The sequence below is a fragment of the Prevotella sp. BV3P1 genome (assembly GCF_000479005.1).
In the GTDB taxonomy this organism is placed as follows: Bacteria; Bacteroidota; Bacteroidia; order Bacteroidales; family Bacteroidaceae; genus Prevotella.
This window is the reverse complement of record NZ_AWXC01000051.1, coordinates 1-57,671: the sequence shown is the minus strand read 5'-3', so window position 1 is coordinate 57,671 and position 57,671 is coordinate 1. Positions and strand designations below refer to the sequence as shown.

The 57,671-nt window shown below is 44.5% G+C and carries 56 protein-coding genes, 5 tRNA genes and 2 pseudogenes; 28 read left to right on the top strand and 35 right to left on the bottom strand.

The window, feature by feature from the left end; translation table 11 throughout:
- Window positions 1-25: 25 nt before the first annotated feature.
- From HMPREF1254_RS09430 to HMPREF1254_RS09365, 14 genes and pseudogenes are all read left to right on the top strand, one after another.
- Window positions 26-325 (top strand): DUF4134 domain-containing protein, encoded by a 300-nt coding sequence (locus HMPREF1254_RS09430; protein ID WP_004365102.1) that lies wholly within the window; start codon window positions 26-28, stop codon window positions 323-325.
- A gap of 4 nt (window positions 326-329) precedes the next feature.
- Complete coding sequence (locus HMPREF1254_RS09425) at window positions 330-707, top strand: DUF4133 domain-containing protein (RefSeq protein WP_023058419.1); 378 nt, start codon at window positions 330-332, stop codon at window positions 705-707.
- Window positions 704-3,190, top strand: a complete 2,487-nt coding sequence (locus HMPREF1254_RS09420) for a TraG family conjugative transposon ATPase (RefSeq protein ID WP_023058394.1) — start codon at window positions 704-706, stop codon at window positions 3,188-3,190. Before HMPREF1254_RS09425 ends, HMPREF1254_RS09420 begins: the two co-directional genes overlap by 4 nt.
- A 33-nt stretch (window positions 3,191-3,223) precedes the next feature.
- Window positions 3,224-3,853: a DUF4141 domain-containing protein gene (locus HMPREF1254_RS09415; protein WP_023058438.1), complete on the top strand. Its 630-nt coding sequence runs from the start codon at window positions 3,224-3,226 to the stop codon at window positions 3,851-3,853.
- Window positions 3,854-3,855: 2 nt separating this feature from the next.
- A pseudogene (traJ, locus tag HMPREF1254_RS09410) lies at window positions 3,856-4,946 on the top strand (conjugative transposon protein TraJ).
- 6 nt (window positions 4,947-4,952) lie between these two features.
- Window positions 4,953-5,576, top strand: a complete 624-nt coding sequence (gene traK, locus HMPREF1254_RS09405; protein WP_023058480.1) for a conjugative transposon protein TraK — start codon at window positions 4,953-4,955, stop codon at window positions 5,574-5,576.
- Complete coding sequence (locus HMPREF1254_RS09400; RefSeq protein ID WP_023058404.1) at window positions 5,573-5,905, top strand: TraL conjugative transposon family protein; 333 nt, start codon at window positions 5,573-5,575, stop codon at window positions 5,903-5,905. The genes traK and HMPREF1254_RS09400 overlap by 4 nt, the downstream gene beginning before the upstream one ends.
- Entirely contained in the window at window positions 5,856-7,217 is a 1,362-nt protein-coding gene (gene traM, locus HMPREF1254_RS09395; RefSeq protein ID WP_023058449.1) for a conjugative transposon protein TraM, read from the top strand. The genes HMPREF1254_RS09400 and traM overlap by 50 nt, the downstream gene beginning before the upstream one ends.
- Before the next feature lie 37 nt (window positions 7,218-7,254).
- Window positions 7,255-8,175 (top strand): conjugative transposon protein TraN, encoded by a 921-nt coding sequence (gene traN / locus HMPREF1254_RS09390; RefSeq protein ID WP_023058477.1) that lies wholly within the window; start codon window positions 7,255-7,257, stop codon window positions 8,173-8,175.
- Window position 8,176: 1 nt separating this feature from the next.
- Window positions 8,177-8,761 carry a conjugal transfer protein TraO gene (locus tag HMPREF1254_RS09385; RefSeq protein WP_023058442.1) on the top strand — a complete coding sequence of 195 codons (585 nt, stop codon included), beginning with the start codon at window positions 8,177-8,179 and terminating at the stop codon, window positions 8,759-8,761.
- The gene (locus tag HMPREF1254_RS09380; protein ID WP_023058448.1) at window positions 8,761-9,606 is read left to right on the top strand and encodes a toprim domain-containing protein; all 846 of its coding nucleotides are present in this window, start codon (window positions 8,761-8,763) and stop codon (window positions 9,604-9,606) included. Before HMPREF1254_RS09385 ends, HMPREF1254_RS09380 begins: the two co-directional genes overlap by 1 nt.
- A 26-nt stretch (window positions 9,607-9,632) precedes the next feature.
- Window positions 9,633-10,094, top strand: a complete 462-nt coding sequence (locus tag HMPREF1254_RS09375; RefSeq protein ID WP_023058421.1) for a DUF3872 domain-containing protein — start codon at window positions 9,633-9,635, stop codon at window positions 10,092-10,094.
- Window positions 10,078-10,587, top strand: coding sequence for a lysozyme (locus HMPREF1254_RS09370; protein ID WP_036873509.1), 510 nt, complete (start codon window positions 10,078-10,080; stop codon window positions 10,585-10,587). The genes HMPREF1254_RS09375 and HMPREF1254_RS09370 overlap by 17 nt, the downstream gene beginning before the upstream one ends.
- A 122-nt stretch (window positions 10,588-10,709) precedes the next feature.
- Window positions 10,710-13,457, top strand: coding sequence for a TrlF family AAA-like ATPase (locus HMPREF1254_RS09365; protein ID WP_023058433.1), 2,748 nt, complete (start codon window positions 10,710-10,712; stop codon window positions 13,455-13,457).
- A gap of 152 nt (window positions 13,458-13,609) precedes the next feature.
- On the opposite strand, the gene HMPREF1254_RS09360 is transcribed toward HMPREF1254_RS09365, so the two are convergent.
- The 25 genes and pseudogenes from HMPREF1254_RS09360 to nspC all read right to left on the bottom strand — a co-directional run bounded on the left by HMPREF1254_RS09360 (window position 13,610) and on the right by nspC (window position 29,986).
- A complete protein-coding gene (locus HMPREF1254_RS09360; RefSeq protein ID WP_023058463.1) occupies window positions 13,610-13,840 on the bottom strand; it encodes a hypothetical protein in 231 nt (76 codons plus the stop codon).
- Between the two features lie 4 nt (window positions 13,841-13,844).
- Window positions 13,845-14,099, bottom strand: a complete 255-nt coding sequence (locus HMPREF1254_RS09355; protein ID WP_023058484.1) for a hypothetical protein — start codon at window positions 14,097-14,099, stop codon at window positions 13,845-13,847.
- Window positions 14,100-14,125: 26 nt separating this feature from the next.
- On the bottom strand, window positions 14,126-15,400 hold the full coding sequence (locus tag HMPREF1254_RS09350) for a PcfJ domain-containing protein (protein WP_023058452.1): 1,275 nt from the start codon (window positions 15,398-15,400) through the stop codon (window positions 14,126-14,128).
- 17 nt (window positions 15,401-15,417) lie between these two features.
- On the bottom strand, window positions 15,418-15,948 hold the full coding sequence (locus HMPREF1254_RS09345; RefSeq protein ID WP_023058491.1) for an antirestriction protein ArdA: 531 nt from the start codon (window positions 15,946-15,948) through the stop codon (window positions 15,418-15,420).
- A gap of 22 nt (window positions 15,949-15,970) precedes the next feature.
- Window positions 15,971-16,390: a PcfK-like family protein gene (locus HMPREF1254_RS09340; RefSeq protein ID WP_023058460.1), complete on the bottom strand. Its 420-nt coding sequence runs from the start codon at window positions 16,388-16,390 to the stop codon at window positions 15,971-15,973.
- 17 nt (window positions 16,391-16,407) lie between these two features.
- Window positions 16,408-16,998, bottom strand: coding sequence for a hypothetical protein (locus HMPREF1254_RS09335; protein WP_023058399.1), 591 nt, complete (start codon window positions 16,996-16,998; stop codon window positions 16,408-16,410).
- The gene (locus HMPREF1254_RS09330) at window positions 16,995-17,291 is read right to left on the bottom strand and encodes a hypothetical protein (protein WP_023058475.1); all 297 of its coding nucleotides are present in this window, start codon (window positions 17,289-17,291) and stop codon (window positions 16,995-16,997) included. The genes HMPREF1254_RS09335 and HMPREF1254_RS09330 overlap by 4 nt, the downstream gene beginning before the upstream one ends.
- 11 nt (window positions 17,292-17,302) lie before the next feature.
- Complete coding sequence (locus HMPREF1254_RS09325) at window positions 17,303-17,521, bottom strand: hypothetical protein (protein ID WP_023058392.1); 219 nt, start codon at window positions 17,519-17,521, stop codon at window positions 17,303-17,305.
- 12 nt (window positions 17,522-17,533) lie between these two features.
- Window positions 17,534-17,743, bottom strand: a complete 210-nt coding sequence (locus HMPREF1254_RS09320; RefSeq protein ID WP_036873654.1) for a hypothetical protein — start codon at window positions 17,741-17,743, stop codon at window positions 17,534-17,536.
- A 1,303-nt stretch (window positions 17,744-19,046) separates the two neighbouring features.
- Window positions 19,047-19,703, bottom strand: a complete 657-nt coding sequence (locus tag HMPREF1254_RS09310; RefSeq protein ID WP_155945457.1) for a hypothetical protein — start codon at window positions 19,701-19,703, stop codon at window positions 19,047-19,049.
- Window positions 19,704-19,779: 76 nt separating this feature from the next.
- Window positions 19,780-19,995 (bottom strand): RHS repeat-associated core domain-containing protein, encoded by a 216-nt coding sequence (locus HMPREF1254_RS12530; RefSeq protein ID WP_081699067.1) that lies wholly within the window; start codon window positions 19,993-19,995, stop codon window positions 19,780-19,782.
- A 39-nt stretch (window positions 19,996-20,034) separates the two neighbouring features.
- Window positions 20,035-20,486, bottom strand: a pseudogene (locus HMPREF1254_RS09305) (RHS repeat-associated core domain-containing protein); the annotation flags it as partial.
- Window positions 20,487-21,069: 583 nt separating this feature from the next.
- Window positions 21,070-21,507 carry a hypothetical protein gene (locus HMPREF1254_RS09295; RefSeq protein WP_036871977.1) on the bottom strand — a complete coding sequence of 146 codons (438 nt, stop codon included), beginning with the start codon at window positions 21,505-21,507 and terminating at the stop codon, window positions 21,070-21,072.
- Between the two features lie 791 nt (window positions 21,508-22,298).
- Entirely contained in the window at window positions 22,299-22,823 is a 525-nt protein-coding gene (locus tag HMPREF1254_RS09285; RefSeq protein ID WP_052048156.1) for a hypothetical protein, read from the bottom strand.
- A gap of 510 nt (window positions 22,824-23,333) precedes the next feature.
- Complete coding sequence (locus tag HMPREF1254_RS09280; RefSeq protein WP_023058420.1) at window positions 23,334-24,164, bottom strand: hypothetical protein; 831 nt, start codon at window positions 24,162-24,164, stop codon at window positions 23,334-23,336.
- Between the two features lie 101 nt (window positions 24,165-24,265).
- Window positions 24,266-24,691, bottom strand: a complete 426-nt coding sequence (locus tag HMPREF1254_RS09275) for a hypothetical protein (RefSeq protein WP_155945456.1) — start codon at window positions 24,689-24,691, stop codon at window positions 24,266-24,268.
- 636 nt (window positions 24,692-25,327) lie between these two features.
- Entirely contained in the window at window positions 25,328-25,921 is a 594-nt protein-coding gene (locus HMPREF1254_RS09270) for a 4'-phosphopantetheinyl transferase superfamily protein (RefSeq protein ID WP_023058472.1), read from the bottom strand.
- A 2-nt stretch (window positions 25,922-25,923) separates the two neighbouring features.
- Window positions 25,924-27,270, bottom strand: a complete 1,347-nt coding sequence (gldE, locus tag HMPREF1254_RS09265; protein ID WP_036891211.1) for a gliding motility-associated protein GldE — start codon at window positions 27,268-27,270, stop codon at window positions 25,924-25,926.
- A gap of 2 nt (window positions 27,271-27,272) precedes the next feature.
- On the bottom strand, window positions 27,273-27,695 hold the full coding sequence (locus HMPREF1254_RS09260) for a single-stranded DNA-binding protein (RefSeq protein ID WP_023058487.1): 423 nt from the start codon (window positions 27,693-27,695) through the stop codon (window positions 27,273-27,275).
- A gap of 28 nt (window positions 27,696-27,723) precedes the next feature.
- On the bottom strand, window positions 27,724-28,278 hold the full coding sequence (locus HMPREF1254_RS09255) for a hypothetical protein (RefSeq protein WP_023058400.1): 555 nt from the start codon (window positions 28,276-28,278) through the stop codon (window positions 27,724-27,726).
- 27 nt (window positions 28,279-28,305) lie between these two features.
- Window positions 28,306-28,378, bottom strand: a tRNA-Gly gene (locus tag HMPREF1254_RS09250).
- Window positions 28,379-28,401: 23 nt separating this feature from the next.
- Window positions 28,402-28,485, bottom strand: a tRNA-Leu gene (locus tag HMPREF1254_RS09245).
- Window positions 28,486-28,512: 27 nt separating this feature from the next.
- Window positions 28,513-28,594: transfer RNA gene (locus HMPREF1254_RS09240), tRNA-Leu, on the bottom strand.
- 41 nt (window positions 28,595-28,635) lie between these two features.
- A tRNA-Gly gene (locus tag HMPREF1254_RS09235) sits at window positions 28,636-28,708 on the bottom strand.
- 108 nt (window positions 28,709-28,816) lie between these two features.
- On the bottom strand, window positions 28,817-29,986 hold the full coding sequence (gene nspC / locus HMPREF1254_RS09230; RefSeq protein ID WP_023058412.1) for a carboxynorspermidine decarboxylase: 1,170 nt from the start codon (window positions 29,984-29,986) through the stop codon (window positions 28,817-28,819).
- A gap of 104 nt (window positions 29,987-30,090) precedes the next feature.
- Here nspC and HMPREF1254_RS09225 point away from each other — a divergent pair, with 104 nt between their 5' ends.
- The 3 genes from HMPREF1254_RS09225 (at window position 30,091) to HMPREF1254_RS09215 (ending at window position 32,245) form a co-directional block, all read left to right on the top strand.
- Window positions 30,091-30,699: a thiamine phosphate synthase gene (locus HMPREF1254_RS09225; RefSeq protein ID WP_023058469.1), complete on the top strand. Its 609-nt coding sequence runs from the start codon at window positions 30,091-30,093 to the stop codon at window positions 30,697-30,699.
- Between the two features lie 64 nt (window positions 30,700-30,763).
- Window positions 30,764-31,702: a ribose-phosphate pyrophosphokinase gene (locus HMPREF1254_RS09220; RefSeq protein ID WP_004349775.1), complete on the top strand. Its 939-nt coding sequence runs from the start codon at window positions 30,764-30,766 to the stop codon at window positions 31,700-31,702.
- 12 nt (window positions 31,703-31,714) lie between these two features.
- Window positions 31,715-32,245: a TlpA disulfide reductase family protein gene (locus tag HMPREF1254_RS09215; protein WP_231385844.1), complete on the top strand. Its 531-nt coding sequence runs from the start codon at window positions 31,715-31,717 to the stop codon at window positions 32,243-32,245.
- 210 nt (window positions 32,246-32,455) lie between these two features.
- Here HMPREF1254_RS09215 and HMPREF1254_RS11830 read toward each other — a convergent pair whose 3' ends face one another.
- From HMPREF1254_RS11830 to HMPREF1254_RS09180, 8 genes are all read right to left on the bottom strand, one after another.
- Window positions 32,456-32,614 (bottom strand): DUF4295 domain-containing protein, encoded by a 159-nt coding sequence (locus HMPREF1254_RS11830; RefSeq protein ID WP_004349773.1) that lies wholly within the window; start codon window positions 32,612-32,614, stop codon window positions 32,456-32,458.
- Between the two features lie 15 nt (window positions 32,615-32,629).
- The gene (rpmG, locus tag HMPREF1254_RS09210) at window positions 32,630-32,818 is read right to left on the bottom strand and encodes a 50S ribosomal protein L33 (RefSeq protein WP_004349772.1); all 189 of its coding nucleotides are present in this window, start codon (window positions 32,816-32,818) and stop codon (window positions 32,630-32,632) included.
- Window positions 32,819-32,823: 5 nt separating this feature from the next.
- Complete coding sequence (gene rpmB / locus HMPREF1254_RS09205; RefSeq protein ID WP_004349771.1) at window positions 32,824-33,087, bottom strand: 50S ribosomal protein L28; 264 nt, start codon at window positions 33,085-33,087, stop codon at window positions 32,824-32,826.
- Between the two features lie 150 nt (window positions 33,088-33,237).
- Window positions 33,238-33,762, bottom strand: coding sequence for a CinA family protein (locus HMPREF1254_RS09200; RefSeq protein WP_023058415.1), 525 nt, complete (start codon window positions 33,760-33,762; stop codon window positions 33,238-33,240).
- 64 nt (window positions 33,763-33,826) lie between these two features.
- Window positions 33,827-34,855, bottom strand: coding sequence for a tRNA (adenosine(37)-N6)-threonylcarbamoyltransferase complex transferase subunit TsaD (gene tsaD / locus HMPREF1254_RS09195; protein WP_023058426.1), 1,029 nt, complete (start codon window positions 34,853-34,855; stop codon window positions 33,827-33,829).
- A 93-nt stretch (window positions 34,856-34,948) separates the two neighbouring features.
- Window positions 34,949-35,812 (bottom strand): type I methionyl aminopeptidase, encoded by an 864-nt coding sequence (gene map, locus HMPREF1254_RS09190; protein WP_036878895.1) that lies wholly within the window; start codon window positions 35,810-35,812, stop codon window positions 34,949-34,951.
- A gap of 108 nt (window positions 35,813-35,920) precedes the next feature.
- Window positions 35,921-36,400: an SsrA-binding protein SmpB gene (gene smpB / locus HMPREF1254_RS09185; protein ID WP_023058473.1), complete on the bottom strand. Its 480-nt coding sequence runs from the start codon at window positions 36,398-36,400 to the stop codon at window positions 35,921-35,923.
- Between the two features lie 2 nt (window positions 36,401-36,402).
- Window positions 36,403-36,906: a DMP19 family protein gene (locus tag HMPREF1254_RS09180; RefSeq protein ID WP_023058450.1), complete on the bottom strand. Its 504-nt coding sequence runs from the start codon at window positions 36,904-36,906 to the stop codon at window positions 36,403-36,405.
- 315 nt (window positions 36,907-37,221) lie between these two features.
- Here HMPREF1254_RS09180 and HMPREF1254_RS09175 point away from each other — a divergent pair, with 315 nt between their 5' ends.
- Both HMPREF1254_RS09175 and HMPREF1254_RS09170 read left to right on the top strand, forming a co-directional pair.
- Window positions 37,222-37,614: a DUF1573 domain-containing protein gene (locus tag HMPREF1254_RS09175; RefSeq protein ID WP_023058382.1), complete on the top strand. Its 393-nt coding sequence runs from the start codon at window positions 37,222-37,224 to the stop codon at window positions 37,612-37,614.
- 464 nt (window positions 37,615-38,078) lie between these two features.
- Window positions 38,079-39,713 (top strand): RICIN domain-containing protein, encoded by a 1,635-nt coding sequence (locus tag HMPREF1254_RS09170; protein ID WP_023058444.1) that lies wholly within the window; start codon window positions 38,079-38,081, stop codon window positions 39,711-39,713.
- A gap of 116 nt (window positions 39,714-39,829) precedes the next feature.
- Here HMPREF1254_RS09170 and HMPREF1254_RS09165 read toward each other — a convergent pair whose 3' ends face one another.
- On the bottom strand, window positions 39,830-41,437 hold the full coding sequence (locus HMPREF1254_RS09165; protein ID WP_023058499.1) for an NAD(P)/FAD-dependent oxidoreductase: 1,608 nt from the start codon (window positions 41,435-41,437) through the stop codon (window positions 39,830-39,832).
- Between the two features lie 361 nt (window positions 41,438-41,798).
- On the opposite strand from HMPREF1254_RS09165, the gene thrA reads away from it, so the two are divergent.
- Window positions 41,799-44,234: a bifunctional aspartate kinase/homoserine dehydrogenase I gene (thrA, locus tag HMPREF1254_RS09160; RefSeq protein WP_023058471.1), complete on the top strand. Its 2,436-nt coding sequence runs from the start codon at window positions 41,799-41,801 to the stop codon at window positions 44,232-44,234.
- Between the two features lie 815 nt (window positions 44,235-45,049).
- Here the strand turns inward: thrA and HMPREF1254_RS09155 are convergent.
- The gene (locus tag HMPREF1254_RS09155) at window positions 45,050-47,935 is read right to left on the bottom strand and encodes a carboxypeptidase-like regulatory domain-containing protein (RefSeq protein ID WP_023058461.1); all 2,886 of its coding nucleotides are present in this window, start codon (window positions 47,933-47,935) and stop codon (window positions 45,050-45,052) included.
- Between the two features lie 281 nt (window positions 47,936-48,216).
- Between HMPREF1254_RS09155 and HMPREF1254_RS09150 the strand changes: the two genes are divergently transcribed.
- From HMPREF1254_RS09150 to HMPREF1254_RS09115, 8 genes are all read left to right on the top strand, one after another.
- Entirely contained in the window at window positions 48,217-49,191 is a 975-nt protein-coding gene (locus HMPREF1254_RS09150) for a lipoate--protein ligase (protein WP_023058381.1), read from the top strand.
- 94 nt (window positions 49,192-49,285) lie between these two features.
- Window positions 49,286-50,380: a glycine cleavage system aminomethyltransferase GcvT gene (gcvT, locus tag HMPREF1254_RS09145; RefSeq protein WP_023058427.1), complete on the top strand. Its 1,095-nt coding sequence runs from the start codon at window positions 49,286-49,288 to the stop codon at window positions 50,378-50,380.
- A 165-nt stretch (window positions 50,381-50,545) separates the two neighbouring features.
- Entirely contained in the window at window positions 50,546-50,926 is a 381-nt protein-coding gene (gene gcvH, locus HMPREF1254_RS09140) for a glycine cleavage system protein GcvH (RefSeq protein ID WP_023058395.1), read from the top strand.
- A 5-nt stretch (window positions 50,927-50,931) separates the two neighbouring features.
- Entirely contained in the window at window positions 50,932-52,248 is a 1,317-nt protein-coding gene (gene gcvPA, locus HMPREF1254_RS09135; RefSeq protein WP_023058417.1) for an aminomethyl-transferring glycine dehydrogenase subunit GcvPA, read from the top strand.
- A complete protein-coding gene (gcvPB, locus tag HMPREF1254_RS09130) occupies window positions 52,245-53,687 on the top strand; it encodes an aminomethyl-transferring glycine dehydrogenase subunit GcvPB (RefSeq protein WP_023058428.1) in 1,443 nt (480 codons plus the stop codon). The genes gcvPA and gcvPB overlap by 4 nt, the downstream gene beginning before the upstream one ends.
- Window positions 53,674-54,978 (top strand): dihydrolipoyl dehydrogenase, encoded by a 1,305-nt coding sequence (gene lpdA, locus HMPREF1254_RS09125; RefSeq protein ID WP_023058505.1) that lies wholly within the window; start codon window positions 53,674-53,676, stop codon window positions 54,976-54,978. Before gcvPB ends, lpdA begins: the two co-directional genes overlap by 14 nt.
- Before the next feature lie 228 nt (window positions 54,979-55,206).
- Complete coding sequence (gene htpG / locus HMPREF1254_RS09120; RefSeq protein ID WP_023058453.1) at window positions 55,207-57,261, top strand: molecular chaperone HtpG; 2,055 nt, start codon at window positions 55,207-55,209, stop codon at window positions 57,259-57,261.
- Between the two features lie 246 nt (window positions 57,262-57,507).
- A tRNA-Arg gene (locus HMPREF1254_RS09115) sits at window positions 57,508-57,581 on the top strand.
- The last annotated feature ends 90 nt before the right edge of the window (window positions 57,582-57,671 follow it).

Genomic DNA, 57,671 nt, shown 5'->3' with positions numbered 1-57,671 from the left:
TCCTCTCGGCACAAAACAAAGATTTATGACCAAAAGACATTTTCTTATCGCAGCCGTTCTGCTGCTTTCCGCCTATTCCGCCTTTGCCCAAGGCAACGGCTTGTCGGGCATCAACCAAGCCACCAACATGGTAACGTCCTATTTTGACCCTGCCACGAAACTCATCTACGCCATCGGTGCGGTCGTGGGACTTATCGGCGGGGTAAAGGTCTATTCAAAGTTCTCGTCAGGCGACCCGGACACTTCGAAAACCGCTGCAAGCTGGTTTGGAGCCTGTATCTTCCTTATTGTCGCAGCCACCATTTTAAGAAGTTTCTTCCTCTAAGCCTATGGAGACCTATCCCATCAACAAGGGGATCGGTCGTTCGGTAGAGTTTCAGGGACTCAAAAGCCAATACCTGTTCATCTTCGCAGGAGGGCTGCTCGCCCTCTTCGTGCTGTTTGTCATCCTCTACATGGCGGGTGTCAATCAATGGATTTGTATCGGATTCGGAGGTACTGCCGCAGCCATCTTGGTGTGGCAGACCTTCTCCCTGAACAGGAAGTATGGGGAACACGGCCTGATGAAGCGTTCCGCGCTGCACAGCCATCCCCGTTACCTCATCAACCGACGACGCATTCCCCGTCTGCTACGGTACAAGGAGCTGCCAAGACGAAAGAGAAGAGAACGTAAAAGAACAAACAAAGGAAAGGAGGACAAAGAATGAGAAACGTACTGAAAGCCACCACGCTGGAAAACCGCTTCCCGCTGCTTGCCGTCGAAGAGGGCTGCATCATCTCGAAGGACGCCGACATCACGGTCGCTTTCCGTGTGGACTTGCCCGAACTCTATACGGTGACGAGTGCGGAGTATGCCTCTATCCATTCTTCTTGGGTAAAGGCAATCAAGGTGTTGCCGACCTACAGCGTCGTACACAAGCAGGATTGGTTTGTCAAGGAGGGCTACCGTCCGGACTTGCAAAAGGAGGAGATGAGTTTCCTCTCCCGCAGTTTCGAGCGACACTTCAATGAGCGACCGTTCTTGAATCACGCCTGCTATCTGTTCCTGACCAAGACGACCAAGAACCGCAACCGGCAGCAAAGCAACTTCTCCACCCTCTGCCGAGGACATATCATCCCCAAGGAGGTACGGGACAAGGATACTGCCCGCAAGTTCCTCGAAGCGACCGAGCAATTCGAGCGGATTATGAACGAAAGCGGTTTTATTCGCCTCTCTCGCCTAACGGACGAGGAGATTATCGGGACGGCGGAGACACCGGGACTGATTGAGAAGTATTTCTCGCTGTCCCTCTCCGACACGACGGTTTTGGAGGACATCGACCTCAAAGCCGACCAAATGCGTATCGGTGATAAGCGACTCTGCCTGCATACCCTTTCCGATACGGAAGACCTGCCCGGGCTGGTAGGCACGGATATGCGCTATGAGCGTTTATCCACTGACCGCAGCGACTGCCGCCTTTCCTTTGCCGCACCCGTGGGACTGTTGCTGCCGTGCAGCCATATCTACAACCAGTATGTGCTCATTGACGACAGTGCGGAGAACCTGCAACGCTTTGAGAAGAATGCACGGAACATGTACTCGCTCTCCCGCTACAGCCGAAGCAACCAGATCAATAAGCAGTGGATAGACGAGTATCTGAATGAGGCGCACAGCTTTGGGCTTACCTCCGTCCGCTGCCACTGCAACGTGCTGGCATGGAGCGAGGACGGCGAGGAACTCCGATGTATCCGCAACGACGTGGGCAGCCAGCTTGCCTTGATGGAGTGCAAGCCACGGCACAACACCGTGGACGTGCCTACGCTCTTTTGGGCAGGCATCCCGGGCAATGAAGCCGACTTCCCCGCCGAAGAGAGTTTCTACACCTTCATCGAACAGGCGGTCTGCTTCTTCAACGAGGAGACCAACTACCAAGATTCGCTCTCACCGTTCGGCATCAAGATGGCAGACCGCAGCGGCAAGCCGATTCACCTTGACATCTCCGACCTGCCGATGAAGAAAGGCATCATCACGAACCGTAACAAGTTCATCTTGGGACCCTCGGGCAGCGGTAAGTCGTTTTTCACCAACCATCTCTTGAGGCAGTACTGGGAACAGAATACCCATATCGTCTTAGTGGACACGGGAAACAGCTATCAGGGGCTGTGCGAGATGATACGCCACAAGACGCAGGGTGAGGACGGGGTCTATTTCACCTACACGGACGAAAGCCCCATCAGCTTCAACCCGTTCTATACACCGGACAAGGTGTTCGACGTGGAGAAGCGCGAGAGCATCAAGACATTGCTGCTGACCCTTTGGAAGAAGGATAACGAACCTGCCACACGCTCGGAGGAGGTCGCCCTCTCCAATGCCGTGTCGCTCTTTATCGAACGTATCAAGACGGACGACGGCATCGTACCCTCATTCAACAGCTTTTATGAGTTTCTCACTACCGATTATGCGACTTTGCTCCATGATAAGAAGGTCAGGGAAAAGGATTTTGACTTGGCTAATTTTCTCAACGTGCTGGAGCCGTACTATAAGGGTGGAGAATACGACTATCTATTGAACTCGGACAAGCAGCTCGATCTCTTGAACGCCCGCTTTATCGTCTTCGAAATCGACGCGATAAAGGATCATCCCATCCTTTTCCCCATCACGACCATCATCATTATGGAACTCTTCATCAACAAGATGCGACGGCTGAAGGGAATACGGAAAGTCATCCTTATCGAGGAGGCTTGGAAGGCGATTGCGTCCGCAAATATGGCGGGATATATAAAATACCTCTACAAAACGGTAAGAAAATTCTTCGGCGAGGCGGTCGTGGTTACACAGGAGGTGGACGACATCATCCAGTCGCCCATTGTCAAGGAAAGTATCATCAACAATTCCGACTGCAAGATACTGCTTGACCAGCGCAAGTACATGAACAAGTTCGATCAGATACAGGAACTCTTGGGACTGACGGACAAGGAACGGGGGCAGATACTCTCCATCAACCAGAGCAACGATGCCACAAGGTTATACAAGGAGGTGTGGATTGGGCTGGGTGGCGTACAGTCCGCCGTCTATGCCACGGAAGTGTCGAAAGCCGAATACCTCACCTACACGACGGAAGAGACGGAGAAGATGCGTGTGCTTGCCAGAGCCGAGCAACTTGGCGGCAACATGGAGCTTGCCGTCAGGCAACTTGCCGAAGAGAATTAGACAACAATAACATTCACTAAAATCCAAAGTAAAATGAGAAAGAAAATTTTAATGCTTATGGCGTGCGGTTGTCTCATGGCAGGTAGCGCACACGCCCAGTGGGTGGTCACAGACCCCACCAACCTTGCACAGAGCATCATCAACACCACCAAGGAAATCGTGCAGACCTCCAAGACGGTCAAGAACACGCTCGACAACTTCAAGGAGGTGGAGAAGCTCTACAATGAGAGCAAGAAGTACTACGATGCCCTGAAAAAGGTGAACGACCTCGTTCGTGATGCCCAAAGGGTAAAGGAGACCATTCTGATGGTCGGGGAAATCTCCGACATCTATGTGAACAACTACAAGAAGATGCTCTCCGACCCGAACTTCCGACCGGAGGAACTGATAGCCATTGCCAACGGCTATACCAAACTGCTCGGAGAGAGCAACAACCTGCTCAAGGAACTGAAACAGGTGGTGAACATCACCACACTGAAGATGACCGACAAGGAGCGTATGGACGTGGTGGACCACTGCTACAAGGAGGTGAGGGACTACCGCAACCTCGTGCGCTACTACACCAACAAGAACATCTCCGTGAGTTACCTCAGAGCCAAGGCGAAGAAGGATGCGGACAGGGTACTTGACCTGTACGGGACGGACAACGAAAGATACTGGTAGCCATGGGAGCGGAATTTGACAATCTGCATCAGGTGCTCCGTTCGCTTTATACGGAGATGATGCCCATGTGCGGCGACATGATTGCCGTTGCAAAGGGAATTGCGGGCTTGGGTGCTCTCTTCTATGTGGCACTCAGGATATGGCAGACGCTTGCCCGTGCCGAGCCTATCGACGTCTATCCACTGCTCCGTCCGTTCGCTCTCGGTCTCTGCATTCTCTTTTTCCCGATGGTCTTGGACACCATCAACGGTGTGCTCAGTCCCGTCGTGCAGGGAACGCACAAGATGATGGAGACGCAAACCTTCAAGATGGACGAGTACCGCAAGATGCGGGACAAGATAGAGTATGAGTCAATGGTGCGTGACCCGGAGACCGCCTACTTGGTGAGCAACGAGGAGTTCGATAAAAAAATAGATGAACTCGGTCTTTCGCCTTCGGATATGGCAACGATGGCAGGGATGTATGTGGAACGCAGTATGTACAACTTCAAAAAATGGTTCCGTAATATGGTGCGGGAGTTTTTGGAACTGCTCTTCGCCGCTTCCGCCCTGCTCATCGACACGCTCAGGACTTTCTTCCTGATTGTCCTCTCCATCTTGGGACCGATAGCCTTCGCCATCTCCGTATGGGACGGTTTTCAGAGTACCCTCACGCAATGGATTACGAGGTATGTCTCCATCTATTTCTGGCGCCCGTGGCGGACTTGTTCAGTTCGATGCTGGCAAAAATCCAGGAACTGATGCTCAAGCACGACATCACACAGTTACAGAACGACCCGACCTATTCCATAGATGCCTCGAACGGTGTGTATTTGGTCTTTATGATCATCGGTATCATCGGCTACTTTACCGTTCCCACCGTTGCCGGTTGGATTATCCAAGCGGGAGGTGCAGGGAACTATGGCAAGAACGTGGGACTTGCTGCTTCAAAGGGTGCAGGTATCGCAGGTGCCGTGGGTGGAGCCGTCGGCGGTTTCGCCGGAGGACACGCACGAAATGCGATGAACTATGCGGGTAGCAAGGGCAAGGAGATTGCCGGGAAGTTATTTCATCGGGGAGGAAACAAATCCTCCGAACCATCGGAACAAAATTAAAAAGCTATGGAATTTAAGTCATTAAAGAATATCGAAACGAGTTTCAGGCAGATACGCCTCTTTACCTTGGTCGTCATCTGCCTGTGTGCTACCCTTGCGGGCTATTCGGTATGGAGTGCCTACTCCTTTGCCGAAGCCCAGAGGCAGAAAATATATGTATTGGATGGCGGTAAGTCGCTGATGCTCGCCCTGTCGCAGGATCTGTCGCAGAATAGACCCGCGGAAGCCAAGGAGCATATCCGCCGCTTCCACGAACTGTTCTTCACGCTTTCACCAGACAAGAATGCGATTGAAAGCAATATCTCCCGTGCATTGCTCTTGGCGGACAAGAGTGCCTACAACTATTATCGGGATTTCTCAGAGAAGGGATATTACAACCGTATCATTGCGGGCAACATCAACCAAGTCGTGCAGGTGGACAGCGTGGTATGCAACTTCAACCGCTATCCGTATTCCGCAAGGACGTATGCCCGACAGTTGATTATCCGTGCCAGCAACGTCACGGAACGCAGCCTCGTTACGGAGTGCCGCCTGCTGAACACGAACCGAAGCGACGACAACCCGAACGGTTTTAACATCGAGGGATTTGAGATTTTGGAGAACAAGGACATCAGTACCCGTAAGCGATGAAAAAGAAAAGTCTGTTCCGAATGATGCAGGAGGGAGCGGAGGCAAGGCTCCGCCGCCTGTGCGGACGCATCCCCGCTCATTTGAGGCTGTATGTCGTCCTGACGATGCTTCTCTTTTTCGCCATACTTGCCAACTATGTTTTCTTCAACGGTTTGTACCGTATCTTCTCAGACGGAGACTCCGAGGAGGAAACGTTACCGGCAATCGAGCATATCGAAACCCCTGAAGTAAGGCGGCTCTATCCCAACGACAGTATCAACCTATTAAAGTATTACGATTATGTACCCATTCAAAAGAAAGACAGCCTCCAATACGAGCACCTCGCCTGAACTGACGGAGGAAGAAAAACAAAGGCGAAAGAAGTTTGTCATTTACCCGCTGATGTTCCTGCTTTTTGCAGGCTGTATGTGGCTCATCTTTGCCCCATCGAAGAAAGAGGAGGAGCAGGACAGCCAAGGTTTCAATACGGAAATGCCGGATCCGCAAGCCTCGGAACTCATCGGCGATAAGAAGAAAGCCTACGAAAAGGAGATGATGGAACAGAAGGAACAGGAACGAAGCCGTGCCATGCAAAGCCTCAGTTCCATGTTCGGGGAGATGACAGGAGGACAACCGGTGCAGAGTTCCGAAGAGTTGGCATTGAAGACGGATTTGTCGGAAAGAGATAACGGTTTCGGCTCTCGTACCACTGCTCCACAAGAGGGATTCCATGCTTCGGCTTCCGCTTACCAAGACATCAACCGCACGCTCGGCAGTTTCTATGAAGCACCAAGAGAAGACCCGGAAAAAGAGGAAATGCGTACCCGTTTGAAGGAGTTGGAAAGTCGTATGAGTGCCGAGCAGCAGTCGCCCGCTATAACCGTGAACGACCAGATGGCACTGCTCGAAAAATCCTATCAACTGGCAGCCAAGTATATGCCCGCAGGAGGTAATGGACAATCTGCTTCGGTGACACATACCTCGGGGAATGAGACGGCTTCCGAAAGGAAAGCGGTCTCTTCCGGTCGCAATGGAAAGGCAATGGCGTTTCCTGTCAGGCAGGTGAGCGGTCAAGTGGTGTCGGCTCTGGCACAGCCGATGAGCGACTCGACTTTCCGCTCCGAATATGTCAAGGAGAGGAACTATATGTTTCAAACGGCTATCGGGACAATCTCGCAGACGGAGAGAAACACCATATCAGCCTGTGTGTATAACAATCAGACGGTTATGGATGGGCAGACGGTGCGTTTCCGTCTCTTGGAGCCGATGTTGGTATCGGGCAGGGAGATTCCACGCAATGCCCTTGTCGTGGGAACGGCAAAGTTGCAGGGCGAACGACTCTCCATTGTCATTTCCTCATTGGAGTATCGGGGAAGCATCATTCCCGTGGAGCTGTCGGTCTATGACACGGACGGACAGGCAGGGATATTCATTCCCGGCTCGATGGAACGCAGTGCCGCCAAGGAAATCGTTGCGGGTATGGGGACATCCGTAGGCAGCAGCGTGAACATCTCCACTGATGCAAAAGCACAGCTTGCCTCCGACCTCGGCAAGGGGCTGATACAGGGAACAAGCCAATACTTTGCAAAGAAGATGCGTACCGTCAAGGTGCATCTGAAGGCAGGTTATAAGGTGCTACTCTATCAGCCAGAGAACAAGTAAATCACAATTATTATTCACCACTTTAATCCAAAGTAAAATGAAAAGAACAGTTTTAGCCATCGCCCTGATGCTGGGCGTAGTCTGTGCGAACGCACAGGAAACAACTTCAAGCGGAGACCTCTATGAGGGACTGACACGTAAAATCGCCTTTGAGCGCATGATACCGCCTCACGGGTTGGAAATCACCTACGATAAGACGGTGCACATCATCTTCCCCTCCGCCGTTCGCTATGTGGATTTGGGTTCGCCCAACCTCATTGCGGGTAAGGCGGACGGAGCGGAGAACGTCATCCGTGTGAAAGCGACGGTCAAGAACTTCCGGGAGGAGACGAATATGAGCGTCATCACGGAGGACGGTGCGTTTTACACCTTTAATGTCAAGTATGCCGACGAGCCGCTGCTCTTGAACGTGGAGATGACGGACTTTATTCATGACGGTGCGAGCGTAAACCGCCCAAACAATGCGATGGAGGTCTATCTGAAGGAACTTGGCAGCGAGAGTCCGATGCTGGTAAGGCTCATCATGAAGTCCATCCATAAGGAGAATAGGCGTACCGTCAAGCACATCGGCAGCAAGGCGTTTGGCATTCAATATTTGCTTCGAGGTCTGTACTCGCACAACGGGTTACTGTACTTCCACACCGAACTGCGCAACAAATCCAACGTTCCGTTCGACATCGACTTCATCACGTTCAAAATCGTGGATAAGAAGGTTGCCAAGCAGACCGCCATGCAGGAGCAGGTACTGCTTCCGCTGCGTGCCTACAACTATGTTACCTGTGTGGCGGGACAGAAGAGCGGTCGCACGGTGTTCACGCTTCAGAAGTTCACCATCCCCGATGACAAGCAGCTCATTGTGGAGATGCACGAGAAAAACGGTGGGCGACATCAGTCCTTCATCGTGGAGAACGAAGACCTTGTGCGTGCAGGGGAGATTGACGAACTCAGAGTGAAGTAATATGAGAAAGTCTCTATTTTCCATATTTATCGTGATGCTTGCCCTCTTTGCAGGGCAGGCACACGCCCAACGCTGTCTGCCCAAAATGAAGGGCATACGCCTGACCGCAGGCATGGCGGACGGCTTTTATGCCAAGTCTGCCAGCAACAACACAGGCTATATGTTCGGGGCTTCGCTTGCCACCTACACTAAAGGCGGACATCAATGGGTGCTTGGGGCGGAGTATCTCTGCAGATACCACCCTTATCGGGATAGCCGTATCCCTACGGAGCAGTTCACGGGCGAGGGAGGTTTCTTCTGTAATATGCTGTCCGACGGGAGCAAGACCTTCTTCCTCTCCGCAGGCGTTTCTGCCTTGGCGGGATATGAGACGGTCAATGGTGGAAAGAAACTGCTCTTTGACGGCTCGACGCTACGAAATAAGGACGGCTTTCTTTATGGTGGTGCCGTTACCTTGCAGGCGGAGACTTATCTGACGGACAGATTGGTGTTATTGTTCTATGGCAGGGAGTGTTGTCTGTGGGGTGGCTCTACGGAGCGTTTCCATGCCCAGTACGGTGTCGGACTGAAAATCATGCTGGACTGATGGACGTGCGACAAATGAGAAAAATCCCCATTGCGGACTTCCTGAACGCAATGGGGATTCAGCCAAAAAAGCAGAAAGGTGGCATTCTCTGGTACAATGCTCCTTACCGCACGGAACGGACACCCTCGTTCAAGGTCGATACGAATAAAAATGTATGGTTCGACTTTGGAATCGGCAAAGGGGGCGACATTTTCGACTTAGCAGGAGAGTTTATCGGAAGCGGTGACTTCCTCCTGCGGGCGGCTTTCATTGCAAAGAGTGGAACGTGTCCGCCACTTGCTTTGGAACAACCGCAAAGAAGCGAAAGGAAAGGACTTGTCTTCGAGGATATTTGGGTGCGACCATTGCAGAATCCCAGACTGCTGGGTTATCTGGAAGAACGGGGAATCAATGCCCACGTTGCCATACCCAACTGCGAGGAGGTTCGATACCGGGTGCATGGCAAACGGTACTATGCCATCGGCTTTCGTAATGAGGCAGGAGGAATGGAATTGCGTAATCGCTTCTTCAAGGGCTGCATCCCTCCGAAGGATATTTCACTGAAGCGTAACGGTTCGGACGTGTGTGCCGTATTCGAGGGCTTTATGGATTACCTCTCCGCTATGCAAATGGGCATCATCGCTTCGGACTGGCTTGTGCTTAATTCCGTCTCCAACGTGGAAAAAGCGGAGAAAGCCTTGCAGGGCTATGAAAGGATAGAATGCTTCCTCGACAATGACGAGGCAGGGAGAAGGACTTTTCAGAGATTGCATGGCTGTTTCGGGGAGAAGGTCATCGACCGTTCTGCCCTATATGCCAAACATAAGGATTTGAATGACTACCTGCTGTCTCAAAGGCGGGTGTGAGTGTATAATATAAAATGTAACAAACAATGAAGAAGAAAATATTGAATACAATTTGGGTAATGGGGGTACTCTCCATTGCTGTGTTTTGTTTATCTGCTTGTAATCACGAGCTGGATATTCAGCAGGCGTATCCGTTCACGGTAGAGACAATGCCGGTGCAGAAGCATATCGCCAAGGGACAGACGGCGGAAATACGCTGCACGCTCAAACGGCAGGGGCGATTTGAAGATGCACGCTATACCATCCGTTATTTCCAACCCGATGGTAGGGGGAGATTGAAGATGGATAACGGTATGGTCTTCAAGCCCAAAGACCGTTATCCGCTCACGAAAGAAGAGTTCAGGCTATACTATACTTCCGCATCCACAGACCAACAGACAATAGATGTGTATGTGGAGGACAACTTCGGGCAGACGGCAAAGCTCTCGTTTGAGTTCAACAGTCAGAAGAACGAGGAAAAGGAGAAGAAGGATGAGGATAGGAAGTAAACTTGTCGTCTTGTGCCTTGTCTGCCTTTCCTGCTTACGGCTTTCGGCTCAGGACAGAAGAAATGTACTTCTCTCGTTGCCGCCCTTTGAGCGTGCCGTTGTCTGCATCAAGCATTTTGAGGGCTTACACGGGTTCAAAGATGCTCCCTATGTCGGATACGGGCATCAGCTCTTGCCGGGCGAACATTTCACGGCAGCGATGACGGAACGGCAGGCGGACTCGCTGCTCCGGTCAGACCTGATGAAGCGTCTGATGATGTTCAAGGACTACGGCAAGGATGCTTTGTTGCTTGCCGTTCTGTCCTACAATGTTGGAGCGGGTAGGTTGCTGGGATACGGGAAGTATCCCAAGAGCCGACTGCTACGAAAGATAGAGTCGGGCGACAGGGATTTCTACCGTGAATTTGTCTCTTTTTGCCAATACAAAGGCAAAGTTCTGCGAGGACTTGTCAAACGGCGAAAGGTGGAGTTTGCCCTGTTTTATATACCTTGATTATCAAATACGCCTCTTGCGACATTTTTATGTTCTGCAAGGGGCGTTTTTTCGCCGTTTTATTCGCCTTTCTCGTTATGAATGAGTACCTTTGCGAAAGGTAATATTAATATAGAAAAATCATGAACAGAGGATCGGAATGGAGAATTTGGGACTTGCATGTCCATACTCCTTTTTCTTTGGAGCATAATTATAAGTGCTCTCCTGATGAAGATATATGGGAGAAGTATATAGATGCTTTAGAGCATCTTCCCGATGATATAAAAGTTCTTGGTATCAATGACTATCTTTTTATTGATGGTTATCGTAAAATTCTTGATTATAAAGAACAAGGTAGGCTGCAAAATATAGAGTTGATACTACCTGTTGTCGAGTTTAGGTTATCAAAGTTCTGTGGAAATAAGAAGTTTAAAAGAATAAACTACCATGTCATTTTTTCTAATGAACTAACCCCTGATCAAATTCAGCAGCAATTCTTGAATGCTCTCACTGCGCATTATACATTAAGTCCAGACTGTACTCAACAGTGGGGTGGAGTTATTTCAATAGAAAGTATTCAAGATTTAGGAGAACGGATTATAGCCTCTGTACCAGAAAATGAACACCAACACTATGGAAGTCCATTAAGAGAAGGATTTAATAATCTCAATCTTGAGACGTCTGTCATTAAAAATGCTTTATCAAATGCCAATCAGATATTTGAGGGCAAATTCATGACAGCTATTGGTAAAACAGAATGGGAAGATTTCAAATGGAACGATAATTCTATAGCAGAAAAAAAGAGTATCATTAATGATGTTGATATAGTATTTACCGCAGCCGAGGATATCGAAGCATACAATAAATCAAAAGAAAAACTACATGAACAAGGTGTAAATGATTTGCTATTAGATTGTAGTGATGCCCATTCTTTTGCAGACCAGATTGAGCTAAAGGATAGATTGGGAAATTGTAAAACTTGGATTAAGGCTGATACTACATTCGAAGGACTAAAACAGATTCTGTTTGAACCAGAGGATAGAGTGAAGATTCAAATAACCAAACCTGACGAGAAGAATATTTATCAGGTAATTGATAGTATAACATTAAAAGAGGATGATTTTTGGGATGGGAAAATTTTTCTCAATCCTAACTTAAATACTATCATAGGAGGACGTTCTACAGGGAAATCATCATTACTTAAAGCAATAGCTGCTAAGCATGGAAATAAAGAAGTTGGAGAAGGTGATTTTATTAGACAACATCTTGATGGGGTTTCTATCAGATGGCAGGATGGAAATAATCAACTCGGTCGTGAAATAGAATATTTCCGACAAAGTTACATGCACGAGATTGCTTTTGACTCAGAAAAGACGAATAAAATAGTAGAAGACATAATAAAGAGCAAAGATGAAAATAGAATTTTAGAGAATTATTATACTCATCTTACAGATGTTTCTAAAAGTGTAACGGATGGAGTTTTCTATGTTTTTCAACTGCAAAAAGAGATTGATTCTCTAAAAAAGAGTTTATCAGAAAAAGGTAATAGGGATGGTGTTCAACAACAATTGCAACTATTGAAAACAAAAGCATCTACTCTGCAAAAAGATGGAGCATTAACACAAGAAGAAAGAGTTTCATTTGATGCTTATGTATATCAAATTCAAGAAAAGAAGAAACTTATTGCTGCGGCAGATAACGACCTTGAGTTGTTGAATAGATTAAAAAATCTCACTCCATTCGATTCTTCCTTTGAGAAAAAATGGGATTTTGATAAATTATCTTTTGGGTTGAATCAGTATGAAGTAGATCGTCTGTTTAATGGTTTGAAAGTAAGAACTGAAATGGAATGGACAGAGATCGTCCAAAAAATCATAGAAGATACCTCTAAAGCAAAAGACCAAATAGCCACGGAGATACAAACAATAATAGCTTCTGATATCTACAAAAAAGGATTACGGATATTTGAGGACAATAAGGAATTAAAAGATATTAATAGCAAAATACAAGAAGAAGAAAGAAAGCTTACTGCAATTGATGAGATACAGAAAAAGCTTGAGCAAGCAAGGCTACAACGAGAAGAATCAATCCGTAAAGTCATTGACAATCATTGCTCTTATAAAATAAGCGCAAATGATATTTGTAATAACTTAGCCATCACTTATGATAAACTTGATATTCGTGTAAAACTCACTTTTCACAAGCAAGAAATGCGAGTCTTTTTGGAGACCAGACTAAATCAAAGAGGTTATGAACGTCAAGAATATCTACAAGAATTGCTAAATAAATATGATGAAGATAACAAAGCAATTAGTTTGGACTTCTTTAAGAATCTTCTTTCAGAGAAAGTGCTTCTGAAGAATGGATATGAAGCATTAAATGTTGTAACAGAATTTCTTACCCACAGTTGGTATAGCCTTGATTATAGCTTGACTTATCAAGGGGATAATTTTGTTAATATGTCAGAGGGAAAACAAGCTTTTGTTATCCTGAAACTACTTTTGGATTTTAGTGATAAGAAATGCCCAATACTCATAGACCAACCAGAGGATAGTCTTGATAATCGCGCGATTTATCATGAATTAGTAGCATACATCAAACGGAAAAAGAAAGAGCGACAAATAATATTGGTGACGCACAATTCCAATGTTGTGGTAAGTGCAGACGCAGAAAATGTAATTGTAGCTAATCAAGAAGGTGCGGATACGCCCAACTTAGGAGGTTTGAAATTTCAATATATCAACGGATCTTTGGAAGACACCAAGCAAAGAGACGAAAATGCTGAGTATATATTATCTTCACAAGGTATCCGTGAACACATATGTGATATTTTGGAAGGAGGGCGTGTTGCTTTTGAGAAACGTGAACAAAAATACGGCTTTAGAAGATAGAACAATATTTGGATGGGCTTTTTGTTACTTTTGAGCCGTCTCAACTCACTGTCAAAAGTAACGAGGTGTTTTTTATTGGGGTTTCTTTGCTCCTTTCTTTATCTGCTTAGGCTCACGAAAGAAAGGAGCGATTGGCAAATCTGCCGACCGCATTACTTCATCTGTTCTTCTTGAATGGTTATCCGTCCCGTCCTGACTTCAGGGTGGGTGGAGAAAGCCCAATTCACCTCTTCATCGGGTAAGGTGCTGTGAATATTCCCACCCATTACCAATCCGCAATTCTGAATGACCTTTTGCTGTGCGTCCTCCCTGCTTTCGGCAACAACCTCAAACACTCCCTCGAAAATGTACTGCGTCCGTACTCTATAAACTTTCTTCTTCATATTCTCAAAACTCAACTTTTAATAATCTGTGTTCCATCGGCTCACCATTCGATAACCTGCGGTGGGTAAGCCAAAAATGATGTGTGCCATAACCATAGGCAAAGAACTTGTCAAGTTCCGTTTCTTCGGCTATCCGCTTGACGGCAGCTCTCAGTTCCTCTTCATTGACGGATAAAGTAATGGCATTGATTACCCTTATAAGGATATGGGGTATCTCGTCCGCCCAATTACATACGATGCTTTCAATTTCTGCTTTCATATCTGTGATATTTTGGTGATTGTTGCTTATGCTGTCGCTCTCATTCTCTGTCTTATCAATTTGCGGTTGGCATTCACGAGGCTTACGATTTGGTCGTGGTACTCTGTGTTTTGATTACAAACGCCACGACTTTGCACAACTTTGAGCGTGTCCAAATTAACCTCAATCGTTTCTATCCGTTTGCCCTCAATGGTTGCCGAAAGGATAAGCGAGTTTTCTTTGAGATAGTAGGCACTATCAAATACGCAATGGTGCATTGCCACCCCCTCCTCCAAATGTTCCTGCACACTCTCCAATACGTGGACTTGGATTGTGCCGTTTGTGAAGCAAAGACCGAAGAACTTGGATTTGAGTTCTTGAAAACGCTCCTCGTCCTCCATCGCCTTCCTGCGTTTCCTCTCTATTTCCTCCTTTTCTCTCTGTTTGCGAAGCTCGTTTTGCCTGCGGTCGTGTTCCCGATATAGGTCGGTGGGGCAAACATACTTCGGGCTGTGTGTGTCCTTGCCCAACCTGCGGAGCATATCCACATAGTCACACCATATAGAAATGTCCTCTATGTCATAGCCGTTTCGAGTGGCAACCTTATAGGACTGCCAACAAGTGTCAAATGTCCTTGAATTGTAGAGGAAGTATTTCAAATGCTCGGCTCTGCCTGCTTTCAGCAAGGTTTCCGCCCGACTGTCGGATAATATAGCGGGGATAAGGATTGTCGGGGCAATGCCGTGAAAATCGTCCTCAAATCCATTCCTGCGGAGTGTGTCCATAACCTTGAATTTGGGATATATCGGTGAGTACGATATATGACGGTAGGCTTCGTTATCGTTGCGTACTGCCATTGGCGAACAGAAAGAAAAGGTGTCAATGTATCTGCCTAATGTTCGTTGAACGGCTATCACTGATTGCCGTCCTTGTGCGTTCCACCAATATTGACCAATTTCAAGGGTATATGATGAAGCCTTGCAACCTTTCTCCATTTCCACAGAAAGAAGAAACATTCTTAGTACTTGGTACTCTCCGCAAGCGGTAAGTATCGTAAAGTATTGCTTCTGCCTAATCTTGCGTTCAAAGGTTTCCTTGACCTGCAACCTTGCCCCGCAATGGGGGCAGGTGCAAGTGTCCGTTGGCTTTTCCATTGTCCAACTATGCCCACAATCCATACACGTTGTGCGACCTTTGGGCAGTCGGTAGGCGAAATGGTCTATACACTCACGGAATGCCCATTTGCTCTGTGTCTTGGTTATCGGGCGAAGGTGCTTGCTCTCGGCAAGGACAGCCTTCTCATATCTGTTTCTTGGTTTCATTTTCTATCCTCCTTGTTTTATTCGTTGCGAAATACATAACCGTCCTTATACCAAAAGTCTGTGTCAAAAAGGTCATCGGCATATTTGGAGAAGTCGAAGTAACTCAGTGCAAAATCGGATAAATCGTTCTTCATTTTCACAATTTCCTCCGCAAAATCCTCCCTGCTTGCATAACTGCCCATATAGGCGGATTGAAAAGCCTTTACAAGGCTGTATGCGTCTTGGGTGATATGGGCATTGTTGCCGTCCGCCCATTCCCAAAAGGCTTCTTTCTCCGTGTCATTCAATCTGTCCAACTCGTCCCGAAGTTCAAAGAAGTTTTCATCCAAATGACCTTCGTTTATCAGACCATCGGGGATTTCCTCCCACGCTTGGAACATATATTCGGGTTCTTCCTCATCCTCGTGTATCTCGGCACAACGCTCCATAAAGTCGTCCAAATCGTAGAAGTCCGAAAGTTCCACCCATTCTCCCTGCAATGAGCCGTTGTTGTACTTGGCATAAGTGCCTACATAGATGCGTGCTTCGCTTAAATCCATTGTTTCCATTTTCCTTTCGTTGTTTAAGGGATTAAAACTCGAATAGTGAGGGTTGTGATACGATTTCCGTTGTCTCGGCTTTCTTTGGTCTTGCGTTACGGCTTTTTATTTTGGAGAGTTCTTCACGTTGGTATTGCTCTACGGCTCTCTGTCTGGCTTCCGCCTTCTCCTCATCCGTGAGTTCGATGGTGTGGTTTACCACCACTTTGCAGGAATTAGGCTTGCCTACCTCTATGTCGTCCTCGTCATAGTAATGCACTGCCATAGAGTAGATTTCATCGTCCGAAAATCCCGAATAACCGCTTTTCTGTACCTCGCTGAGGATATAGGTTACACACTCGTCTATGTTCTTGTTTTCCTTGCGGAAACTCTCCGCAAAGAGTTCATCGTATGATGCTCGGTTCTCCAAATAACATTGGATTACGCTCTTGAAATGCTCTGTACCTTTCATTGTCTTTTATGTTTTAATCAGTTGAATAATGTTCCGTCTGATAGGAACTCATAATTGTTAGCTTCGCAACTTTCGGCAAAGGCTTCCTCGCTGAATTGATATTCCATATCGTCCCTGCAAGCCTTGAAAAATCCGTTCAAACACTTGTCCATAAGTTCGTATAGGGTGGTATCATTGGGGGCTTTCAGAAAAACGTATATGGGTTTCAAGATTTCATAGTCTATGCAGTAGCCCGTCAGCACACAATCGTCCGAAACAAACACACGGCTCTTGCGTTTCTTCTTGTAGTTTCCACTCCAATAAGTCTTGGGTGGATACAAGTCGTTCCAATAGTTATTGACAAGGTATTTCAGAAGTCTTGTCCCTTTCATATTGTCTTCCTCCTCGCTGTAATGGGAAGTGAAACTATAGGTGTAGGTACAACTGTCGTATGACCATCTGTCCGCCTTGATATTGAAAATCCGTTCAAAGGCTTGCAATGTGGCTCGGTTCTCTCTGTCCCAAGTATAGTCGCAATGTTCCGCCCAATGGCTGTGTGCCTTTGCTTGTGCCTCCCTTGTCAGTTCGTGGAGGTTATATACCTCGTATGTTCTTGTTTCCGTTCTCATATCTGTTCAGTGTTATCGGGTTTATTGTTGATGATGTCTTCTCCATTGTTTGCAAAGACCTCGATAGTCGGCTGTCCTCCGTTTTCCTCTACGGATAGGCTTTCGGAGGTGTCATACAAGGTTTCTCCGTCTGTGATGATGATATTCTCATCGTCCTCAAAGCAAAGCACGTCCTCTCCCTGCCACGACTTGACAAGGGCAACGGCTTCTTCGTAACTCTCGGCTTTTACATCAAAGTGGGTGCGTTCCCAACAAGTAACCTTTCTGTCTTGATAAAAATTGAATTTTTCCATTATTCTTACTTTTAGATGGTTGCTAAAATGATTTCTTGGATATGAATAGGTTCGACCTCTGAAAAGAGATAGAGGATAAATTCCTTTCTGTCCTTCCGATTAAGTTCCTTGAATAATTCCCCAAAGGCGGAGATATTTCCGTTGAGGTAAACCGATACCATATACTCGAAGATGTTGTCCACCTCATAGTATCTGCATTGCTGTGCGATTGTCTTGCTTCTTCTTTTCATATATCTGCCTGTTTAAGAAATGAGTAACCAAAGTATTGCTCCGATGATGAGGGCATAAGTCAGAATGTACACTGCGATAGCCAAAGCAATGGTAAGGAGTAACCGAATGAGGAATTTTCCTGCACATATCCCTGCCAGCCAAAGCCAGATGCTTCCGCCACAAAGGAGAGAGCCTGCGAGTGCAAGTGCCACCCAAATTGATATTTTGTATCTCAGTTTCATCTTGTCTGATTTTTTTGATTTTAGGCGGATTCCAGAGGTGAGGGAGTTGAGTTTCAACTTTTTCTTTTTCCCAGCTTCTCGCATATCCGACATTTTTTTTATGCGTCTTTCCGTCGGGTCGGTCGTTTTCGTTTCAGTGGCGTAAAAAGGTAGGGCTTAGGACAAACAAGGTTTTACGGCGAGAATACTACCTGCAATGAAATGGAAGTGTGGAGATTGTCGTCTAAACGGCTTGCCGCCCCGACCTTTTTTGTCCGTAGAAGCCCGGAACTACCTTTGCCGCTGACAACGAACAACCGATCCCGACATGATACACAGGCATAAGTGGAGGATGTGCATGGAAAGAAGCAGGGCGAAAACAAAAAACGCAGTCTTCGGAGACTGCATTTCATCATAAGAATAAAATACACGGAAAACAAAAAGCCGCCCAAACGGACGGCTTTACGAAAATAACTCGGAGAAAATTCTTTTTTCTCACGATATACTCTTATCTTTGCAACAGGTTATTCGAGTTATGCAAAGCGTTGTATATCATTGTTGAAGATAGGTCGCTAAATCATTACCTACTGCATTTCATAACTCATTAGGCTATTGAATGCCAATCATTTGAACCTAAATGATAGATTTTTTCCAAAAACATATATTGTCTTCTGATGAAATACTGGAGATAAATATAATATTCGTTTTTTATTTTCAAAACTTATCAGATATTTTTCTTTGAAAGTTTTTTTCTTATAATTTCTCTGCATGATTAGTGTATCCTTATCAAGTGACCATATCCAATATTTTTTTGAACCTATGGGATCTATCTTGATAAGGGTATGATTATTCTTAAAAATAAGTGTAGGACCTCCGTTATTGCCAGTTCCAATCTCCGTATTTTCACGAATATATGATTCACCATTGCGTATGATAGTATCACCATGTAGAATAAGGGTGTACATTAAAGTCCACTTTGAATTTACTAATAGTGAGTCGTTAGCTGAAATTTGCATACTACTCGAAAAAATGTATATAAATAGGAAAAATAATTTATTCAACATGTTTAGGATCCTCCCTCCTCAAAGGTTTATTTAATTCTTTTCTAATTTTATTTTCATTATTAATTGCATTACCAGTATCCGCACCAAGAACATTAGGAGCTGGATGCCCTACTATTTCATGATATAGTATGTCCGCAGCTTCATCTTCCAGAACTTTATCTTCTTGATCTTTTAATTTATCATTAGCGTTACCAGATATTATAACATTTACATCATAATCAGATGATTATTTTGATAATTCTCGATTTGGAACACTACCATCACATAAATGATATGTGTTTTATATTAAGTATTTTTTTTTCTTTTGAATTCTTCTGAATATTTGCTATAAAAAGCTCTCTATTATTTTTTAAATTACTCATAGAATTTATCCAAGTATCTAACTTTCCATACCAATAATAAAAAATTTCCTTATCCCATAAACAGGATTCATACTTTAGGGTTATGTAGATATTTTCTGCTAATTCCATTTTGTCAAGATATAAATATATGCCATATAGTAGTCTGAAGAGTTTAATTTGCAACAAAAAATTACTTTTAACATTTGGATTATTGAAGTTTTCTTTCAGATAAGAAATAAATGTTGCTGAACGTATGTCTTTTCCTAACTCAATTATCTTACTACAATATGCTGTTATTTGATGTACATTTTCTTTTTCTTCATCATACGAAACACACAAATCTATACCTTTATGTTTCATCGGCGTTAATAGCAATGGACTATCCATGCATTTGTTAAATGTATTTTCCCATAAAGGGTAAATAACAAGATGTGGTTTATATTCAGACTTATTAGGCATTGGAATCAATTTCCATCCTATGATTATGCATTCTAGAATATTATAAAATTGATTATTTGAGAAAGGAGACAGTCCTAAGTCAGTACACCATATTTTTTTTATATAATTCTTGTTCATAATTAATTTATAAGTATTATACTGGAGGAGAAAGTCCTCCAGTATGTAAGATGTCATTATCTGTTAACTTTTCTAATTACGGGTGCAACTCTATTACCAGGAAAATTCCTCCATTATGTTCTCCGTCAAGATAATTTTCATTATTTCTTGGATCACAATTAGAGATTGGGTCCGTACTCATCCACAAACTCAACCTCGGCTCATAGTACCTTGCACCATAGTAGTACATACCCATCTCCTCATCAAGCTCCTTAGCATTGAGTTTTACTCTACGATTGGCTGCACTCGGCATAGTGCAAGCAAGCTTGGCTTTCTTTCGCTTAATCGAATAATTCTCATCGGCTGCCAGGAATCTGTTTTCCTCGTCCCACTTGTATTTCTGCTCACTTACCCTGTCGTCTTCCTTGCCATCATGCTTTACACGAGAGGTATTGATATAAACAAGGTTTCCGTTGGCATCATAGCTGTACTTGTGTCCGTTGTTGATGTTCGTGCTGTCCGTCGGGGTTTCTTCCGTGCGGTAATTGATGTCACGGACACTGGCCAGTTGGAATTTCTTGCCCTCATCATTATTGTATGTGTAGGTGAGGTCATAGCCTGCATTGAGGGTACCGTTGAACTGTACGTTACTTTGCGTGAGGTGCTGCTTCTTGCTCGTGATGCGGTGCATGTTGTCGTAGCCCATGGATAACGTATAGGATGCTGATTTATTGTCCGCACCCGCATACGTGCCCGTTGCGCTTGCCAGACAATACTGTGGGTCATAGGTGTGCTGTGGCTCATCTGTTCGCCTGCCTTGCCGCTCTGTGGGAGTGGAGCGTTGTTCTTCACGTCGAGTACGTTGCTCGCGGCATCATAGCTGTAGGCGTTGTCCATGATGATGGCCTGGTTGGGCACGATCTGTGTACGCACGGTCTTGGTAACCTCGCCCATCTTCGTAAATTTTCATCAGTTGAACTGTTTCTCCCAAATATTATCACTATTTACATAAGTAATTCCATCTATTTTAAACTTATTACCATTAATTAGAATAATTTTCCTTTTGTTGTTTCTATAAATTAGGACGACTTTAACATTGGGACGACTATATAGTTGTCTCCTCTACATATGTAAATTTTAATATAATCGAAAGTACTGCACCTATTAATCCTGCCAAATTCATAAGCGTATATATCTGAGTTAACCTTCCCCCAACTAGGATCTGAGTATGGAACGTTTGTAAATCCTTTATCTCTCAATATAGGAGAAACATACTTCAAAAGTATGTTTCTCCTAATATTAAAGCTTTCTTTTGATGTAAATTTAAAAAACATTATCTTCTGTTATTATTCACAACAATTCCAGAGCTACCACCCACAGCGGTACTTTACTTAGTGGTCTTATTCTGATTACACTCCAATACTTGAGTTTTGGGACGAGCCTTGCTTCGCTTTACGCTAGGATCTATCCAAAGCAAAAACGAAGACAAAAACAATAAAAAAACCAAAGGAATTCCTTTGTCAGCACGCTGGTCACGACAAAATACTTTATCAAATAATGGATCATAATGAAATGTTGTATCATTATATCCTATATTCAAATTTTTCCCACTACGAATATTTGTGAAGTATTCTTTTCCATGATATATAACTAGGGCTGTAGGATGAGTTCTTGAACCAGAATGGGGATATAACTGAATTATTTGGCAAGCAATGAATTTATGGTGGGAGGCAATAAAAGCCTCCCGCCTAATAGAAAAAGAGTAATAGATCGCAAAAAGACCTACGACTACATTAATCAAAGCAATCATCAATTTCCTTTTCATTCTCTAGTTTCTTTTTGAGTCTTGTTTCCAGCAACTTTTGAAACTACTTGCTTTGTACCCTCACTTCCTTTCTCAAGAGATTCATTTAACCTGATTTCACTTTGAGCCTCCTTAAGTACTTTCCCTTGCTTTTTTTATCACTTTTGGTGTTGCAGATTTTCTTCCGTAGAGTCAACCAGCAAGTGCAAAATTAGTCAATCCTTTTATAAAACTCTTGTTTGGTATTGAAAACTTGAGTTTTTCACTCCCAATCTGGAGTGCAAAATGCCGAAGTGTTCTTGTATATTCATTTTTCATTGTTTTGGACTACAAATATAGCAAAAGGCAGAGATTCTATCCCAGCCTCTACGCCAAATCTTTTAAAAATCACATTGATAATCAGATGATTATTTTGACAATTTCCGATTTGGAGCATTACCGCATTATCGGTGTAGTTGTTATCATATTATATACTTTAACACTTCCATCTCGCATATATAGACAAGTAATCCTAAACCTATATATAAGAATTTCTCATAAGGCATATCAACAACTATTAACCAACTATATATATATACTAATAGAAATACTATGCTAAATATGACATACAGAATCTTATTTACTTTACCATATCCATAGGTCAAAAAAGTCATGATAAAACCTACTATATAAAACATATCATTATAAAGATATAGGATGCCTGAAGCTATATCATGCTTGCCTCGAAATAGTATATGGAATATGTTTGAGATAACAATGTATGAAAATAATCCTACACTAATTGAAATTATTTTTTTTACAATCATATTCTTTTATTTTCTATTTCCTTTTTTTATTGTATATACTCGCATATTGTTAGGTGAATAATCATTCACACCAATTTCATATTGCCTATTAGGCATACGAATTGGTTTTAGTGAATACCTATTTTTCGCCCAATCTACAGAGCGTTTTATAATAGCATTATCATAACTATTATTATTATCTGGGGATGGGAAAAATATATTTAATAAACTACCATTCCCAAATCGCTTGCCCATATCAATCGTTTCTCCTGCCGCCATTTCTGAGTTTTTGGTCCTTCCTAATACATTTCTATATTCATTCAATGTAAATGGTATTTGACCTATGGCATCTGCCCAATATGGAACCCCTTCTACTTCAACCATTAGATACCCATTTCCAGGATTACCTTCAGCTTTCCAATCTCCACTACCTCCAGTACGATAACTCAACATAGATCTATCGACTTCAGAAAAAGAAATGATATCATCCCATGAAAAATGTGTAAAACTATCAGATTCTCTAATGTTAGTACTTACAAAAAGTAATGGCATATAATTATCTGCAGAAGATTCAAACCATTGAACACCTTCAGCATACTACCGATATAGGTTGCATTTGGAGGCCTATTTTAAATTCAATCATAACTTCTTATTGTTTATGGTTATCAACTATTTAACGTCATTCATTCCAATTTATTGCTTTCGCCCTTTTATGCTCATACTATTCTTCACACTTTTAGCGAGTTCCATTGAATTGCAATGCGGACATTGAACATAACTTCCAACCTGGAGCATGAAGTTTCTAAAATTTCTCATTGGTCATCGTTTTCTTGCAATGATAGCAAAAGGCAGAGAATTTATCCCTGCCTTTATGCCTAATCTTTTAAAAATAACATTGATAATCAGATGATTATTTCAATAACTCCCGATTTGAAGCATTACCCATCTTATTCAATATTTAATTCCGCCAACGGGTAATGTTTTTTTCATTTTCATAATCCTTTCAAAATAACAGTTCTTTCGCTTACTGGAATTTCTTTACGTCTTTTGGCCATTACCGCATTATCTAAATTTTAAATATGATGTTACGCTCATTCCATCCGTCATTTTATATTTCCCAAAATTGGTAAACTCAATGGTATCAATCTTGTTATCTTTTAATTTTAATATGATCATTGTTATATCACAGTGACTTAACTGCTTCAATGATTGGATATATTGTTTATCTACCCAAAGAGAGCGAACCGCTTCTGGATGTATGACGCACATTACCTTATACTCTGTTAAGGTTTCAAGTGGGATTATTCCCTCTATCCCCACTTTTCTATTTAGCACTTTGATAGGCATACCCACATATATGGGGAGATCAATTAACCTATTTGTCTTCAATATACCCTTGGACAATTGATACGGAGCAGATTTTATTGGTATTTTTTCATAAATAAGAGTATCAGATGAAGATGTGGCATAAAATCCTATTGGAAGATCATTGTCAAAATTAAGATTGTACCTTGAATATACCTTCCTTGCTCTACTTTTTGATCTTATTGATAATATATTCGCCTCAAAAAATATTGGGTTATCGGATATAACTACCAACGTATCATTAATCCCTAACACAAGATACAACCTGTTTTCTACACTTTTCTGGTAGTATTCTTCGTCTTGGGGCCAAATCCGGATACCATAATATGTTACATTGCTCTGAGAAAAATTAGTTGTTATAGAATCTGTTAGTTCATTATCTTCAGAATTTAGAGGACTACAGATTGGATACTTTACTTCTAGTGCGTCTGTTGATTCATCATTTTTATAATTCAATGAGACTCTCGAAGAGCCAAGACAACAGCTGCACATAAATACATACAACATCAAAGATAAGGACTTCTTCATTTTTAGAGTGTGTCAAAAGTTAATTAAAGGTTTGTGTTATTGAAAATCTTCAATAACCCAGAAACTTTCATAACATTATTACTTTTTCCTTGATTTAAGAATTAGGGAGTTTCTATGTCAATTAAATACTCCCATATCTTTCGTCTTTTAAAAGATTCTTTTACTAGTAATAATCCCAAGTAAATTAAGATTAAATCTAAGAACATATAGAAGATGTATATGTACGGATTTACTTTTTCTTGTACAACACTATATCCCTTGGTTGAATAGCGAACAAGAATAGAATCTCCTATGGAAATAGAACTATTTATACTACCTGCATCATAGAATTGATTTCCTATTTTTACAGTCGCGCTTCCAACAGGTCTGGATACGCGTCCACTTATAGCAATAACTTCTGCGTTAATCAATTGCCCATTTACTCTAACATACCAATCTGTTAAAATAAAATAAGCAATCATACTAAAACAAATTATACACAGAATACCTAAAGAAAATAATATTATATTAATTCTTTTTCTTTCCATTATTATTTCTATTTTGAACACGATTAGAAGCAAAACTAACTCCAGCATTTGAACCTATTTCCTAACAGAGATTACTCTTATAATCAGATATGGCAGATTTCAAAGCTTTTCGCTCTCGTTTTGTTAAAACTCCAGCCATCCTTCCAGTTATTGGGTTAGCTGTCATTTTCTTGGTCAATGTGCTTATTGTTGCTTTAGAATCATTATAAAGCCTTTTATCTTTAAATTGCCCGCCACAGCCCCAGTAACCGTAGAAGAAATAACGTTCTCTCTTATGTCCTTTCCTTTATTAGCCTTACCGCGTTGTAAGGGATGTCAAAGATACGATAATTTTCTTTGATAGCCTGCAATTGCTTACCATATTTTTTCTTGCAGTCCACAGTCAAGCCCTCGGCGTTTCTTTTGTGCGGTATATATTTTGTAATCTGCCGACTACATTCACTTCTATTACTTTTATGCGGGAGCACATTTGGGATTTGTTTCCCGAGCTACTCTCCAATAACAGTTTCATAGTGTTGGAATCATATATCAGATTTTGATGGAATTTTTTTGATAACTGCTATCTCAAGATAAAGGAAATATATTTATGCCCTTAGGAAAGATATCGAGAACAGAACATTCTTATCATAACTCAGGTTAGTAGGTGTAGGTTAAAACATACCTGTCGTTGAGATGATAATAAACGGGAACTGTCTGGTTGACCTTCAAATTGTCGACGTTGACACACCCTTCACTGGCCACTTGGAATGGATACAGTCGCATGTCCGCATATTGTAACCGGTGTGCGGAGAAGTATTTGAACACCGTTTCCTTGGCACTCCAATGGATGAGCCGGCTCTCTGTGGTGCCAGCCACTTCATCATCACGAAGAAAACGCTTGGCTATGCGGTCCACTCGGTTACTGTAATACTCGATATCGACGGCCACTTCTTTCGTTCTACTCAAAATAACGGCTACATAACCCGCTGTATCACTGATACTAATATGATAATCTTGCAGTAAAGGTTTGCCATGAGAATCATGATTGATGACGACTTGACGGTTGCCATTCAAGGCATACAACAAAGTGTAGACCGCCATTTTTTGGCGCTTGAGCTCTAAATGACGATAACTGGAAACAACTTGTTCAAGGTGTGGATAGGCAGACAGAAACTCATCTATGGACTCATCAATCTTCCACAGTCCAAGTTTCACATCCTTTGTCAACTGGCTAATACTGAGGAGGGGCATTGTTATTCGTTTACTTCATTCCCATCTGTAACAATGGGATGGACTACCAATTTCACCTGACTGATACGCCTCTCCTCGATTCCCACAATCTCAAAAGTATAATTCTTATAGCTGATTTTCTCGTGAAGATGAAGAAAATCGCCCTTCATCTCTAACAGCAATCCAGCCAAAGAGTCGGCATCACCCTGCACATCACTGAACTCATCATCATGGATGTCTAAGATTTTGAAGAAATCGGACAATGGGGTCTTACCTTCAAACAGGTACGTATTTTCGTTTAATTTAGAAAATGTGCGTTCTTCCTCATCATACTCATCATTGATTTCTCCGACAATTTCTTCCAGAATGTCTTCCAAGGTAATCAATCCACACGTACCACCAAACTCATCAACAACGATGGCAATGTGAACTTTATTCTCCTGAAACTCAGTCATCAAGTCATCAATCTTCTTCGTGCCAGGTACGAAGTAGGCTGGTCTGATGAGACTCTGCCAACGAAAAGCGGCAGGCTTGTTGAGATGAGGGAGCAAATCCTTGATGTACAAGACACCGCGAATATTGTCATCATTGTCCTGATACACGGGAATGCGACTATAATTGTTTTTGATGATGCACTGCATGACTTCATTAAAATTAGAATGAATGTCTATGTCAACTATGTCTTTTCGTGGCGTCATCACTTCTTTTGCCGTCTCATCACCAAAACGGATAATGCCCTGCAGCATGCTCTGTTCGTCTTTGATGTCTTCCTTGTCTGTCAATTCCAAAGCCTGTTCCAAATCATCAACGCTGAGGACATGGTTTTGCTTCTGTATGACCCGCTCGGCTATCACTCCACTTCGCAGCAAGACATTCTCGATAGGCCAAAACAATTTTCGGAAGAACAAGATGCCATTGACACTGTTTCTGCAGAACTTCAAGGGGTTTTGACGGCTGTAAACCTTGGGCATGATTTCACCAAAAAGCAATAACAAGAACGTCAACAACACCGTGATGGTGAGAAATTGCAGCCAATATGCCTTTGGTCCAAAATGAAATAGCGAACCAAACACATAGTTGCACAGCATGATGATGGTGACATTGACAAAGTTGTTGGTAATCAGAATGGTAGCCAGCGTTCGTTGATTGTCATCACGCAGCATTTGAATCTTGCGGTCACGGACGTTCCTTTCACCGTCCAATGCAGCTAAATCAGTAGGAGAAAGACTGAAAAATGCTATTTCAGAACCGCTTGCAAAGCCAGAGGCCAGCAACAAAAGAGCCGCCAAAACGGCTGCAAAGATGACACCTACTGTTGGAGTCTGAAAGGTGACATCTGATAAAGAAGAAGAGATCGTGGAGATATCCAATTTCAAAAGGGTAGTTTAGTTGTGTCATTTGTCGGAGTGGTCGTCTCTGAAGAACCACTCATCTCTGTTTTATCTTCCGCTTCTGACGAGGTGCCACGCTTAGGGGAAAGCAGTTCCATGTTATCAGCCAGCACCTCAGTGACATATCGTTTGATACCACGTTGGTCATCGTATGTCCGATATCTAAGACGCCCTTCTACATACAGTTTGTCACCTTTATGGACGTATTTTTCGACAACCTTGGCCAAACCGCGATAAAACACAATGTTATGCCAATCAGTATGATCTGGAACCCGGGTTCCATTTTGCAACGTATAGCCGCGCTCTGTCGTTGCAAGCGTTAGCTGAGCAACCGCTTGATCGGCCTCAAAATACCTTACTTCTGGATCTTTGCCAACATTACCGATGAGCATTACTTTATTCATGAGGATGTACTATATGATTAAGAATGAACTATTTCCACTTCCCTAAATACTTGAAATGGAAATTCTTGCCTTTTGCAGAAGGAAACTGAGAACGACCATCAACGCGATCTTTGAGATAGTCGACAATACGATTGTAACAATCTTGTCCGGAATTGGCCTTGCATTGAGCGACAAACTGCGTATCTCTATACTCATGCTTGCCGGTGGATGGAATCATGACTACCCTCTTGAAATCGAGCGAACCTTCATACCACCCTTCATGAACTTCGGTCAAACGCGTCATGACCGTCGCGGCTATATCCCGCTTGTCAATGGAACCCGACGGCTGATTAGACTGATGTAACGCCTTTTTTTCCTTAAAATCAAGCATCGTCTCTGCCGTGGTTTTGATGATAATGAAATATACACGTGGTCGAACCTTATAGCGTTTTGGATAATAAACATCACTGGCAACGTAATCGCGGATGTCTGCTTCCAAATCCATGTCTACCACTATTTCGGGTATAGAACGCAAAAATTCTAAGGCTTCTTCAACATTATAGACTAATGTCTCACGATCAAAATATCTTAAATATAAATTCATGAATGAGTATGTTTCTCTGAAAAAAAGAGCGGCAAACGAGACTTGAACTCGCGACCCCAACCTTGGCAAGGTTGTGCTCTACCAACTGAGCTATTGCCGCATCAATATAATATCAACAAAACGTGAAGAGGAGGAGACTCGAACTCCCACGAAGCAATTTTCACTACCCCCTCAAAGTAGCGCGTCTACCAATTCCGCCACCTCTCCAACATTTGTTACCATCCTGAATAAAAGTGCCCAGAACAGGGATCGAACCTGCACGTTGTTAAACACACGCACCTGAAACGTGCGCGTCTACCAATTCCGCCACCTGGGCAAGTTGGGTAAAATTACCCTATTGGTTTTATTCAGAACGAGAGCGGCAAACGAGACTTGAACTCGCGACCCCAACCTTGGCAAGGTTGTGCTCTACCAACTGAGCTATTGCCGCATCAACCCTTATGCAAGGGACATTTCTCCAAATGCTGTGCAAAGGTAATGCTTTTTTCTGACTGTACAAACAAAATCATCATTTTTTTCTGAACAGTTTGCTATTTCTTCAATCCATCCTAGCTGCGTAATCGTCAAAAGTATACTCGCGCAACACCTCTAATTCGCCATCCTGACGCAAGAATCCTATCGCCGGATGCCCCACTCCATTGAACATATTGGTCTTGACCGTAGTGTAGTGCATCATATCTTCAAAAATGATGTTTTCACCTATCTGCAGTTCATGGTCAAAGCGCCAGGAACCCATGTAGTCGCCACTGAGGCACGAGTTTCCACCTAATCTATATATATGTGCCTTGGATGATATGTGTTCTTTCGCGTCAACGATATTGGCAAACCGCACCGTTGGCATGTACGGCATTTCCAAACAGTCGGGCATGTGACATGTAAAACTCACGTTGAGGATAGCCGTTCGGATGCCATGATCTTCTACTACATCAACAACCTGCGACACCAACGGACCCGTTTGCCACGCAAAAGCGCTGCCAGGCTCCAAGATAACTTTCAAATGAGGGTATTTTTTCTTGAAATCAAGAAGTGTTTGTACCAACAAATCGATATCATAATCCTTGCGCGTCATCAAGTGGCCACCGCCGAAATTAATCCACTTGATTTGCGAAAACCATGGAGAAAACCTCTCTTCAATATGCGCAAGCGTTCGCTGAAACACATCAGCACCGCTTTCACAATGACAATGACAATGAAATCCAGTGACCCCAGAAGGCAACTCGCAAGGTAGTTTATTAGCCGTTACGCCAAATCTTGTACCAGGCGCACAAGGGTTATACAGGTCGGTACCCACCTCAGAATATTCTGGATTGATACGCAAGCCCACATTAACGGATGGATTCACGCTTTTGACAGTTTGCCCGAAACGTTCCAATTGTGATAGGGAATTAAACGTGAGATGGCTTGACATACGGGCTATCTCTTCAATCTCGTCTTCCACATAGGCAGGAGAATAAGTATGAGTAGGAGCGCCAAATTTGTGAAAACCCAACAAGGCTTCATTCAGTGAGCTGGCTGTTGTACTGTGAATATACTCGCAAAAGACCGGAAAAGTTTTCCACAAGGCATAGGCCTTAAACGCCAAAATAATCTCCACCCCGGCTCTATCGGCTACACTGCTGATTAGCTGAAGATTTCGTCTCAGTTTTGTTTCTTCAAGAATATAGATGGGTTTCCTTATGTTATCAAATGTTCTCGCGTCAACTTTCATGTTTCCTAGATATGTATTTCTGGGCAAAGGTAACTTTTTATTTCTTATAAAATTGCTAATTTGATATTATTTTCATACATTTGCAACATCAAATCAAAATAGTGATGAAGCTCGTAATCATGACTAAATCCACATTTTTTGTGGAAGAAGACAAAATATTGACTGCCCTTTTCGATGAAGGAATGGACAACTTGCATTTACACAAGCCTGGTTCGTCACCCCTTTATTCAGAGCGTTTACTGTCACTGCTACCCGAAAAGTACCACAAGAGAATTACGGTTCACGAGCACTATTATCTGAAGAACGAATACAACTTATCAGGAATTCATCTGGACCAATTAACCGATCAGCCGCCCGCAGGTTATCGGGGACGGATTACTCGCAATTGCTCAGATTTGAGTTTGCTGAAGGAAACGAAGAAAAAAGCCGATGATACCTTTTTGACATACATCTTCGACAGCATTGAGGAAGAAAATCATAAAGCCAACTTCAACATGCAACAAATCGAAGAAGCTGCCAAGAAGGGACTGATAGACCGACATGTATATGCCGCGGGAGGCATGAATATAGATAATGTGAAGCTTGCCAAAGATTATGGCTTTGGCGGAGTGGTAATAAGAGGCGACTTGTGGAGTAGGTTTGACATCCACAATGAGACGGATTTCAAAGATTTGATGGCACACTTTGAAAAACTACGAAAGGTTGTCGGATAGAAACAAGAATCCTTACAACTGAAGAATATTCTATAACAGTATAAATCATAAATGCTAATTAGTAATGAGTGACAAAGACTCTTTTTTAATCTTCTCAGGTACAAAATCGAGATACCTTGCAGAGAAGATCTGCGCAAGCTTGAATTGCCCATTGGGAAAGTTGGTCATGACTAAATTCTCTGATGGTGAATTTGCAGTATCCTACGAACAATCCATTCGTGGACAGAATGTTTTTCTCGTTCAAAGTACATTCCCCAACTCTGATAACCTGATGGAGCTTTTGCTGATGATTGACGCTGCAAAACGTGCGTCGGCAAGACACATCATTGCCGTAATTCCTTATTTCGGATGGGCAAGACAAGATCGCAAAGACAAACCAAGAGTGAGCATTGGCGCCAAACTTGTTGCCGACTTGTTGAGTTGCGCCGGCATTGACCGCCTCATTACAATGGATCTCCATGCCGATCAAATTCAAGGATTTTTCAACGTTCCTGTGGATCATCTGTATGCATCTGGCGTAATGCTCCCCTATCTGCAAAGTCTGAAGTTAGATCAACTGGTTATTGCTTCTCCAGACGTTGGTGGTTCCAAACGCGCCAATACGTATGCAAAATACCTTGGATGCCCGCTCGTTTTATGCAATAAGACCCGTGCTCGCGCCAATGAAGTGGAAAGCATGCAGATCATTGGTGATGTCAAAGGTAAGAATGTTGTCTTGATTGATGACATGATAGACACCGCAGGCACCATCACCGTGGCAGCCGATGTCATGAAGAATGCCGGTGCCATCAGCGTGAGAGCACTGGCATCACACGCAGTCATGAGTGGTCCGGCTACAGAAAGAGTGCAAGCTTCATCCATTGAAGAGATTGTCTTTACAGACTCCATTCCATACACTCAAAGATGTTCTAAGATTAAACAACTGTCTGTTGCAGACATGTTTGCAGAAACCATCCGCCGTGTAATCAACAATGAGAGTATCTCATCACAATATTTAATTTAAGCCCCTACACCCATGATGAAGCCATCCACATTTATTGCGATCACCCTGATGAGTACCCTCGTGCTCACAGGGTGCCAATCAAAAAAGAAGGACAAACAGCCGGAAGCGCAGCAAATAGCTGTTCAAGACAATACGATTCCTGACATCAAGATGAACGACATCAATGGAAACGAAACTTCTGTCAAAGCCGAAGTGACCAAAAACAAGATTACCATTCTTGACTTTTGGGCAAGTTGGTGTGCACCCTGCGTCCAGGAAGCACCAAGTGTGGTGGCACTCTACAATGACTATCATGCTAAAGGGTTGGGCATCATTGGCATTTCTCTCGATAAGGACGAGGCTTCTTGGAAACAGGCTGTAAACAAGCTGGACATGAAGTGGACACACCTTTCAGACCTCCAGGGATGGGATAACGCTGCTGCCCAACTATTTAACGTCAACTCCATACCACATACGGTTGTGGTGAACGGGCAAGGAACCATTCTCGCCCAAGGACTCAGAGGTGATGACCTGCGCCAATTTATTGCAGATAAGCTGGATTAACCTCTCGATATTGCAATGATAACACCTATGCAGGAGGAAGCCTATACGCTTCCTCCTGTTTCTGTTTTCTTCACTATGGAACATCTTTATCGAATAATCACTCAAACAAAAAACCACAAGCCTTATGGAAATCTATCCATAGAGCCTGTGGCTTTTATCAAGTGAAAAGACAAATGACCTGCATTCATCTTTTCCAAATATCAAAATATATTAGTTCTTAAAGAAGTCTTTCACTGCTTCGTTTGGAACCATTTGCTCATCAAAAACGTAAGCACCCGTCTTTGGGCTCTTTACCATTTTGATTACCTTTGTATATGCTCGACCATCCATCTTTCCTTCATGGAGGGTAGCTACCGCTTTCTTTGCCATTATTAAATCTCCTTATTACTTAATTTCCTTATGAAGAGTCATCTTCTTCAAAATAGGATTGTACTTCTTTAACTCAAGACGCTCAGGAGAATTCTTACGATTCTTCGTCGTTATATAACGACTTGTTCCTGGCTGTCCACTATCCTTCATCTCGGTGCATTCCAAGATTACCTGTACTCTATTACCTTTTGCTTTCTTTGGCATAATGACTATTCTCCTACTACTTTAATGTCTTTCCAATCGCAATAGCCATTAGAAACGGCTTTCTTCAACGCTGCGTCAAGACCGACTTTATTAATGAGACGAAGACCAGCCGCACTGATCTTAAGGCTAATCCAGCAACCTTCTTCTACATAATAGAACTTCTTGCTGAATAGGTTTACGTCAAAGCTGCGCTTTGTACGATGCTTTGAGTGAGACACATTGTTACCAATCTGTGCCTTCTTTCCTGTGATTTGACAAATCTTAGACATTGCTATCTTAAATTATTGTTATCGTTTTGATACTTATTCCAAACAGGGTGCAAAATTACAAATTTTTATCGAAAACCCAAAAGAAATCTTGAAAGAATCCTTTTTATTAAGTTTTTTTGATGTTTTACCGTGTAACAATACTATTTTGCATTACTTTTCCACTTGATTGGAAGGTTGGCGTTCGGGTGCATTTGCCTGAAGATACTCTAAGAAAAGACGCAGTGCTTTGTTGGTTGCGATATTCAAATTAAGATCTCTACCTTGATCTTCCGTCAGCTGAAAGGTCCTGATGTCGTCTTTCGCTCCATATCCTATCCAAATGGTACCAACGGGTACCTCTGGTGTTCCTCCGCCTGGTCCGGCTACACCAGTGATAGAAATCACATAGTCGCAACCCAACGTTTCACAAAGGCCTACCGCCATTTGTCTTGCCACCTCTTCACAGACGGCCGTTTGCGCTTCAATCACTTCACGATCAACACCCAGCAGCTTCTCTTTCACATCATTGTTGTAGGCGATGATACCGCCTTTAAAGTAATTGGAAGCACCTGGAACGGCGATGATGACTTCCGCAATGCGACCGCCCGTACAGCTTTCTGCCGTCCCAAGCGTTTTCTTTGTATCGTACAACAACTGTTGTACCTCACGACTGATAACTTTACTTTCAAATTCCATTTCTATAACTGTTGCCTTCTGTTTTATCCCATTAGTCAGATCTTCGCATGATGGGTCAGCCTACTTATTTAAACGTTACTTTACTGAAAGCCGGCTTATCGATGCTGCAAAAATCTTTGTCAAGATATTTATAATAACCTGTAATGCCAATCATGGCTGCGTTGTCTGTGGTATAACTGAATTTAGGGATATAGATAGTCCATCCATATTTCTCAGCATGTTCACGGAAAGAGTTGCGCAAACCATTATTGGCCGACACTCCACCGGCAACGGCAACATGGTTGATGCCTGTTTCTTTCACGGCCATTCTCAGTTTGTTCATGAGGATATCCACAATGGTAAACTCAAGACTTGCTGCGATGTCATTTTTATGGTTCTCTATGAAATCAGGTTCTTCAGCCACCCATTTGCGTAAGTTATACAAGAATGAGGTCTTCAATCCCGAAAAACTATAATCCATACCAGCGACGTGTGGCTCTGCAAATTTGTAAGCATGAGGATTTCCCTGCCGTGCCAATTTATCGATGATGGGTCCCCCTGGATAACCAAGTCCCATCACCTTCGAGCATTTGTCTATCGCCTCACCGGCGGCATCGTCGATGGTCTGTCCCAACACCTGCATGTCGTTGTAAGCGTTAACCTTCACAATTTGCGAATTACCACCCGACACCAACAAGCAAAGGAATGGCAACGGAGGCAGTTGATGGTTGTCATCGTCCTCTTTGATGAAGTGCGCCATGACATGACCTTGCAGATGATTGACATCTATCAATGGGATTCCCAGCGAGCGAGCGAAACCTTTGGCAAAGCTCACCCCTACGAGCAGAGACCCCATCAGACCTGGCCCACGCGTAAAGGCTACCGCACTTAATTGTTCTTTGGTGATGCCTGCGCGCTTCAACGCCTGATCCACCACGGGCACAACGTTTTGTTGATGAGCGCGTGACGCCAGTTCCGGCACTACCCCACCATAGGCTTCATGTACGGCTTGCGAAGCCGTTACATTGCTCAACAACACATCATTGCGCAGAACAGCTGCTGACGTGTCATCGCAACTGCTCTCTATACCTAATATATATATGTCTTCCTTCATGATTTCTTTCTTTCCTTCAACGGGGTGCAGTCAGCGGCTTCTTCTCGTCATTACTGCACCATCAAAGCTATTTAACTGCGCCATCAAAGCTATTTAGTGTGTCAAAATCTCAACGCCGTGTTCGGTCATCACAAAAGTATGCTCCCACTGTGCACTGGGCAGCTCGTCACCGGTGACAATTTCCCAGCCGTATGGATCTTCTGCATCAATGAAAACTTTCCAGGTACCCATGTTAATCATCGGTTCTATGGTAAACACCATACCCGGTACCAGCAACATGCCGGTGCCTTTGTGACCGAAGTGCATGACATCAGGTTCCTCATGAAATTTTATTCCAACGCCGTGTCCACATAAGTCTCTCACAACCCCATAATGGTATTTTTCGGCATGTTTCTGGATGGCGTGACCTATATCGCCCACAAAGCTATAGGGCTTGGCTGCTTCCGCACCAATCTCCAGGCATTCTTTCGCAACCCGCACCAGCTGTTCTTTCTCTGGAGTTGTCTTGCCGATGATGAACATGCGCGAGGCATCCGCGTAATAGCCGTCCACGATGGTCGTCATGTCAACATTGATGATGTCGCCGTTTTTCAGCACATCCTCTTTTTTAGGGATGCCATGACACACCACCTCATTGATACTGGTACATACGCTCTTAGGGAAGCCTTCATAGTTGAGGCAAGCCGGAACGGCATGGTGGTCTTCGCAATATTTCATGCAGATATCATCAATCTCCTGCGTGTTCATGCCCTCGTGAATCTGTTTGGCCACTTCGTCCAGCACACCCGTATTCACCACGCCTGACTTTCTGATACCTTCTATCTGTTCCGGAGTCTTGACCATTTCGCGGGTGGGAACCAGTTTTCCCTTGCTTTCCCAATACATCACTTGTTTGTCAAGCTCCGTTAAGGGCTGCCCTGACAAGGCATGCCATCTTTTCTTCTTCTTAAAGTTCATCTGCATACTTAAATTTACCAACTCTACAAAAGTACACCAAATTACAGACACCACAAAATTTATTCAACCTTTTTAGATTTGTGTAGATAACATCAAACTAAACAATATCTAAAAGTTTTTGACGGCCCTATCCATTTCTCGCCGGTCTTCTTTTTCCTTCAGCGTCTGCCGTTTGTCGTATTCCTTCTTTCCCTTAGCCAAAGCGATGTCCACCTTGGCTCTTCCATGCGCGTCGATAAACACCAAGGTGGGAACGATGGTATGCCCTGCTACCTTGATGTCGGCTTCCAGCTTTCTGATTTCACGTTTCGTCAGCAACAGCTTGCGGTCACGCTTGGCTTCTGGGTTGGAGTAAGAGCCATAGAAATACGGACTGATGCTCATCCCTTTAATCCATATCTCGCCATGATAAATGTAGCAGAAGGCATCAACCAAAGATGCCTTACCCAGGCGAATAGACTTGATTTCCGTACCCGTCAGCACGATGCCGGCAGTATAAGTATCAATGAAAAAATACTCAAATGACGCTTTTTTGTTCCTAATCTGTATGGGACTCTTTTTTCTTAGTGCGAGTTCTTCTTTATTCATTCTTACACAATCTTTACAAATTGCCCGATGTGTTCATCCACATAACGTGCAATATTTTCTGTCCAACGCTCTTCATTTTCAACGAATTCATCGTCAAAATCGTCAAAGGCTGGATATTTCTCAAACAACGCCATAAACTCATCGTCAGAACAATCTTGTTCCAATTCGGCAGCATATTTACGGTAGAGTTTATGACATTTCCCTATCATCTTAGACAAATCGTGGATGTCCCAGCTTTTCAGTGCCTTGTCAAAAGGATTTCTAAAGATAAAAGGGCCATAGCCGTTATGAATGAGCTGTACGAATCCGCCGTCCATCACTTCCTGATGCAGGATGTGATAAGCCAACAGCGTAATTTGATCCGAGTTTAGTTGTTGCATCGAATCGGCCGTCAGTTCTCCGCCTATCGCATCATAAATCGTATCCACAATCGCCTGAAGAAATACATCCATCCCTTCTTCAGCTGCTTTTTGCAGAACGTTTTCTTCAAGTTTTATTTCAATCATACACTGCAAAGATATGCAATTCGTCTTGATTATCTTCACATTATTAACTATTTTTGAACTGTTTGTACACACATTACCACTTCAACCAGTTCATTTTTGATTTTTGGCCGTGGAAGTTCTTCTCGTTTCACCGGTGACCATGTACCAGTATTCGCATAAGTTAAAATTATTTACGAAACATATTTCATTCCACATTATAATATAAAATAGCACCCAGAGAGCATTGATAGTATAATATTTCTTAATATTCATTGGAATCTCATTAATTTATTTATACCTTTGCCACAACTGAATTAAAAAGAAAGGACTAGAAAAATGAAAAAACTGATCATGTTTTCCATGATGCTGTTTGCTTGTTTTACCATAGTAAACGCACAACAAAAAGCACAAATCAAGTTTGACAAAATCACTCACGACTTTGGCAAATTCAATGAAAGCACGCCTGAGCAGAAGTGCGTTTTTACTTTCACCAACGTGGGTGACGCTCCTCTAATCGTCAATCAGGCCGTGGCAAGCTGTGGCTGTACCGTGCCAGCTTACACCAAGACACCTATCCTACCTGGAAAGAAAGGTGAGATAAAAGTAACGTACAACGGCAAAGGTAGATTCCCTGGACACTTCAAAAAGACCATCACGGTGCGTACCAATGGTGATCCCGAGATGACTCGTCTGTACATTGAGGGTGTCATGGAAGAGGCTAAGAAATAAGCAAAGACTACTTTTATAGTATACATACACATAGAGGAGGGAGTATCAAAACAATGATACCCCCTCTTTTTTGTATCACAATGATTGCTCTGTATAACAAATGAATTCCATGCTCCCGCGAGTAGTCAACATCCGGAACTATCCTATTTGGCAAATTGATGCGGCACAGAAACAAAAAAGAGGTTGGTGCAGGATGCTACCAACCTCGAGGGACGATTTCATAAATCATGAAATCTAAAAACTGTGACAAATATAACGTTTAAGATTGACAATAACAAATTTTATCCCTAAAAAGTGTAATATTTAACAATCAGTCAACAATAAACTGAAAGCAGCTGTCATTTCAACTATTAAGACGTGTTGTCACAAAAAATTAATATATAGAAAAACATCAATGTCAAGTATATTTTGTAATTTTGCTCCTATTAGATAACTTATAAACTAACTTTTAAAACTTATTGAGTATGAACAAAATTCTACGCATTTCAGTATTCATGTTGCTCACGTTAGTAAGCAGTCTAACGTTTGCCAAAGTCATCTTTGATGCAAAAGCTAACAAAATGCAAAAGAAGTCCATTACTAAAGATGGAGTTGTAGTTTCTGTTTGCAAAGGTGAACTAAACAACGGAAAAGAGTATAGAATTCACAAAGGAGATACTATACAGATTTCAGCCAATCGGAACATTAGCACTGTCGTGTTTAACTGTACTAAAGCTGGAAAAACTAATTATGGGTCTGGAAACTTTACGACCACAGATGGAGAGTATTCCTTTGAAGGAAAAATGGGCATTTGGAAAGGTAACACCAAGAACATTTCGCTAAAAGCTCAAACCGGTCAAGTACGTGCCACATCCATCACGGTTTATTTTGAAGGAGAATCTGCAGATATTCCATCTACATCAGGGAATGCCGTTTACAAAAAAGCGACAAAAATTGAAAGTGGTAAAAATTATTTAATCATTGCTAACGTTGATGGAACACTGAAGGCTGCAAAGCCGTTACCGGCATCATTCGCATACGGATACCTAAAAGTCAATGATGTAACTGAAGATAATCATGCTGTCACAGAAAATAGAGAAAACGCTTTTACCATAGAGGCCTCCGGTGCTGGTTACACGATTAAAGCCTCAGATGGCAGATACCTCTACCAAGATGAAAAACACAACAGTTTCCAAATAGGTGCAAAACCAATAGAAGGCCAGATATGGACGATTACGGAAAATATGGATGGAACTTTCAAAATAATCAATACTACTTTCAATAAGTACATCCAATTCTCAACACAATACAATTCTTACGGAAGCTATAAGGATGAGCAAGGTATCATGCCCATGCTTTATGTAGAGGATAAAAGCACCGAACCAACTCCCCCAACCCCAAATCCATTAGAAACAAAAAGCCTAACAGAGTTTATTCAACTGAAAAACAACACGCAAGCTAATCTTAAGCTTACTGATGCAAAAGTGGTATATGTAGATGGCAAAAACATTTATCTACGAGAGGGCAACCAAGCCATCATGCTTTTTAATACCAACCTGTCACTATCACTCAATTCAACGATTAGCGGTGAAATTGCGCTGATGAACAGTCCATTCTATGGAGTTTACGAAGCAAAAGACATTGAAGGAATGACCAATGCAGATAAATTAACCATCACTCCCGCTTCTGACCAAACACTTGACCCCATTACTGTTGAAGTTACTGAGCTGGCAGAATCAAAACACATTGCTCACCTTGTTTCGATTAAAGACGTGAAAATAGTTTCTGAAGTATCAGGAAATTATACAAACTTCTATGCAATAACAGAAACAGGAGATAAAATTCAGCTGCACACTAACAACAAGAGCTCTCGTAAAAACCTCTATGAGGACAAAGCAAACGATGGCAAACAACACCAAATCATCGCCTTATTCAACAACATTTTCAAGGGAGCGCCACAGATTGACCCTGTGCAAATAGACAACACGACAGGCATCAACACTATGAACGCTCAACCGCTTGAGGATAACGCACCAATGTACAACTTGGCTGGCCAACGTGTTGACAAGACTTATAAGGGTGTTGTGATACAAAATGGTAAGAAGTTTATCAAGAGATAAACCATGCGCTGAAACTAGATATCAAACACTTGATTATCCATACAGTAAACGGACGTGTCACCAAATGGACACGTCCGTTGCTTATTTTATCCCCACAAAATCCATCATCACGTTTGTCATTTGGCAAGAAACGCAGCGCATCGCTCGGCACATCGCTCACCATCGATGCCGGCAGAGACGATGCCACCCGCATAGCCGGCACCCTCTCCACAAGGAAAAAGGCCACGCACGCGGACATGTTGCAATGTTTCGCGGTCGCGAAGAATACGCACGGGCGACGAAGTTCGCGTCTCAACGGCTATCACTACGGCCTCATTGGTCAGGAAACCACGGCTCGTCTGCCCGAACTTCTTGAAGCCTTCTTGCAAACGATGGACGATGAATGGCGGCATCCAAAAGTGAAGTGGACTGCTCATTAAGCCGGGAGCATAACTGGATGCCGGCAAGTCGTATGACAATTTGCCATTCACAAAGTCAGCCATTCGCTGCGCCGGAGCTGTTTGTTGCCTATTTCCCTGCAACCAACAGGTATATTCCAATTGTTCCTGCAACTGCATCATCACCAAATCATCATTCAGCTTTTCACCGTCATTGGGCATCAGCATGCCTGCCTGACGAACGTCTTCAGGATGCAATTCCACCACCATGCCCGCATTCGACCACTTCGTTCCGCGGTTACTGGGGCTCATTCCGTTCACCACTATCTGTCTCGGACCCGTGGCTGAGGGGATGACAAAGCCACCCGGACACATGCAGAACGAGTAAACGCCACGTCCCTCCACCTGACTGACAAATGAATATTCGGCCGCAGGAAGATACTTTCCCCGTCCCCGCTTGTCATGATATTGTATCTGATCAATCAACGCCGAAGGATGTTCCAAGCGCACTCCAACCGCCAATCCTTTCGGTTCGATTTCTATTTTGGCACCACTCAAATATCGGTATACGTCACGCGCGCTGTGTCCGGTGGCCAGGATGACCGGTCCTCTGAACGTAACTTCCTGACCCGAAGGCAACCGGACGGCTTCAACACCCAGTACCTCATCCCCCTCAGCAGACAGCAAGAAAGCCGTCATCTTGGTTTCAAAATGCACCTCTCCCCCACTGTTGATGATGGTATTGCGCATGTTTTCAATGACCTTCGGCAACTTGTCCGTACCGATATGCGGATGCGCGTCGGCCAAGATTGAGGTTGAAGCACCATGTTGGCAAAACACATTGAGAATTTTCTCAACCGACCCACGCTTCTTCGAGCGGGTATACAGTTTGCCATCCGAATACGCACCGGCGCCACCTTCACCAAAACAATAGTTGCTTTCAGCGTCCACCTTCTGCGTCTTGGTAATCATGGCGAGGTCTTTCTTGCGCTCCCTGACATTCTTCCCCCGCTCGATAACCACGGGTTTGAAACCCTCTTCAATCAAACGAAGTGCGGCAAAAAGTCCCGCAGGGCCAGCTCCCACCACGATGACGCGCGGCTTTTGGGACACATCCGGATAGACCGTCCTAACGAATTCCTCATCCTGCGGCAGCTCATTGATGTACACTCTCAAACTAAGATTCACATACACCGTTCGCTGCCGAGCGTCAACAGATCGTTTCAACACCCGCACATGCTTCACCGTTCGGGCATCCATTCCCTTTTCCTTGGCCAGATATTCAATGATGGATTGCTCGGAATGAGCATGCTGAGGAAGCAATCTGATTTGAAATTCTTTGATCATGAATGAAGAAATTTTATATATTTTCGACAAAAAAGGATGTCACAAAACACCTTATCTCTTTGCAAAATAAGTATTTTTTTTCCAGCTACCCAAGCATTTTTTAGATTAAAAACCAACTCTTTTGAATCTTCATGACCATCAAAGGGAAATCAACGTTGCATAATAAGCCATTCAAAGTTTTTTCGTATATTTGCAAACATCACATTGACTTCGCAGCATAATGAGGCATGAAACACAAGGCGTTCACCATCGTTGTAGGCTGGATAACGCCCACGTTTCTGTTCGTCATGCTGAGAAGCGAAATTAACTAATCATCAAAACCACTTTTGTCGGGTGGCATAAAACATTAAAAAACAGTAAAATGAAAGTATTAAAATTCGGCGGAACATCCGTGGGTTCCGTCAAGAGCATCCGCTCTTTGAAGAGAATCGTAGAACAAACTGCCAAGCAGCAACCGGTGGTTGTGGTGGTTAGTGCCTTAGGAGGCATCACCGACCAGTTGCTTGCAACCGCCCAACAGGCCTTGCAAGGTGATGACAAATGGAAACAACAGTTCGACGAGATGGTAGACAGGCACCACAAACTCATCGACACCATCATCACCGACAATGCGCGGAGAGAAGAGTTGTTCAATACCGTTGACGCCCTGTTTGAACAACTACGATCCATCTATTTCGGCGTTTATCTCATTCATGATTTAAGTCGAAAGACGCAAGATGCCATCGTGAGCTATGGCGAACGATTGAGTTCGAAAATCGTCGCCACGTTCATCAAAGGCGCAAAATGGTACGATGCCCGCGAATTTATCAAGACCGAGCGCAAGCATGACAAGCACACACTGGACAGCCAACTCACCTACAAACTGGTTAAACACACGTTTGCCACTCTCCCCCGCATCTCCCTCGTGCCGGGTTTCATCAGTCAAGACAAGAATACCAACGAAATCACCAACCTCGGACGAGGTGGGTCAGACTACACGGCATCCATCATCGCAGCAGCTCTGAATGCGGAGATACTGGAGATATGGACTGATGTCGACGGATTCATGACGGCCGATCCGAAGGTCATCAAGACCGCTTACACCATCAACGAGTTGAGCTACATCGAGGCTATGGAGCTGTGTAACTTCGGAGCAAAAGTGGTTTATCCACCAACCATCTACCCCGTGTGCGTCAAGAATATCCCCATCAAGGTGAAAAACACCTTCAACCCAGACGGTGACGGCACCATCATCAAAGCCCAAACAGCCAACGACGGCAAGCCCATCAAGGGTATATCCAGCATCAAGGGCACGGCGCTCATCAATGTGAGCGGGCTCTCCATGGTGGGCGTGATTGGTGTAAACCGGCGCATCTTCACGGCCCTGGCCGACAAGGGCATCTCCGTGTTCCTTGTCAGTCAGGCTTCTTCCGAAAATTCAACCAGCATTGGCATACAGGAAAAGGATGCCGAAGAAGCTGTCAAGGTACTCAACGAAGAGTTTTCCAAGGAAATTCAGACAGGTGCCATGTTCTCCATGAAAGCACAGAAAGGCTTGGCTACCATCGCCATCGTAGGCGAAAACATGAGACACCTGCCGGGAATAGCTGCCAAACTCTTTGAAACGCTCGGCCGATCGGGCATCAGTGTGATTGCCTTCGCACAGGGATCCAGCGAAACCAACATATCGGTGGTCATCGAGGCGGCGTACCTTCGCAAGGCGCTGAACGTGCTGCACGACTCGTTTTTCCTGTCAGAATACAAGGTACTGAACCTGTTTGTCTGCGGAATAGGTACCGTGGGCGGCAAGCTCATCGAACAGATTCGGACTCAATACGAAGAGCTGAAACGCCATTCGCAGCTCAAACTCAACGTCGTAGGCATCGCTTCGTCAAAACATGCCATTTACAATCGCGACGGCATTGACCTGAACAATTACAGGGAATCGCTGAAAGAATCTGACCTCAGCTCGCCCTCTGCCCTGTGCGACCATATCCTCAACATGAACATTTTCAACTCCGTGTTCGTCGATTGCACCGCCAGTGAAGAGATTGCCGCACTCTATCAAACCTTTCTCGAGCATAACATCAGCGTGGTGGCAGCCAACAAAATAGCCGCATCCTCACCCTACAACGAATACTTGACACTGAAACAAACGGCCGTGATGCGGGGCGTAAAGTTCAGATACGAAACCAACGTCGGTGCCGGATTGCCCATCATCGGCACCATCAACGACCTGCGCAACTCGGGAGACAAAATCTTGAAGATTGAAGCCGTGCTGAGTGGAACGCTCAATTTTATCTTCAACGAACTCTCCGCCGACGTTTCGTTCTCTGAAACCGTGCGCCGCGCACAGGTTGAAGGCTACAGCGAGCCCGACCCGCGCATCGACTTGAGCGGCAAGGACGTCATCCGAAAACTGGTGATCCTGACGCGAGAGGCTGGCTACAAGGCGGAACAGAAAGACGTGGAGAAGCATCTTTTTGTGCCAGCCGACTATTTTGAAGGCAGTCTGGACGACTTCTGGAAACGCTTACCTCTCTTGGATGCCGACTTCGATGCCCGCCGAAAGCGTCTGGAAGAACAAGGCCAGAGATGGCGCTTCGTGGCATCCATGGAGCATGGACACATGCAAGTGGCTCTGCAGACCGTTGACCGGCAGCATCCGTTCTACAACCTTGAGGGCAGTAACAACATCGTACTGCTCACTACCGAGCGTTACAAAGACTACCCCATGCAGATACAAGGCTATGGAGCCGGAGCCGATGTGACAGCCGCAGGCGTGTTCGCCAACATCATGTCCATCGCCAACATTTAGGTTGAGCCATAGCGGCAGGCTTGCGCAAGCTGTCGCGAGAGCCACGACCCTCACCGCACACTCATGCTGAAAGGTGAATGGCGAATCGTGAATGACAAGCCTACGCCTTTTTCATACCAGCGCAGTCGTAGGGACACACAAATCGCACATCCCTACGATTGCGCTGAAATATTTCCGCTACATTTGTCTGTTATTTTCATCAATAAAGGCCTCTAAAATGGCCCTTCATAACTTCAATTCTGGAAAAAATTAATAGGCAAGGAAGGAGCAAACAAGCAATGATTTTTGATGATAAAACGATTTTGTAGGCAAAAACGCTTCATTTTTTCCACAAGAACCATACTTTTACGCAGCAATTACCATGTAATACCTCGCCAAAGGCATACATATTACACGCTTATAGCATAGCTTTTGGCTTCAAAGAACATTGAAAGATAGAGCAAAACTTTTACAGAAAACCACAATATATTGATTATCTTTTACTTGCGATAATTGTTCATGTTTGGCGTATTTGAGAGCAAGTGCAAAGTTGTTTGTAAATATGCCAAGCATTGAAGCGACCTTTGTCAAGAAAATTCGGTCAATAGTCAAATATTCAATCAGACTTATCGGTTGTGAAACGAAATAATTCTTTTGGCCGTAATCCTTAAAATGAAATAAATCCTTTATCGGACAAAAACATTAGAATATAGACTGTTTTACCGGGTGTATCAAAGTATCTCACCCACTAAAACAGTCTATTTTTACTTTTTAGGTATAACCCTCTACACGTCGTACCGAGCATTCAATCATTCTAAATTATGTGATAGCCCCTGTCATCGGATGATGATTTTCCGGGAAGTGCCATCAGCATATCTTACAATGGTGATGCCTGGCATGGGCGCATTCAATTTCCTTCCGTCAATACTGTAATATCCTACAACCTGTGCATCGCTGGCTTTTACATTGTTTACACCGGTAGTATCTCCGAAGATATGATTCAATTCTATGGCATCGCCTGTCAGCATCACATCAGAAGTTTCTGTTTCACGGCCTTCCGACATGAAGAGAGCTTGATAATTCAACTGGCTCTTGATGACCACCAGTTGATAATGTCCTTGGGCATCAGTTAAAGCGGAATACTCCACGTCGCCACTCTTCAACATGACGGTGGCACCAGAAACGGCATTTCCTTCCTTGTCAGTGACGCGTCCACTGACGGTTACGGTCTTAGCCTCAGCTCCTACCCTGAGGATTGGCAACTTGTAGGCGTGAATGTCTACTTTATCAAGATCCACCGTACCGCTGCGTGCGATACAGCGTCCATCAGCATTTTGAACGTCAAAGTAAACACGCGCTGCTTCTTCTATGGCACGATGTCCCACGCGAACCCTTAGGTTTCCTCCCGTATAGACAAATGGCTTTGCCAAAGTAATTACCAGTACGTCATCCTGCATAGCCATCGTTCCAACCTTGCGAACGGGTATCATTCCATCGTACACTTGTGTCATCTCTTGTGTCGAAGTAAACGCATAAGGCTCGCTTATCTGGTCAGCCTCTGTATTCTGCACCCAGACGGAAAGGTTGGCATTGAGTTCAGTACTGGGATTGTATCCCCTATAGATAAGTTGTTTAATCTCAGCGCCTGGTGCCAATCCCAACTCATCTGCCAAATAGATACACTCACTTTCGCTATAATAGTCGTAAAATCTGGCTGGCGCCAGCTCGTACGACCAGATACGTTCGCCGGTCTTATTGACTTGATATGTACTTTCCGGGGCTATCGTCACCGAAACGGTGTCTGACACGACAACCACGTCGCCTCTGGTAAATTTCCAATAGGCCTTATAGGTGCCAGCCTGATGAGGCGTAAATTTGCCAGAAACAGAACGTTCCCAAAGTGCTTCAAGGTCGGCAGGCTCAGCAGAAAGCACCAAACGATCGTCAAGATAGAATCCAAATTGATAGTCATTTGCCAGCTCCTTGACTTTCATGATGTTCGTCAATATGGCGTTGACCTCCATGCTCGTATTAACTGTTCCAGTTGACGGAATGTTGACGTGGTTTATATAAACATCGTGTTCCGATCCAATGAGATGGTAGCCCAGGATATTGTCCAAGTGTGTGGCACCCGACTCGAACGCAATATACCAGCGACCAGCGGGTATGTTGTCAACCGTAAAGCGGGTGAACGCATAGTTGTTATACAGAAAGCTCTTTGACAGGACAGAGTCGCTCATCTGATCGTGGGTAAATCGGGCAACCTGCCGCCATGTCTTTCGGTCGGCCGAATAGTAAATGTTCATGAAAGAAGCACTGTTTTGCTTAGCCAACTCAAACGTCAAGCTCTCGCCATCCTTGACCTCTACAAGCGGGCTGATGAGTTTGACAGGCTCTTGTTTATTGACCTCCATGCTGGACTGATTGTTGATGCGGTAGACCAATGTTGGGTAATTACTAACATACCATCCCTGTTCCACTTGGAAACCTACTGGCTTTGAATCACTCTCAAAATCAACAAACCACTGACTCTCAGGAACCGAATAGCCATTGAGATTGAGAACAATATCCACACCATTCTCTCCCCTAACAGTCAGATGCCCGTATTTCTCGCCTTTTTGATCGGGCATCAGCGACACCGTGAGTTTCACACTGTCGTGTGGGGCAATCTCTATCGGCCCCCGCAATGAAGAAGCGAACCCAGTCGTGGCCGTAATTTCTGTCAGCTTCTGCGTCACCGCACCATCGTTTCTCAAGAAAAAACTAACATCAACCTGTTCGCGCGACATGCCATAATCTATGCGGTATCCTGTACGTAAAGGTGTCCTGCCATAAGCGCCAGTGAGCGAAAACCGTGGCGCATAGTCGTTTGGCGCAATCTCTGGGAGTGGAACACTGGTCTTGGTGATATTCTCTTGTATATTCAAGAACAGCTTTGTGGCTTGGATTTGGCGCTTGTTGATCACCGTTTTCACAGATATTGGGCTTGACGTTTCACCTGGCTGTAGGGTCTGGGCTATATTCACTGTGGAATAGACAGTGTTCATGACTTGGCGAGTCAAGGACAGCGAATAGCCTTCGGAACCAAGCTTCAGCGTACGGTCACCCACATTTTGGACAACTACCTGATAGGCCAGTTCTAAGTTTCCATCCGCATCATAATCAGTATACTCGCTGCCTGCCCACTTTGCCGATACCACTTTCAGTGCACTCACCATATCCACTTCGGCGCTTTCAGCTCGGAAATGATCAATTTTGACATACCACCCACGAATCCCGATGCGGGTTCCTTTGGGCAATGATGGCAGCTCTACAAGCTGATATTCGCTGCCATTAAGCTGATAGACCGTTGGTTTAATCTCATCACCTGCCTTCAGCACTCCATCTTTCTCAGTAACGTAATAGAACTTGACACCAGCGTCATCACTCCAGGTTCTTGTAATTTTAGCATATAGACTAACCTTACCCGATACGGCGGGAGTGACCAACATGTCCTGCAGAATATGCTCTGAATTATCATCAAAATTGATCATCTTCTGGCTGCCTATCTCCAAACATGCTGAATTATCAACCCCACCATCTGCCTGCCAGGTGTATCGTGTGTAACCATCGTCATAAGAATCGACGATGTGTCCCCATCCAGTTCCAACCTTGAAATCGTGTTGGTCAGTATTAATCGCCACACTGAAGTCAATTACATAAGGAGAGACGGTCTCTGCCATGGCTGTCTGTACCTTTAAAAAAGAAAGAAGAACAGCAGCTAGCAAGTATAAATTTCTCATTTTCACAGCTTAAATATTAAAAAAAAACATTATTTTGCAAAGATACATATTGTTTTGAAATTACCAAAGGTTTAATTTGAATAAATGAAATGCTCTAGGTTTACAATTAATTTTGCACTTATTGGTTAGTAAGATAAAAAAACTTTTATCTAATTTTCTTGAATTAATCTGCAAGAATTCATTATATTTGCATGCAGATAACTTTAAACCTAAACACTCAAATGGTCTACGTCGAAGTATCAGAATCTAATAGACTCACCAGCTTCTACCTGGCGATGGAAGAATATATTGCACGACATGTCGACAGTACGGAAGATTGTTTCTTCATGTGGCAAGTGCCGCCAACGGTGATGTTCGGACGTAACCAACTTATCGATAATGAAGTAAACACCGAGTATTGCCTGGAAAAAGGCATCCATCTCATCAGACGAAAAAGCGGAGGTGGCTGCATCTACGTTGACGAGGGCTGCATTCTGTTCTCCTGCATTACGTACGACGACCAGGTGAACATGGTATTCTGCCAATACATCAAACGCGTGGTAGACATGCTTCAGACCATGGGGGTTGATGCCCACTCAGGTGGACGAAACGACATTCTCATTGGCGATAAAAAGGTGTCTGGCAACGCATTCTACCATATACCGGGGCGAAGCATCGTTCATGGCACTATGCTCTACGACACCAATATACAAAACATGGTGGCCAGCATAACGCCCAGCCAAGAAAAACTCATCAGCAAAGGGGTGCAGAGCATCCGCCAGCACATCGCTCTGCTCAAAGATCACACCACGCTTTCACTCGAAGAGGTAAAACGCTTTGCACGCCAACATCTGTGTTCGTCGGCAATCACCCTGACAGCCGAAGACGTGAAGGGTATCGAAGAGATTGAGCAAGACTACCTGTCGGACGATTTTACATACGGCAACAATCCCCGTTACTCCATCGTTCACAAAAAACGGATTGAAGACGTTGGCGAATTGGAGGTGCGACTTGAACTGAAAAACAATGTCATCAAAGAGGCCAACATCATGGGCGACTACTTCCTGACGGGCGATCTGGACAACGACATTCTTAAGAAGCTGCGCCATGTTCCATACAACGCGCAAGCTATTGCGAACGCCCTGCCCGACCGTTTAGACGACATCATCAGAAACCTGAAGAAGCAACAGTTGGTTGATTTGATATTGGCTGAATGAAAACCGCCTTGCAACCCTCCTGACTTGACACCAATAACAAGCTGCTTAAAAATGAAAACAAAATACGAAAAATCTACACTTAAACATCAAAAACATGGAAAATAAAAAAACTTGTTTGTATGACAAACACGTGGCATTGGGTGCGCAGATGCAACCCTTTGCAGGATTTGAGATGCCCATTCTGTACTCGTCCATCATCGAAGAACATCAGGCGGTACGCCAACACTGTGGCGTTTTTGACGTATCACACATGGGCGAGGCTTACATAACAGGCGCAGATGCCGAACGATACGTCAACCACATCTTCACCAACGATGTGGCAGGTGCGCCCATCAATCAGGTATTTTACGGCATGATGCTCTACCCCGACGGTGGAACGGTGGACGACCTGTTGGTTTACAAGATGGGTGAAAACGAGTTTTTCCCCGTCTTCAACGCTGCCAACATCGATAAGGATGTGGCCTGGATGCGCGAAAACGCCGAGGGTTTTGATGTAACCATTGACCACTGCTCTGACTATTATGGACAGCTGGCCGTGCAAGGACCCGAGGCTGAAGCCGTGATGAAAGAGGTGTTGCACCTGGATTGCAAGGATCTGCAGTTTTATACAGCGAAGACAGTAGACGTTGATGGCGAGAATGTCATCATCAGTCGTACGGGCTACACGGGCGAGGACGGATTTGAAATCTACGGCTCTCACGCGTACATTATTAATACATGGGATGCCTTGATGGCAAGCAAGCGGTGCGTTCCCTGTGGTCTTGGCTGTCGCGACACCCTGCGCTTCGAAGTGGGATTGCCGCTTTACGGCAACGAACTTTCTGCTGAGATTTCGCCTGTTATGGCTGGTTTGAGCATGTTCTGCAAACTGGATAAAGAAGAATTCATCGGAAAAGAGGCCATTATGAAGCAGAAAGAAGAAGGCGTCAAGCAAAGAGTAATCGGTCTGGAGCTGCAAGACAAAGCCATCCCTCGTCATGGCTATGCCGTTCTAAGGGATGGAAAGCAGGTCGGAGTGATAACCACTGGCTACCATGCCATCAGCGTGGATAAGAGTGTGGCCTTCGCTCTGGTGAACAAGGAAGATGCGAAATTAGGTACTGAACTGGAAATCCAGATTCGCAAAAAGACATTTAAGTGTGTGGTCGTAAAGAAGAGATTCTACGACAAACATTATAAGAAAGACTAACATGGCTGTGGATTTCTCCCAACGGTGTTTTCCATCAACAGGACAAGTCCGAAGAGTATGGAAGCCTGTCACCGTTTCCCAAATAGCTTTTTTCAACGATGAGGGAATGAACGGAGAACACAGTTAAGCAACTATCAAGTATAACATTAATTAATATAACATATTATGGCAAAAGTGATTGAAGGACTCTATTACAGTGAGTCACATGAGTTTGTAAAAGTAGAAGGCAACATCGCCAGCATCGGCATTACCGATTATGCACAACAGGCATTGGGTAACATTGTTTATGTAGACCTACCCGAAGTTGATGACGAGATAGAAGCAGGCGATGATTTCGGTGCTGTTGAGAGCGTCAAGGCCGCCAGTGACCTCAGCACTCCCGTGAGTGGAAAGGTAGTTGAGGTGAATGAGGCTTTGGAAGACACACCAGAGATGATTAACCAAGATTCTTTCGGTGCATGGATTATCAAGGTAGAACTGTCGGATACCAGCGAGCTGGACAACCTGATGGATGCCAAGAAATACGAAGAATTCTGTAACAAATAAATACGATGACTTACAAGTTTTTTCCACATACGGAAGAGGATGTAGCTCAGATGTTGGAGAAGATTGGCGTCAAGTCGCTCGATGATCTTTATCAAGAGATTCCGGAAGAAGTGCGGTTCAAGGGAGAATACAAGCTGCCGGAAGCAAAGAGCGAACTTGAGATTCGTCAGTTCTTCAATGAGCTTGGGGCCAAGAACAAGCAACTGACCTGCTTTGCCGGCGCCGGCGTTTACGATAAGTACTTCCCTTCGGCAATCCCTTATCTGGTAGAACGTTCTGAATTTCTGACCAGTTACACACCTTATCAAGCCGAGATTTCACAAGGCACTCTGCATTACATCTTTGAGTTTCAAAGTATGATGACCGAACTCACCGGTATGGAAGTGTCTAATGCTTCCATGTACGATGGTGCTACAGCCACAGCCGAGGCTGTCTTGATGGCTAAGGCCAATAACAAGAAAGCCAACAGAGTGTTAATTTCAGAGACGGTGGATCCCAAAATCCTGGCCGTTGTCAAGACTTATGCTCACTATCAGAACATAGAAATTGACCTAATTCCGCAGAAAGAGGGTATCACCGACCAACAACAACTGCAACAGAAGCTGTCAGAAGGCGGCGTGGCAGGCGTGGTGGTTCAGTATCCCAACTACTATGGCATCGTAGAAGATTACACTGGCGTGGCCGACCTGTGTCATGAGCAGAAAGCATTGTTCATCATGAACAGCAATCCGGCAGACCTCGCTTTGTTGAAGACGCCTGCTGAATTGGGTGCTGACATCGCCGTTGGCGAAGGTCAATCATTGGGCATCCCGATGAGTTGGGGTGGCCCCTATGTGGGATACATGTGCTGTACCACGAAAATGATGCGCAAGATGCCAGGACGAATCGTCGGCAAGACCGTCGATGAGGATGGCAAACGCGTGTTTGTTTTGACCCTTCAGGCCCGCGAACAACACATCAGAAGAGAGAAAGCCACATCGAACATCTGTTCTAATCAGTCGCTCATGGCACTTTGGGTAACCATTTACCTGTCACTGATGGGCAAGGAAGGCCTGAAAGAAGTAGCCCAACTGTCGTACGACGGCGCTCACTATCTGTGCGAACAACTGGTGAAGACAGGCCATTTCTCATTGGCTTTCGACAAGCCTTTCTTCAATGAATTCTGCGTACGGTATGATGGTGACATCAAACAACTGCAACAACGACTGATAGACAACGGCATCTTCGGAGGCGTGCAGGTTGGCGACGACCTGCTCATGCTGGCTGTTACCGAGAAGAGAACCAAGGATGAAATAGACAAACTAATAGAACTTGTATCATGAATCATAAACTATATAGCAATCTGATATTTGAGTTATCGCATCCGGGACGACGTGGGTACAGTCTGCCTAAGAATCAGTTTGGCCACCATGAAATACCCGCCGAACTGAAAAGGACAACCGATGCCGAGCTTCCGGAGTGTGATGAGATGACCGTGGTGCGCCATTACACCAATCACAGTGGAAACAATTTCGGCGTTGACAATGGTTTTTATCCTTTGGGATCGTGTACGATGAAATACAATCCACCCATCAACGAGGAGATTGCCGCACACCCTGCCTTCGCTAATCTGCATCCCCTTCAACCGGCTGAGACGGTGAAAGGTGCCGAGGAAGTGTATGAAAACCTGCAACAGTCATTATCTGAGCTGACGGGTCTGTCACGCTTCACCCTGAATCCTTGTGCCGGTGCACATGGTGAGTTGACCGGATTGATGATCATCAAGGCCTATCATGAGAGTCGTAACGACGATCAGAGAACCAAGGTCATCGTACCCGACTCTGCTCATGGCACCAACCCTGCTTCGGCTGCCGTATGCGGATTGAATGTGGTAGAGGTGAAGAGTACACCCGATGGACTGGTAGATGTTGAGCACCTCAAGACCCTTTTGGGTGACGATATCGCCGGCATGATGATGACAAATCCCAACACACTCGGACTATTCGAGGTGCATATCCCCGAGATTACCAAACTCATCCACGATTGTGGTGGTTTGATGTATTACGACGGAGCCAACCTCAATCCGCTCTTGGGCGAATGTAGACCAGGCGACATGGGCTTCGATGTGATGCACATCAACCTGCACAAAACCTTCTCTACGCCCCATGGTGGAGGTGGACCAGGGTCGGGGCCAGTAGGTGTTTGCGAGAAATTGGTGGAATTTTTACCCACCAACAACTGCAAGGCGAAAGGCCATACTGGGTCATCCATCACCATACATCCTTATCATGGACATTTTGCAACCTACCTGAGAGCCTATACTTACATTCTCTCTCTGGGCAAGGAAAACGTGAAGAAGGTAGGTCCATACGCGACGCTGAATGCCAACTACATCATGAATAGCTTGAAAGATGTGTACGAACTGCCTATAGACAAGGTTTGCAAACACGAGTTTGTTTTCGATGGATTGAAAGATAAGAGTACGGGAGTCACCACGATGGACGTTGCCAAACGCCTGTTAGATTACGGTTTCCACGCTCCCACCATCTATTTCCCACTGCTTTTCCACGAAGCAATGATGATAGAGCCAACCGAAAGCGAAAGCAAAGACACCATTGACGGTTTCATTGAAGTGATGCGCAAGATAGCAGAGGAAGCGAAAACCAACCCTGATATCGTTAAAGGCGCACCACACGAAACACCCGTCAAGCGTGTGAATGATGTGGAAGCGGCTAAACATCCGATACTCACCTATCAACAGCTCATCCATGACAACAACTGATCTCATCATCATCGGCAGTGGTCCCGGAGGTTACCGGGCTGCCGGTTATGCCGCCAAGAATGGCCTCCAAGTTCTGATTTTTGAAGAACTGGAGGTCGGTGGCACATGCCTCAACAGTGGTTGCATACCGACAAAATGTTTGGCGCACGATGCTTCGAAAGAGACCATACCAGCGTTTGAGTTGGTGATGGAACGCAAGCAACAGACCATTCAACAGCTGAGAGAGGGCGTGCAGACTCTACTTTCACAGCCCAACATCACACTGGTGCGGGGAAAAGCCGTTTTCAAGGACAGCCATACGGTGGTTGCCAACGGTGAAGAATACCAGGCAAAGCACATCATCATCGCCACTGGATCACACGCAAAGATGCCACCCATCGAGGGATTGGTGTATCAACAGGGAGGAGAATCGAATGTTGTAACATCGACAGAACTGTTGAACATCGACCATGTTCCTGAGAAGCTATGCATCGTTGGTGCCGGGGTTATCGGGATGGAATTTGCTTCTGCATTCGCCAGTTTCGGCAGTAAGGTAACCGTCGTGGAGTTCATGAAAGAATGTTTGCCAACCATTGACAGCGACATTGCCAAGCGTTTGCGCAAGTGCATGGAGAAGAAAGGCATTGAATTCTACCTGCAAGCTGGCGTGAAGTGCATTCACGAAGGTAAAGTGACCTTTGAACGGAAAGGCAAAGAACAGACCGTAGAGGCCGATACCATCCTCATTGCAACAGGTCGTGCGGCCAACATGGATTCACTAAATCTGGACGCCATGGGCATTTCCTACGACAAAAAAGGCATTTTGGTCGATGATAACATGGAAACTTCCATCAACGGTATTTATGCCATCGGCGACACAAACGGCCGCCAGATGCTTGCCCATGCTGCAACTTTCCAAAGCTTCAGAGCCGTGAACCACATCCTTGGCAAGAGCGACAACATTCGTTTCGACATCATGCCTGCTGCCGTGTTCACCCATCCGGAGGCTGCTTCAGTGGGCAAGACCGAAGACGCATGTAAGGCCGAAGAACTAAATTATACGGTTCGAAAAGGCTACTACCGTGCCAATGGCCGCGCCCTGTCGATGGAAGAACCAGAAGGTATGGCGAAACTGATTGTTGACGAACAGAACAAAATCATTGGTTGTCACATCTACGGTGCCCATGCCGCTGAATTGGTGCAAGAGATTTCGGCACTGATGAACATAGACATCACGATTGACCGACTGAAGGACATCATCCACACCCACCCCACTTTGGGTGAGATTTTACAGGACATGGCCATCGGATAGGAAGGATGCGGCTGTCTTAAAGGGCTCATCACTTCAACAATAGGAGGAGTAAGACAAAATTGGAGTTATTGCGTGCATTCCGTGCACCATGGAGCTTGAGCTAGGGTTGATATTCAACCAAAGCGCAAGGTCCAAATACTTCAATTTGTCTTACTCCTTTATTTTTAACTATACTTTGGCACATTATTTGCATTAATGTTGTTGGAAAAATTATTAACATATCATTATATGCAAAAAGGAAACATTGGGGTTACAACAGAAAACATTTTCCCCGTCATTAAAAAATTTCTGTATTCAGATCACGAAATATTCTTACGCGAACTCGTCAGCAATGCCGTAGACGCCACACAGAAGCTCAAGACGCTGGCCAAACAAGGCGACTTCAAGGGCGAAGAGGGCGACCTGACCGTTCGTGTCAAGCTCGACAAAGAGCAAGGAACGCTGACTATCAGCGACCGAGGCATTGGCATGAACGCTGAGGAGATAGACAAATACATCAACCAGATTGCCTTCTCGGGCGTGAACGACTTCATGGAGAAGTACAAAGAGAACGCCAATGCCATCATTGGACACTTCGGACTGGGCTTCTACTCTGCGTTCATGGTCAGCAAGAAAGTGGAAATCATCACGAAAAGCTATCGCGAAGGCGAGCAAGCCGTGAAGTGGAGCTGCGACGGAAGTCCGGATTTTACCATTGAGAACGTTGAGAAGGCCGACCGAGGCAGCGACATCGTGCTCTACATTGATGACGACTGCAAGGAGTTTCTTGAGAAGTCACGCATCGAAAGCTTGCTGAACAAGTACTGTAAGTTCCTTCCCGTACCCATCGCCTTTGGCAAAAAGACCAAATGGGAAGATGGAAAACAGGTGGAAACAGAGGAAGACAATCTCATCAACGACACCGAACCGCTTTGGACAAAGAAACCGTCTACGCTGAAAGATGAAGATTATAAGAAATTTTACCAAGAGCTCTACCCCATGCAGGACGAGCCGTTGTTCTGGATACACCTCAACGTTGACTACCCGTTCAACCTCACCGGCATTCTCTACTTCCCACGAGTAAAGTCGAACATCGAGTTGCAGCCGAACAAAATACAACTCTACAGCAATCAGGTATATGTCACCGATCAGGTAGAAGGCATCGTTCCGCAATTTCTCACGCTGCTCCATGGCGTCATCGACTCGCCGGACATCCCGCTGAACGTGAGCCGAAGCTACCTGCAAAGTGATGCGAACGTGAAAAAGATTTCCACCTACATCACCAAGAAAGTGGCCGACCGCTTGCAGGCTATCTTCAAGGAAAACCGCAAAGACTATGAGGAAAAATGGAATGACCTCAAAATCTTCATCAACTACGGAATGCTCACACAAGAAGATTTCTATGAGCGTGCGAAAGACTTCGCATTGTTCAAAGATGTTGATGGGAAGTTCTTCACATACGATGAGTACAAGACCTTGATTAAGGATGAGCAAACGGATAAGGACGGACAACTGATCTATCTTTATGCCACCGACAAGGATGAGCAGTACTCATTCATCGAGTCTGCCAAGGCTAAGGGGTATAATGTATTGCTGTTCGACGGACAACTGGATGTGGCTACCGTATCCATGTATGAACAAAAGTTTGAGAAATGCCGATTCACACGTGTGGATGGCGACATTATCGACCGTCTGATAGTGAAGGAGGATGCCAAACAAAACAAACTGTCGAGCGAGGAAAGCGACAATCTGTCACAAGTATTCAAGTCGCAAATGCCAAAGATGGCCCAGGTTGAGTTCAACATAGAAGTGCAGCCTTTGGGTGAAACAGCATCTCCGTTGGTCATCACACAGAGCGAGTACATGCGCCGTATGAAGGACATGAGCAAGTTCCAGGCTGGCATGGCTTTCTATGGTAGCATGCCCGACATGTACACCTTGGTGCTGAACAGCGACCATCGACTCATCCAGGACGTTCTTGCTAAGAGCAACAAGGCGACCGAAGCAGAGCTGAAACCTATACTCAGTGAGATAAAAGGTCAGGAAGCTCGCTTGGCCGCACTGCACCAGAGCCAAGACAAGAAGAAGCCGGAAGAGGTAACGCAAGAAGAGAAAGACGACTTGCAGAACACTGAAAAAGCCCTCAAGGAGCAGAAAGAGAAGAAGACGGCTGTCATCGCCAAGGCTGCCAAGGACAACCAAGTGGTGCATCAGCTCATCGACCTTGCCCTGTTACAGAATGGCATGCTCAAGGGAGCATCACTCGATGCCTTCCTCAAACGAAGTGTTGATTTGATTAAATAGACGGTCATCAATACGAAAGATGCAATATTTTTAAGCTCAAACTAAATAAGACGCCACCCTCTATGGGTGGCATTTTTATTTGTACAAGCAAGCCGATAAAAAGTGAAGCCAATCACCATCCGCCCCATCAGCTGACATTTTGCACCTATTTTCACGAAAGTTCTAAAAAAATCAGAAAAAGATTTGGCGGTTACATAAAAACCTTTTAACTTTGCACTCGCAATCACAAAAAGAGAATTGCATAACGGCTCCCTAGCTCAACTGAATAGAGCATCTGACTACGGATCAGAAGGTTGTGGGTTTGAATCCCGCGGGAGTCACACAGAAGGATGGTCTTGCAGGCCATCCTTTTTTCATTTTTCCAACTTTAAGTCAAAGTGCTTAGAAATTAAACTGATTTTAGGAAAAAC

What these genes read in the sequence shown, in the direction of transcription:
- HMPREF1254_RS09180 (WP_023058450.1), bottom strand. Translation starts at nt 36,906, where the DNA reads ATGATTGAAATAAAACTTGAAGAAAACGTTCTGCAAAAAGCAGCTGAA.
- HMPREF1254_RS09175 (WP_023058382.1), top strand. Translation starts at nt 37,222, where the DNA reads ATGAAAAAACTGATCATGTTTTCCATGATGCTGTTTGCTTGTTTTACC.
- HMPREF1254_RS09375 (WP_023058421.1), top strand. Translation starts at nt 9,633, where the DNA reads ATGAAGAAGAAAATATTGAATACAATTTGGGTAATGGGGGTACTCTCC.
- HMPREF1254_RS09280 (WP_023058420.1), bottom strand. Translation starts at nt 24,164, where the DNA reads ATGAAGAAGTCCTTATCTTTGATGTTGTATGTATTTATGTGCAGCTGT.
- HMPREF1254_RS09310 (WP_155945457.1), bottom strand. Translation starts at nt 19,703, where the DNA reads ATGAACAAGAATTATATAAAAAAAATATGGTGTACTGACTTAGGACTG.
- HMPREF1254_RS09380 (WP_023058448.1), top strand. Translation starts at nt 8,761, where the DNA reads ATGGACGTGCGACAAATGAGAAAAATCCCCATTGCGGACTTCCTGAAC.
- HMPREF1254_RS09350 (WP_023058452.1), bottom strand. Translation starts at nt 15,400, where the DNA reads ATGAAACCAAGAAACAGATATGAGAAGGCTGTCCTTGCCGAGAGCAAG.
- HMPREF1254_RS09415 (WP_023058438.1), top strand. Translation starts at nt 3,224, where the DNA reads ATGAGAAAGAAAATTTTAATGCTTATGGCGTGCGGTTGTCTCATGGCA.
- HMPREF1254_RS09215 (WP_231385844.1), top strand. Translation starts at nt 31,715, where the DNA reads ATGATGAAGCCATCCACATTTATTGCGATCACCCTGATGAGTACCCTC.
- HMPREF1254_RS09170 (WP_023058444.1), top strand. Translation starts at nt 38,079, where the DNA reads ATGAACAAAATTCTACGCATTTCAGTATTCATGTTGCTCACGTTAGTA.
- HMPREF1254_RS09360 (WP_023058463.1), bottom strand. Translation starts at nt 13,840, where the DNA reads ATGAAGAAGAAAGTTTATAGAGTACGGACGCAGTACATTTTCGAGGGA.
- HMPREF1254_RS09385 (WP_023058442.1), top strand. Translation starts at nt 8,177, where the DNA reads ATGAGAAAGTCTCTATTTTCCATATTTATCGTGATGCTTGCCCTCTTT.
- rpmB (WP_004349771.1), bottom strand. Translation starts at nt 33,087, where the DNA reads ATGTCTAAGATTTGTCAAATCACAGGAAAGAAGGCACAGATTGGTAAC.
- HMPREF1254_RS09285 (WP_052048156.1), bottom strand. Translation starts at nt 22,823, where the DNA reads ATGCCATTACTTTTTGTAAGTACTAACATTAGAGAATCTGATAGTTTT.
- traN (WP_023058477.1), top strand. Translation starts at nt 7,255, where the DNA reads ATGAAAAGAACAGTTTTAGCCATCGCCCTGATGCTGGGCGTAGTCTGT.
- HMPREF1254_RS09335 (WP_023058399.1), bottom strand. Translation starts at nt 16,998, where the DNA reads ATGAGAACGGAAACAAGAACATACGAGGTATATAACCTCCACGAACTG.
- HMPREF1254_RS09165 (WP_023058499.1), bottom strand. Translation starts at nt 41,437, where the DNA reads ATGATCAAAGAATTTCAAATCAGATTGCTTCCTCAGCATGCTCATTCC.
- HMPREF1254_RS09320 (WP_036873654.1), bottom strand. Translation starts at nt 17,743, where the DNA reads ATGAAACTGAGATACAAAATATCAATTTGGGTGGCACTTGCACTCGCA.
- HMPREF1254_RS09355 (WP_023058484.1), bottom strand. Translation starts at nt 14,099, where the DNA reads ATGAAAGCAGAAATTGAAAGCATCGTATGTAATTGGGCGGACGAGATA.
- HMPREF1254_RS09220 (WP_004349775.1), top strand. Translation starts at nt 30,764, where the DNA reads ATGAGTGACAAAGACTCTTTTTTAATCTTCTCAGGTACAAAATCGAGA.
- HMPREF1254_RS09340 (WP_023058460.1), bottom strand. Translation starts at nt 16,390, where the DNA reads ATGAAAGGTACAGAGCATTTCAAGAGCGTAATCCAATGTTATTTGGAG.
- traM (WP_023058449.1), top strand. Translation starts at nt 5,856, where the DNA reads ATGTACCCATTCAAAAGAAAGACAGCCTCCAATACGAGCACCTCGCCT.
- HMPREF1254_RS09325 (WP_023058392.1), bottom strand. Translation starts at nt 17,521, where the DNA reads ATGAAAAGAAGAAGCAAGACAATCGCACAGCAATGCAGATACTATGAG.
- HMPREF1254_RS09200 (WP_023058415.1), bottom strand. Translation starts at nt 33,762, where the DNA reads ATGGAATTTGAAAGTAAAGTTATCAGTCGTGAGGTACAACAGTTGTTG.
- smpB (WP_023058473.1), bottom strand. Translation starts at nt 36,400, where the DNA reads ATGAATAAAGAAGAACTCGCACTAAGAAAAAAGAGTCCCATACAGATT.
- gcvT (WP_023058427.1), top strand. Translation starts at nt 49,286, where the DNA reads ATGGAAAATAAAAAAACTTGTTTGTATGACAAACACGTGGCATTGGGT.
- gcvPA (WP_023058417.1), top strand. Translation starts at nt 50,932, where the DNA reads ATGACTTACAAGTTTTTTCCACATACGGAAGAGGATGTAGCTCAGATG.
- HMPREF1254_RS09365 (WP_023058433.1), top strand. Translation starts at nt 10,710, where the DNA reads ATGAACAGAGGATCGGAATGGAGAATTTGGGACTTGCATGTCCATACT.
- thrA (WP_023058471.1), top strand. Translation starts at nt 41,799, where the DNA reads ATGAAAGTATTAAAATTCGGCGGAACATCCGTGGGTTCCGTCAAGAGC.
- htpG (WP_023058453.1), top strand. Translation starts at nt 55,207, where the DNA reads ATGCAAAAAGGAAACATTGGGGTTACAACAGAAAACATTTTCCCCGTC.
- HMPREF1254_RS09370 (WP_036873509.1), top strand. Translation starts at nt 10,078, where the DNA reads ATGAGGATAGGAAGTAAACTTGTCGTCTTGTGCCTTGTCTGCCTTTCC.
- HMPREF1254_RS09400 (WP_023058404.1), top strand. Translation starts at nt 5,573, where the DNA reads ATGAAAAAGAAAAGTCTGTTCCGAATGATGCAGGAGGGAGCGGAGGCA.
- HMPREF1254_RS11830 (WP_004349773.1), bottom strand. Translation starts at nt 32,614, where the DNA reads ATGGCAAAGAAAGCGGTAGCTACCCTCCATGAAGGAAAGATGGATGGT.
- gcvH (WP_023058395.1), top strand. Translation starts at nt 50,546, where the DNA reads ATGGCAAAAGTGATTGAAGGACTCTATTACAGTGAGTCACATGAGTTT.
- HMPREF1254_RS09155 (WP_023058461.1), bottom strand. Translation starts at nt 47,935, where the DNA reads ATGGCAGAGACCGTCTCTCCTTATGTAATTGACTTCAGTGTGGCGATT.
- HMPREF1254_RS09270 (WP_023058472.1), bottom strand. Translation starts at nt 25,921, where the DNA reads ATGCCCCTCCTCAGTATTAGCCAGTTGACAAAGGATGTGAAACTTGGA.
- traK (WP_023058480.1), top strand. Translation starts at nt 4,953, where the DNA reads ATGGAATTTAAGTCATTAAAGAATATCGAAACGAGTTTCAGGCAGATA.
- HMPREF1254_RS09430 (WP_004365102.1), top strand. Translation starts at nt 26, where the DNA reads ATGACCAAAAGACATTTTCTTATCGCAGCCGTTCTGCTGCTTTCCGCC.
- tsaD (WP_023058426.1), bottom strand. Translation starts at nt 34,855, where the DNA reads ATGAAGGAAGACATATATATATTAGGTATAGAGAGCAGTTGCGATGAC.
- lpdA (WP_023058505.1), top strand. Translation starts at nt 53,674, where the DNA reads ATGACAACAACTGATCTCATCATCATCGGCAGTGGTCCCGGAGGTTAC.
- HMPREF1254_RS09260 (WP_023058487.1), bottom strand. Translation starts at nt 27,695, where the DNA reads ATGAATAAAGTAATGCTCATCGGTAATGTTGGCAAAGATCCAGAAGTA.
- HMPREF1254_RS09150 (WP_023058381.1), top strand. Translation starts at nt 48,217, where the DNA reads ATGGTCTACGTCGAAGTATCAGAATCTAATAGACTCACCAGCTTCTAC.
- HMPREF1254_RS09330 (WP_023058475.1), bottom strand. Translation starts at nt 17,291, where the DNA reads ATGGAAAAATTCAATTTTTATCAAGACAGAAAGGTTACTTGTTGGGAA.
- HMPREF1254_RS09345 (WP_023058491.1), bottom strand. Translation starts at nt 15,948, where the DNA reads ATGGAAACAATGGATTTAAGCGAAGCACGCATCTATGTAGGCACTTAT.
- rpmG (WP_004349772.1), bottom strand. Translation starts at nt 32,818, where the DNA reads ATGCCAAAGAAAGCAAAAGGTAATAGAGTACAGGTAATCTTGGAATGC.
- HMPREF1254_RS09275 (WP_155945456.1), bottom strand. Translation starts at nt 24,691, where the DNA reads ATGGAAAGAAAAAGAATTAATATAATATTATTTTCTTTAGGTATTCTG.
- nspC (WP_023058412.1), bottom strand. Translation starts at nt 29,986, where the DNA reads ATGAAAGTTGACGCGAGAACATTTGATAACATAAGGAAACCCATCTAT.
- HMPREF1254_RS12530 (WP_081699067.1), bottom strand. Translation starts at nt 19,995, where the DNA reads ATGCCGAGTGCAGCCAATCGTAGAGTAAAACTCAATGCTAAGGAGCTT.
- HMPREF1254_RS09295 (WP_036871977.1), bottom strand. Translation starts at nt 21,507, where the DNA reads ATGAAAAGGAAATTGATGATTGCTTTGATTAATGTAGTCGTAGGTCTT.
- HMPREF1254_RS09420 (WP_023058394.1), top strand. Translation starts at nt 704, where the DNA reads ATGAGAAACGTACTGAAAGCCACCACGCTGGAAAACCGCTTCCCGCTG.
- HMPREF1254_RS09425 (WP_023058419.1), top strand. Translation starts at nt 330, where the DNA reads ATGGAGACCTATCCCATCAACAAGGGGATCGGTCGTTCGGTAGAGTTT.
- HMPREF1254_RS09255 (WP_023058400.1), bottom strand. Translation starts at nt 28,278, where the DNA reads ATGAATTTATATTTAAGATATTTTGATCGTGAGACATTAGTCTATAAT.
- map (WP_036878895.1), bottom strand. Translation starts at nt 35,812, where the DNA reads ATGAACTTTAAGAAGAAGAAAAGATGGCATGCCTTGTCAGGGCAGCCC.
- gcvPB (WP_023058428.1), top strand. Translation starts at nt 52,245, where the DNA reads ATGAATCATAAACTATATAGCAATCTGATATTTGAGTTATCGCATCCG.
- HMPREF1254_RS09225 (WP_023058469.1), top strand. Translation starts at nt 30,091, where the DNA reads ATGAAGCTCGTAATCATGACTAAATCCACATTTTTTGTGGAAGAAGAC.